Annotated in this window: 65 protein-coding genes and 1 pseudogene (1 of these 66 running past the window's edge); 40 read left to right on the forward strand and 26 right to left on the reverse strand. The window is 70.8% G+C overall.

What is annotated here, in order from left to right; all coding sequences use genetic code 11:
* Positions 1–163: 163 nt before the first annotated feature.
* The gene (locus tag AB0H43_RS33475) at positions 164–508 is read right to left on the reverse strand and encodes a hypothetical protein (protein ID WP_360006051.1); all 345 of its coding nucleotides are present in this window, start codon (positions 506–508) and stop codon (positions 164–166) included.
* A 13-nt stretch (positions 509–521) separates the two neighbouring features.
* Complete coding sequence (locus tag AB0H43_RS33480; RefSeq protein ID WP_360006053.1) at positions 522–1,223, reverse strand: hypothetical protein; 702 nt, start codon at positions 1,221–1,223, stop codon at positions 522–524.
* A gap of 129 nt (positions 1,224–1,352) precedes the next feature.
* Between AB0H43_RS33480 and AB0H43_RS33485 the strand changes: the two genes are divergently transcribed.
* The 3 genes from AB0H43_RS33485 (at position 1,353) to AB0H43_RS33495 (ending at position 4,546) form a co-directional block, all read left to right on the forward strand.
* Positions 1,353–3,305: a histidine kinase gene (locus AB0H43_RS33485; RefSeq protein WP_360006055.1), complete on the forward strand. Its 1,953-nt coding sequence runs from the start codon at positions 1,353–1,355 to the stop codon at positions 3,303–3,305.
* Entirely contained in the window at positions 3,302–3,952 is a 651-nt protein-coding gene (locus AB0H43_RS33490; protein ID WP_360006057.1) for a response regulator transcription factor, read from the forward strand. The genes AB0H43_RS33485 and AB0H43_RS33490 overlap by 4 nt, the downstream gene beginning before the upstream one ends.
* A gap of 147 nt (positions 3,953–4,099) precedes the next feature.
* The gene (locus AB0H43_RS33495) at positions 4,100–4,546 is read left to right on the forward strand and encodes a DUF1801 domain-containing protein (RefSeq protein WP_360006059.1); all 447 of its coding nucleotides are present in this window, start codon (positions 4,100–4,102) and stop codon (positions 4,544–4,546) included.
* Here the strand turns inward: AB0H43_RS33495 and AB0H43_RS33500 are convergent.
* Positions 4,543–6,621, reverse strand: coding sequence for a transglycosylase domain-containing protein (locus tag AB0H43_RS33500; protein ID WP_360006061.1), 2,079 nt, complete (start codon positions 6,619–6,621; stop codon positions 4,543–4,545). The genes AB0H43_RS33495 and AB0H43_RS33500 overlap by 4 nt on opposite strands.
* Positions 6,622–6,756: 135 nt before the next feature.
* A complete protein-coding gene (locus AB0H43_RS33505; protein WP_360006063.1) occupies positions 6,757–7,236 on the reverse strand; it encodes a VOC family protein in 480 nt (159 codons plus the stop codon).
* 171 nt (positions 7,237–7,407) lie between these two features.
* Here AB0H43_RS33505 and AB0H43_RS33510 point away from each other — a divergent pair, with 171 nt between their 5' ends.
* Entirely contained in the window at positions 7,408–8,139 is a 732-nt protein-coding gene (locus AB0H43_RS33510; RefSeq protein WP_360006442.1) for a helix-turn-helix transcriptional regulator, read from the forward strand.
* Between the two features lie 15 nt (positions 8,140–8,154).
* Here AB0H43_RS33510 and AB0H43_RS33515 read toward each other — a convergent pair whose 3' ends face one another.
* Complete coding sequence (locus tag AB0H43_RS33515; protein ID WP_360006065.1) at positions 8,155–8,358, reverse strand: hypothetical protein; 204 nt, start codon at positions 8,356–8,358, stop codon at positions 8,155–8,157.
* A gap of 97 nt (positions 8,359–8,455) precedes the next feature.
* Here AB0H43_RS33515 and AB0H43_RS33520 point away from each other — a divergent pair, with 97 nt between their 5' ends.
* From AB0H43_RS33520 to tnpB, 3 genes are all read left to right on the forward strand, one after another.
* A complete protein-coding gene (locus AB0H43_RS33520) occupies positions 8,456–9,331 on the forward strand; it encodes an NAD(P)-dependent oxidoreductase (RefSeq protein ID WP_360006067.1) in 876 nt (291 codons plus the stop codon).
* A 71-nt stretch (positions 9,332–9,402) separates the two neighbouring features.
* A complete protein-coding gene (locus AB0H43_RS33525) occupies positions 9,403–9,987 on the forward strand; it encodes an IS607 family transposase (RefSeq protein ID WP_360006069.1) in 585 nt (194 codons plus the stop codon).
* A complete protein-coding gene (gene tnpB / locus AB0H43_RS33530) occupies positions 9,972–11,363 on the forward strand; it encodes an IS607 family element RNA-guided endonuclease TnpB (protein ID WP_360006070.1) in 1,392 nt (463 codons plus the stop codon). The genes AB0H43_RS33525 and tnpB overlap by 16 nt, the downstream gene beginning before the upstream one ends.
* Before the next feature lie 35 nt (positions 11,364–11,398).
* Here the strand turns inward: tnpB and AB0H43_RS33535 are convergent, their stop codons facing one another.
* A complete protein-coding gene (locus tag AB0H43_RS33535; protein WP_360006072.1) occupies positions 11,399–12,412 on the reverse strand; it encodes a WYL domain-containing protein in 1,014 nt (337 codons plus the stop codon).
* A gap of 108 nt (positions 12,413–12,520) precedes the next feature.
* On the opposite strand from AB0H43_RS33535, the gene AB0H43_RS33540 reads away from it, so the two are divergent.
* A complete protein-coding gene (locus tag AB0H43_RS33540; protein WP_360006074.1) occupies positions 12,521–13,201 on the forward strand; it encodes an alpha/beta fold hydrolase in 681 nt (226 codons plus the stop codon).
* A 132-nt stretch (positions 13,202–13,333) separates the two neighbouring features.
* Here the strand turns inward: AB0H43_RS33540 and AB0H43_RS33545 are convergent, their stop codons facing one another.
* Positions 13,334–14,335 (reverse strand): sigma-70 family RNA polymerase sigma factor, encoded by a 1,002-nt coding sequence (locus AB0H43_RS33545; RefSeq protein WP_360006076.1) that lies wholly within the window; start codon positions 14,333–14,335, stop codon positions 13,334–13,336.
* Positions 14,336–14,378: 43 nt separating this feature from the next.
* A complete protein-coding gene (locus tag AB0H43_RS33550; RefSeq protein WP_360006078.1) occupies positions 14,379–15,821 on the reverse strand; it encodes an MFS transporter in 1,443 nt (480 codons plus the stop codon).
* 104 nt (positions 15,822–15,925) lie between these two features.
* Here AB0H43_RS33550 and AB0H43_RS33555 point away from each other — a divergent pair, with 104 nt between their 5' ends.
* Genes AB0H43_RS33555 through AB0H43_RS33565 form a run of 3 tightly spaced genes read left to right on the forward strand, consistent with a single transcriptional unit; the run spans position 15,926 to position 18,704 of the window.
* On the forward strand, positions 15,926–16,450 hold the full coding sequence (locus AB0H43_RS33555) for a hypothetical protein (protein ID WP_360006080.1): 525 nt from the start codon (positions 15,926–15,928) through the stop codon (positions 16,448–16,450).
* Positions 16,447–17,670: a sugar efflux transporter gene (locus AB0H43_RS33560; protein ID WP_360006082.1), complete on the forward strand. Its 1,224-nt coding sequence runs from the start codon at positions 16,447–16,449 to the stop codon at positions 17,668–17,670. The genes AB0H43_RS33555 and AB0H43_RS33560 overlap by 4 nt, the downstream gene beginning before the upstream one ends.
* Before the next feature lie 17 nt (positions 17,671–17,687).
* Positions 17,688–18,704, forward strand: a complete 1,017-nt coding sequence (locus tag AB0H43_RS33565) for an asparaginase (protein ID WP_360006083.1) — start codon at positions 17,688–17,690, stop codon at positions 18,702–18,704.
* Here AB0H43_RS33565 and AB0H43_RS33570 read toward each other — a convergent pair.
* The 3 genes from AB0H43_RS33570 to nhaC are packed head-to-tail and all read right to left on the reverse strand — an operon-like array spanning position 18,697 to position 21,921.
* Positions 18,697–19,347, reverse strand: coding sequence for an NADPH-dependent F420 reductase (locus AB0H43_RS33570; protein ID WP_360006085.1), 651 nt, complete (start codon positions 19,345–19,347; stop codon positions 18,697–18,699). The genes AB0H43_RS33565 and AB0H43_RS33570 overlap by 8 nt on opposite strands.
* A gap of 1 nt (position 19,348) precedes the next feature.
* Positions 19,349–20,380 carry an LLM class flavin-dependent oxidoreductase gene (locus AB0H43_RS33575; protein WP_360006087.1) on the reverse strand — a complete coding sequence of 344 codons (1,032 nt, stop codon included), beginning with the start codon at positions 20,378–20,380 and terminating at the stop codon, positions 19,349–19,351.
* A gap of 56 nt (positions 20,381–20,436) precedes the next feature.
* Positions 20,437–21,921, reverse strand: coding sequence for a Na+/H+ antiporter NhaC (nhaC, locus tag AB0H43_RS33580; RefSeq protein WP_360006089.1), 1,485 nt, complete (start codon positions 21,919–21,921; stop codon positions 20,437–20,439).
* A 128-nt stretch (positions 21,922–22,049) separates the two neighbouring features.
* On the opposite strand from nhaC, the gene AB0H43_RS33585 reads away from it, so the two are divergent.
* The gene (locus tag AB0H43_RS33585; protein WP_360006091.1) at positions 22,050–22,523 is read left to right on the forward strand and encodes a redoxin domain-containing protein; all 474 of its coding nucleotides are present in this window, start codon (positions 22,050–22,052) and stop codon (positions 22,521–22,523) included.
* Positions 22,520–23,065 carry a DsbA family protein gene (locus AB0H43_RS33590; RefSeq protein WP_360006093.1) on the forward strand — a complete coding sequence of 182 codons (546 nt, stop codon included), beginning with the start codon at positions 22,520–22,522 and terminating at the stop codon, positions 23,063–23,065. The genes AB0H43_RS33585 and AB0H43_RS33590 overlap by 4 nt, the downstream gene beginning before the upstream one ends.
* A 68-nt stretch (positions 23,066–23,133) precedes the next feature.
* Here the strand turns inward: AB0H43_RS33590 and AB0H43_RS33595 are convergent, their stop codons facing one another.
* Together AB0H43_RS33595 and AB0H43_RS33600 are read right to left on the reverse strand one after the other, a co-directional pair.
* Complete coding sequence (locus AB0H43_RS33595; protein WP_360006095.1) at positions 23,134–23,736, reverse strand: ATP-dependent Clp protease proteolytic subunit; 603 nt, start codon at positions 23,734–23,736, stop codon at positions 23,134–23,136.
* Positions 23,733–24,362, reverse strand: a complete 630-nt coding sequence (locus AB0H43_RS33600) for an ATP-dependent Clp protease proteolytic subunit (RefSeq protein WP_360006097.1) — start codon at positions 24,360–24,362, stop codon at positions 23,733–23,735. The genes AB0H43_RS33595 and AB0H43_RS33600 overlap by 4 nt, the downstream gene beginning before the upstream one ends.
* A gap of 245 nt (positions 24,363–24,607) precedes the next feature.
* On the opposite strand from AB0H43_RS33600, the gene AB0H43_RS33605 reads away from it, so the two are divergent.
* Entirely contained in the window at positions 24,608–24,931 is a 324-nt protein-coding gene (locus tag AB0H43_RS33605) for a helix-turn-helix transcriptional regulator (protein ID WP_360006099.1), read from the forward strand.
* 11 nt (positions 24,932–24,942) lie between these two features.
* Here AB0H43_RS33605 and AB0H43_RS33610 read toward each other — a convergent pair whose 3' ends face one another.
* Positions 24,943–25,509: a TetR/AcrR family transcriptional regulator gene (locus tag AB0H43_RS33610; protein WP_360006101.1), complete on the reverse strand. Its 567-nt coding sequence runs from the start codon at positions 25,507–25,509 to the stop codon at positions 24,943–24,945.
* A gap of 47 nt (positions 25,510–25,556) precedes the next feature.
* On the opposite strand from AB0H43_RS33610, the gene AB0H43_RS33615 reads away from it, so the two are divergent.
* Together AB0H43_RS33615 and AB0H43_RS33620 are read left to right on the forward strand one after the other, a co-directional pair.
* On the forward strand, positions 25,557–26,342 hold the full coding sequence (locus tag AB0H43_RS33615) for a class I SAM-dependent methyltransferase (protein ID WP_360006103.1): 786 nt from the start codon (positions 25,557–25,559) through the stop codon (positions 26,340–26,342).
* 136 nt (positions 26,343–26,478) lie between these two features.
* Positions 26,479–27,102 carry an alpha/beta hydrolase gene (locus tag AB0H43_RS33620; RefSeq protein ID WP_360006105.1) on the forward strand — a complete coding sequence of 208 codons (624 nt, stop codon included), beginning with the start codon at positions 26,479–26,481 and terminating at the stop codon, positions 27,100–27,102.
* A gap of 10 nt (positions 27,103–27,112) precedes the next feature.
* Here the strand turns inward: AB0H43_RS33620 and AB0H43_RS33625 are convergent, their stop codons facing one another.
* Positions 27,113–27,703, reverse strand: a complete 591-nt coding sequence (locus tag AB0H43_RS33625; protein WP_360006107.1) for a flavin reductase family protein — start codon at positions 27,701–27,703, stop codon at positions 27,113–27,115.
* A 65-nt stretch (positions 27,704–27,768) separates the two neighbouring features.
* Between AB0H43_RS33625 and AB0H43_RS33630 the strand changes: the two genes are divergently transcribed.
* Positions 27,769–28,446, forward strand: a complete 678-nt coding sequence (locus tag AB0H43_RS33630) for a winged helix-turn-helix domain-containing protein (protein ID WP_360006109.1) — start codon at positions 27,769–27,771, stop codon at positions 28,444–28,446.
* A gap of 116 nt (positions 28,447–28,562) precedes the next feature.
* Here the strand turns inward: AB0H43_RS33630 and AB0H43_RS33635 are convergent, their stop codons facing one another.
* From AB0H43_RS33635 to AB0H43_RS33650, 4 genes are read right to left on the reverse strand one after another with little or no spacing between them, the layout of a single operon-like run.
* Positions 28,563–29,576 (reverse strand): aldo/keto reductase, encoded by a 1,014-nt coding sequence (locus tag AB0H43_RS33635; protein WP_360006111.1) that lies wholly within the window; start codon positions 29,574–29,576, stop codon positions 28,563–28,565.
* Positions 29,577–29,581: 5 nt separating this feature from the next.
* On the reverse strand, positions 29,582–31,888 hold the full coding sequence (locus AB0H43_RS33640; RefSeq protein ID WP_360006113.1) for a glycoside hydrolase family 95 protein: 2,307 nt from the start codon (positions 31,886–31,888) through the stop codon (positions 29,582–29,584).
* 57 nt (positions 31,889–31,945) lie between these two features.
* Positions 31,946–32,776, reverse strand: a complete 831-nt coding sequence (locus AB0H43_RS33645; protein ID WP_360006115.1) for a transglutaminase-like domain-containing protein — start codon at positions 32,774–32,776, stop codon at positions 31,946–31,948.
* A gap of 54 nt (positions 32,777–32,830) precedes the next feature.
* Positions 32,831–33,520, reverse strand: a complete 690-nt coding sequence (locus AB0H43_RS33650; protein WP_360006117.1) for an SRPBCC family protein — start codon at positions 33,518–33,520, stop codon at positions 32,831–32,833.
* A 111-nt stretch (positions 33,521–33,631) separates the two neighbouring features.
* On the opposite strand from AB0H43_RS33650, the gene AB0H43_RS33655 reads away from it, so the two are divergent.
* From AB0H43_RS33655 to AB0H43_RS33665, 3 genes are read left to right on the forward strand one after another with little or no spacing between them, the layout of a single operon-like run.
* Positions 33,632–34,447, forward strand: a complete 816-nt coding sequence (locus AB0H43_RS33655; RefSeq protein WP_360006444.1) for a GDSL-type esterase/lipase family protein — start codon at positions 33,632–33,634, stop codon at positions 34,445–34,447.
* Between the two features lie 36 nt (positions 34,448–34,483).
* The gene (locus tag AB0H43_RS33660; RefSeq protein ID WP_360006119.1) at positions 34,484–34,957 is read left to right on the forward strand and encodes a DinB family protein; all 474 of its coding nucleotides are present in this window, start codon (positions 34,484–34,486) and stop codon (positions 34,955–34,957) included.
* A 25-nt stretch (positions 34,958–34,982) separates the two neighbouring features.
* A complete protein-coding gene (locus AB0H43_RS33665) occupies positions 34,983–35,153 on the forward strand; it encodes a hypothetical protein (protein ID WP_360006120.1) in 171 nt (56 codons plus the stop codon).
* Here the strand turns inward: AB0H43_RS33665 and AB0H43_RS33670 are convergent.
* Positions 35,150–35,953 (reverse strand): MBL fold metallo-hydrolase, encoded by an 804-nt coding sequence (locus AB0H43_RS33670; protein WP_360006122.1) that lies wholly within the window; start codon positions 35,951–35,953, stop codon positions 35,150–35,152. The genes AB0H43_RS33665 and AB0H43_RS33670 overlap by 4 nt on opposite strands.
* A gap of 121 nt (positions 35,954–36,074) precedes the next feature.
* The gene (locus AB0H43_RS33675) at positions 36,075–36,347 is read right to left on the reverse strand and encodes a hypothetical protein (protein ID WP_360006124.1); all 273 of its coding nucleotides are present in this window, start codon (positions 36,345–36,347) and stop codon (positions 36,075–36,077) included.
* Positions 36,348–36,573: 226 nt separating this feature from the next.
* Between AB0H43_RS33675 and AB0H43_RS33680 the strand changes: the two genes are divergently transcribed.
* From AB0H43_RS33680 to AB0H43_RS33740, 13 genes and pseudogenes are all read left to right on the forward strand, one after another.
* Positions 36,574–37,182: a hypothetical protein gene (locus AB0H43_RS33680; RefSeq protein ID WP_360006126.1), complete on the forward strand. Its 609-nt coding sequence runs from the start codon at positions 36,574–36,576 to the stop codon at positions 37,180–37,182.
* A gap of 6 nt (positions 37,183–37,188) precedes the next feature.
* Entirely contained in the window at positions 37,189–38,163 is a 975-nt protein-coding gene (locus AB0H43_RS33685) for an SRPBCC family protein (protein ID WP_360006128.1), read from the forward strand.
* Positions 38,160–38,351, forward strand: a pseudogene (gene gvpJ / locus AB0H43_RS33690) (gas vesicle protein GvpJ); the annotation flags it as partial. The gene AB0H43_RS33685 and the pseudogene gvpJ, both read left to right, overlap by 4 nt.
* A gap of 177 nt (positions 38,352–38,528) precedes the next feature.
* Positions 38,529–39,296 carry a GvpL/GvpF family gas vesicle protein gene (locus tag AB0H43_RS33695; RefSeq protein WP_360006130.1) on the forward strand — a complete coding sequence of 256 codons (768 nt, stop codon included), beginning with the start codon at positions 38,529–38,531 and terminating at the stop codon, positions 39,294–39,296.
* Position 39,297: 1 nt separating this feature from the next.
* Positions 39,298–39,564, forward strand: coding sequence for a gas vesicle protein GvpG (locus AB0H43_RS33700; protein WP_360006132.1), 267 nt, complete (start codon positions 39,298–39,300; stop codon positions 39,562–39,564).
* Positions 39,561–39,884: a gas vesicle protein GvpO gene (gvpO, locus tag AB0H43_RS33705; RefSeq protein ID WP_360006134.1), complete on the forward strand. Its 324-nt coding sequence runs from the start codon at positions 39,561–39,563 to the stop codon at positions 39,882–39,884. The genes AB0H43_RS33700 and gvpO overlap by 4 nt, the downstream gene beginning before the upstream one ends.
* Positions 39,881–40,264 carry a gas vesicle protein gene (locus AB0H43_RS33710; protein WP_360006136.1) on the forward strand — a complete coding sequence of 128 codons (384 nt, stop codon included), beginning with the start codon at positions 39,881–39,883 and terminating at the stop codon, positions 40,262–40,264. The genes gvpO and AB0H43_RS33710 overlap by 4 nt, the downstream gene beginning before the upstream one ends.
* Entirely contained in the window at positions 40,257–41,141 is an 885-nt protein-coding gene (locus AB0H43_RS33715) for a GvpL/GvpF family gas vesicle protein (protein WP_360006138.1), read from the forward strand. Before AB0H43_RS33710 ends, AB0H43_RS33715 begins: the two co-directional genes overlap by 8 nt.
* On the forward strand, positions 41,128–41,331 hold the full coding sequence (locus AB0H43_RS33720) for a gas vesicle protein (protein WP_360006140.1): 204 nt from the start codon (positions 41,128–41,130) through the stop codon (positions 41,329–41,331). Before AB0H43_RS33715 ends, AB0H43_RS33720 begins: the two co-directional genes overlap by 14 nt.
* The gene (locus AB0H43_RS33725) at positions 41,328–41,639 is read left to right on the forward strand and encodes a gas vesicle protein K (protein WP_360006142.1); all 312 of its coding nucleotides are present in this window, start codon (positions 41,328–41,330) and stop codon (positions 41,637–41,639) included. Before AB0H43_RS33720 ends, AB0H43_RS33725 begins: the two co-directional genes overlap by 4 nt.
* A 64-nt stretch (positions 41,640–41,703) precedes the next feature.
* Positions 41,704–42,003 (forward strand): STAS domain-containing protein, encoded by a 300-nt coding sequence (locus AB0H43_RS33730; protein WP_360006144.1) that lies wholly within the window; start codon positions 41,704–41,706, stop codon positions 42,001–42,003.
* Between the two features lie 33 nt (positions 42,004–42,036).
* On the forward strand, positions 42,037–42,699 hold the full coding sequence (locus AB0H43_RS33735) for a hypothetical protein (RefSeq protein ID WP_360006146.1): 663 nt from the start codon (positions 42,037–42,039) through the stop codon (positions 42,697–42,699).
* Positions 42,700–42,708: 9 nt separating this feature from the next.
* The gene (locus AB0H43_RS33740) at positions 42,709–43,143 is read left to right on the forward strand and encodes a nitroreductase family deazaflavin-dependent oxidoreductase (protein ID WP_360006147.1); all 435 of its coding nucleotides are present in this window, start codon (positions 42,709–42,711) and stop codon (positions 43,141–43,143) included.
* 39 nt (positions 43,144–43,182) lie between these two features.
* Here AB0H43_RS33740 and AB0H43_RS33745 read toward each other — a convergent pair whose 3' ends face one another.
* The 3 genes from AB0H43_RS33745 to AB0H43_RS33755 form a co-directional block, all read right to left on the reverse strand.
* Positions 43,183–44,016, reverse strand: a complete 834-nt coding sequence (locus tag AB0H43_RS33745) for an aminoglycoside phosphotransferase family protein (protein ID WP_360006149.1) — start codon at positions 44,014–44,016, stop codon at positions 43,183–43,185.
* A 219-nt stretch (positions 44,017–44,235) separates the two neighbouring features.
* Positions 44,236–45,021, reverse strand: a complete 786-nt coding sequence (locus tag AB0H43_RS33750; protein ID WP_360006151.1) for a metallophosphoesterase family protein — start codon at positions 45,019–45,021, stop codon at positions 44,236–44,238.
* A gap of 21 nt (positions 45,022–45,042) precedes the next feature.
* On the reverse strand, positions 45,043–45,480 hold the full coding sequence (locus AB0H43_RS33755) for an SRPBCC family protein (RefSeq protein ID WP_360006153.1): 438 nt from the start codon (positions 45,478–45,480) through the stop codon (positions 45,043–45,045).
* A gap of 93 nt (positions 45,481–45,573) precedes the next feature.
* Between AB0H43_RS33755 and AB0H43_RS33760 the strand changes: the two genes are divergently transcribed.
* Entirely contained in the window at positions 45,574–47,511 is a 1,938-nt protein-coding gene (locus tag AB0H43_RS33760) for an aconitate hydratase (RefSeq protein WP_360006155.1), read from the forward strand.
* A gap of 13 nt (positions 47,512–47,524) precedes the next feature.
* On the opposite strand, the gene AB0H43_RS33765 is transcribed toward AB0H43_RS33760, so the two are convergent.
* The gene (locus AB0H43_RS33765; protein ID WP_360006157.1) at positions 47,525–48,391 is read right to left on the reverse strand and encodes a universal stress protein; all 867 of its coding nucleotides are present in this window, start codon (positions 48,389–48,391) and stop codon (positions 47,525–47,527) included.
* A gap of 112 nt (positions 48,392–48,503) precedes the next feature.
* Here AB0H43_RS33765 and AB0H43_RS33770 point away from each other — a divergent pair, with 112 nt between their 5' ends.
* The 6 genes from AB0H43_RS33770 (at position 48,504) to AB0H43_RS33795 (ending at position 51,897) form a co-directional block, all read left to right on the forward strand.
* Positions 48,504–48,752 (forward strand): DUF3040 domain-containing protein, encoded by a 249-nt coding sequence (locus AB0H43_RS33770; RefSeq protein WP_360006159.1) that lies wholly within the window; start codon positions 48,504–48,506, stop codon positions 48,750–48,752.
* 30 nt (positions 48,753–48,782) lie between these two features.
* The gene (locus AB0H43_RS33775; RefSeq protein ID WP_360006160.1) at positions 48,783–49,142 is read left to right on the forward strand and encodes a MerR family transcriptional regulator; all 360 of its coding nucleotides are present in this window, start codon (positions 48,783–48,785) and stop codon (positions 49,140–49,142) included.
* 345 nt (positions 49,143–49,487) lie between these two features.
* Positions 49,488–50,831 carry a PQQ-binding-like beta-propeller repeat protein gene (locus AB0H43_RS33780; protein ID WP_360006161.1) on the forward strand — a complete coding sequence of 448 codons (1,344 nt, stop codon included), beginning with the start codon at positions 49,488–49,490 and terminating at the stop codon, positions 50,829–50,831.
* Between the two features lie 18 nt (positions 50,832–50,849).
* Positions 50,850–51,263 (forward strand): EVE domain-containing protein, encoded by a 414-nt coding sequence (locus tag AB0H43_RS33785; RefSeq protein ID WP_360006163.1) that lies wholly within the window; start codon positions 50,850–50,852, stop codon positions 51,261–51,263.
* A complete protein-coding gene (locus AB0H43_RS33790; RefSeq protein ID WP_360006165.1) occupies positions 51,260–51,703 on the forward strand; it encodes a MarR family transcriptional regulator in 444 nt (147 codons plus the stop codon). The genes AB0H43_RS33785 and AB0H43_RS33790 overlap by 4 nt, the downstream gene beginning before the upstream one ends.
* Positions 51,704–51,753: 50 nt before the next feature.
* Positions 51,754–51,897: a GPGG-motif small membrane protein gene (locus tag AB0H43_RS33795; protein ID WP_360006167.1), complete on the forward strand. Its 144-nt coding sequence runs from the start codon at positions 51,754–51,756 to the stop codon at positions 51,895–51,897.
* A gap of 40 nt (positions 51,898–51,937) precedes the next feature.
* On the opposite strand, the gene AB0H43_RS33800 is transcribed toward AB0H43_RS33795, so the two are convergent.
* Positions 51,938–52,226 carry the 3' end of an SMP-30/gluconolactonase/LRE family protein gene (locus tag AB0H43_RS33800; RefSeq protein WP_360006168.1) on the reverse strand. The gene runs 554 nt beyond the window's last position, so 289 of the gene's 843 nt are visible here — the last part of the coding sequence; the start codon falls outside the window, past its right edge; it ends in the stop codon at positions 51,938–51,940.

The following is a 52,226-nucleotide window of genomic DNA, read 5'->3' on the forward strand; positions in this document are numbered from 1 at the left end:
GAAGCGCCCAAGGGAAGCGCCCAAAGGGAAGCGCCCAAAGGGAAGCGCCCAAAGGGAAGCGCCCAAAGGGAAGCGCCCAAAGGGAAGCGCCCAAAGGGAAGCGCCCAAGGGAAGCGCCCTAGGGGGAGCGTCCGAAGGGAAGCGCCCAGGGGTGGTGCCGAGCTCAGGCGGGCAATGGTTTGCGCAGTCCCGGGCTCACCAACGCCACGACGGTGATCGTCAGTACGCAGATCACGCCGGCGGCGACCCGGGCGGCCGCCGGGACGTCCGGCACGAAGAACGCGGGAACCGCCGACAGCGCCGACAGCACCCGGGTGACGACGACGGTGACCGTCGCGACCCGGCTGCCGCGCCAGGCGTACACCGCCGACACGACCGTGATCAGGCCGAGGACGGCACTCGCGATCGCCACCGGCAGCGGCGGGAAGTCGGCGTCGCCGAAGGGCAGGGCGAGGTCGGCCAGGCCGAGCAGCATCGCGAGCACCAGACCCGTACGCAGAGCAGTCATCAGAGGACTCCTTTCAGGCGGTGGGACCCAGGTCCCAGTCGTCGTTCGAAGTACGCAGGACTCCAGCCGCCGCGACGGCGAACCCGAGCGCGGTCAGACCCCATGCGCCGGCGTCGAGGAACGCGTTCGGGACGATCGCGGCGAAGACCAGATGCAGCGGCTGGGACACGATCACGCAGATCCCGGCCCACGCCGGAATCGCGCCGGACCGCCACAAGGCCGTGCCGAGCAGGATCGCGCCGAGGATGTGCCCGGCGACGAAGATCACCCCGGCCACCGCCGCCGCGCCGTGGGAACCGGCCGCGTCCAGGATGCGCAGTGCTGCTGTCCGATCGGCGTCGGCCGCCGCTGTGCGTACCAGAATGTCGTTGTTGACGATGGGAAGCACCAGATAGGCCGGCACGAGCAGAGTGAGCCCGGCGAGCGTCAGCCTGGGTGCTCGGCGGTGCGCGAGCCGACCCGCGGCGAGCGCCGACGGCACGAGCGTGAGCGTCGCGAGCAGACCGAGCCAGACGACCGCGTCCATCCGCCCGAGCGCGGACGCCGTGTGATCGAGCAGGCCGGAGCCCTCGTCGGTGGTGTGATAGGGCAGGATGCCGCGCAGGATCGCGACCGACAACGGCCCGAGCGGCAGCAGGACCGCTGCTGCGACGCGCCGCACGGTACGCGTGTCGGCCCGGGTGGCCGCCGGTGAGCGGGTGAGTGTCGTAGTCATGGCTTCCACGCTGCGACCGCCCGGCCCCCGAGCGCCCGGGGCCGCACGCCGGACGCGGCGGGAAGATGCCCGGTGCGTCTAGGGGCTCGCCCCCAGCCCTGCGGGCCGCTCAGGCCGCACCATGGAACCGTGACCCGAACGCGACCGCTCGCCTGGCTGCTCCTCGCACTGGCCGCCCTGCTGGCGGTCGTCGCCGCGGCCGGTGCCGTAGCCCTGCGCCTGTCCGCGGCCGACATCGTGGACAGCTACCTGCTGACGAACTCGGCGATGGGCGTCGGCTTCGCGACCTGCGGCGCGATCCTGGCGGTGCAGCGCGGCCGCAACCCGATCGGCTGGCTGCTGCTGGCCGCCGGGATCGCGCATCTGCTGACCGCGGCCAGCGGGACGCTCGGCGGCTACGGGCACACTCACGGCTGGCCCGAGCCGCTGCTGCGCATCCTGGCCAGCCTGTTCGTGTCCGGCTGGCCGTGGGGCATCTGCCTGCTGCTGCCGCTGTCGTTGCAGCTGTTCCCAAACGGCCGCCCGGTGTCACCCCGGTGGCGCTGGCTCGTGGTGGTGACGGTCGTCGCCGGCGTCGGCTTCGTGGCCGCCATGTCGCTCGACCCCGCACCGGTCGAGTTCGGACCCGGCCTGGCGATCCGGACCTACCTCGGGGCTCCGTTCTTCGACCGGCTCGGCCCGCTGTGGGCGGCTGCCAACACCGCGCCGCTACTCGGCCTGCTCGGTGCGATCGCCGGGCTGGTCGTGCGCTACCGGCGCGGCGACGAGCGCCTGCGCCGCCAGCTGCTCTGGCTCGTCCTGGCGCTCATCGTCGCGGTCGCGGTCAACCTGCCACGCTGGATCGTCGGCGACGGCCCGATCCTGCTGCTGCTCGCCGTACCGCTCGTGCCGATCGCCATCACCATCGCGATCCTGCGCTACCAGCTGCTCGACATCCGGCTCGTCGTCTCCCGCACGCTGCTCTATCTGCTGCTCACGCTGGGCGTCGTGGTCGCGTACCTGGGCCTGGTGGCGCTGTTCGACGCCCTCCTGCGCGGCGTGGGGGCGCCACTCGCGGCCACCTTGCTCATCGCGATCCTCTTCAATCCAGTGCGGGTACGCCTTCAGCGGGCGGTCGATCACCTCCTCTACGGGTCGCGGTCGGACCCGGTCGCAGCTGTCACCGCGGTCGGGGCCCGGCTGGCCGCCGACGACCTCGGGGGAGTGCTCACCGGTATCCGCGAGACGCTGCGGCTGCCGTTCACGGCGGTGCGCTCCCGATCGGTGGAGGTCGCCGCTGCCGGTACGCCACCCGACCACCTGGAGACCGTCGAACTGTCCTACCGCGGGGAGCGCGTCGGCGACCTCCTCGTCGGCGTACGCGCCGGGGAGCGCACTCTCGGCGAAGCCGACCGGGCGGTGCTGAACCTGCTCGCCGCGCCCCTGGCCGCCGCGTTGTCCGCGACCGCGCTGGCGGAGGAGGTCCAGGCCAGCCGCGAACGCATCGTGACCGCGCGGGAGGAGGAACGCCGCCGTCTGCACCGGGATCTGCACGACGGGCTGGGACCGACGCTCACCGGAGCCGGTTACAAGGCCGACGCGGCGCTCAACCTGTCCACCTCGGACCCCGACCGGACCCGGCTGCTGTTGAGCGAGCTGCGCACCGACATCGGAACCGCGATCGACGACGTCCGGCGGCTCGTGTACGGGCTGCGACCGCCGGCCCTCGACGAGGTCGGCCTGATCGGAGCCCTCCGACGGCACTGCGAGCGACTGCCGCTGGAGGTCACCTTCGACGCCCCGCCGCAGCTCGCCGCACTGCCCGCCGCGGTCGAGGTCGCCGCCTACCGGATCGTCACCGAGGCACTGACCAACGTGACCCGGCACGCCGCCGCGACCAAGGTCACCGTCACCATCACCGTCGGCAGCGCGGTCGAACTGTCCGTCCTCGACGACGGCCGCACCGGCGAGCCCTGGCGGCCCGGTGTCGGCCTCACCTCCATCCGTGAGCGCGCCGCCGAACTCGGTGGGCTGTGCACGGCCGGTCCAGGCCCCGACGGCGGACGCGTCGTGGCAGTGTTGCCCCTGGAGGGAGCCGCATGATCAGGATCGTGGTGGCCGACGACCACCCCGTCGTCCGTGACGGGCTGCGCGCCCTGTTCACCTCGCTGCCCGGCACGGAGCTGGTCGGCGAGGCGACCGACGGCCGGGAGGCGATCCGGGCCGCCGTCGTCCAGCGGCCGGACGTGCTGGTCATGGATCTGCGGATGCCTGACGTCGACGGCATCGCCGCCACGGCCGAGATCCGCCGGGTCGCCCCCGACGTGGCGGTTCTGGTCCTGACGATGTTCGACGACGACGAGTCCGTGTACGCCGCCATGCGGGCCGGAGCCCGCGGCTACCTCGTCAAGGGCGCCGCCCAGGAGCAGATCTCGCAGGCGATCGCGACCGTGGCGGCCGGTGGGGCGATCTTCAGCCCCGGGGTCGCCCGGCGAGTCCTGGACTACTTCACCGGCCCGCCGCCCACCGCCGCCGGGGTGCCGTTCCCCGAGCTGACCGCCCGCGAGCGAAACGTCCTGGACCTCATCGCGGCCGGGCTGCCCAACGCCGCGATCGCGAGCCGGCTGGGACTGGCCCCGAAGACGGTCGGCAACCACATCTCGGCGATCTTCGCCAAACTGCAGGTCGCCACCCGGGCCGAGGCCATCGTCCGGGCCCGGGAGGCCGGGCTCGGCCGGACCACCCCCTGAGCCCACCTGACCCGTGACGCCCACGTGATCCGTGACGCCCACCTGACCCGTGACGCCCACCTGATCAGTTTCGGAGAAGCCGCCGCCGCCCGCCCCTCCCTAGCATTACGGTCGACAGGAGCAAGATTCACAGGGAGGAAGCCGACGATGGCCACTGCGAAGAAGGCGACCAAGGCCGATAAGTCCTACGACGGGTTCAGCGCTGAGGAACGCGCGGCGATGAAGGAACACGCCAAGGAGATGAAGGCGGCCAAGGCCGGGGCCGACGCGGAGGCCGAGGTCCTGGCGAAGATCGCCGAAATGGACGGCTCCGACCGGGAGATGGCCGAGAAGATCCACGCCATCGTCAAGAAGCACGCCCCCGAGCTGACCCCGCAGACCTGGTACGGGCAGCCCGCGTACAAGAAGGACGGCAAGGTGGTCTGCTTCTTCCAGGCTAAGGCGAAGTTCAAGACCCGGTACGCCACCTTCGGCTTCCAGGAGGCCGCCCAGCTCGACGAAGGCGGGATGTGGGCGACCTCCTTCGCGTTGACCAAGCTCGGCGCCGCCGAGGAGAAGCGGATCGCCGAGCTGGTCAAGCAGGCCGCTGGCTAACGTGCTACGCCGTTGGCCGAAGGGAAGTCGTCGCGGCCCACATGCGACGGGCCGGCGAGCTTCTCGTTCGGCAACCGGCGGGCGGTGCTGTACCCGGTGACGACGCCGGACCAGATCCGGAACGGCGTCGACGTGGTGATCGACGTCTTCATCCTCGGATCGATCACCGGGTAGGAGCCGGCCGCGTTACCGGTCCAGATCGCCACGGTGAACTGCTTGGTGAATCCGACGAGCCAGGCGTCCGAGTTGTCGACGGTGAGGACCGGCTTGCCGGACACGTCCAGCTTGGCACCGCCCCAGACCCCGCCCACCGTGGCGATCTCCCGTCCGCCCACCGCCGCACCCCAGTTCCGGTCGGCCGCCGCACGCGTCATCGCGTAGGTGACGTCGTCGGCGACCGCCCGGCGGATGACCTGCTTAGGGGCGAGCTTCGTGCCGACGCCGGGCACTTCCAAGTACTTGCCGGTCGTCGGGTCACGGCGCTCGACCTTCGCCACGAAGTGCGGCTTGTTGTAAATGCCTCCGTTGGCGATCGTCGCGACGCCGGCCGCGTTGTCCAGCACCGTGACGGGATACTGTCCGTAACCGACCTGCCGGTCGAACGGACTCCGGGCGGGAGTGTCCTGCACGCCGCCGCCGGCCAGCCGCTCCACGCCCTCGTCGTTCCACATGCACGTGATCCCCGCCAGATTCGCCGTCTTGACGACGGCGCCGGGACCGATCTGCCGGGCGATCCAGTAGAACGGCACGTTGTACGACTTCACGAAACTCTGCTCGAGCGTGCAGTTGTCCTTGCAGGTGGTGTTGACGGCACCACCGTTGCCGACCTTGAACCCGTCGTCGGTCGTGAAGGGCAGCGCCTTCCACCGCGACTGCAGTGAAGCGCCTGCCTCCAGCGCGGCGGCCAGCGTGTACACCCTCATGGTCCCGCCCGGCGGGTGCCCGCCGATCAAGGAATTGGCCGTGTTGACACCGGCCAGGTCCAGCTCCATGGCGTCGAGGCCGCCGTAGTAGGCGAGCACGGCGCCGCTCGTGTGATCGAGCACCACGCCGGCCGCCTCGAGATCCTGCTGGACCTTGCCGCTCGCGTCGCGGACGACCGTGCGTCCGTAGAGTTCGGAGCCCTTCAGATCCGGCCGCGCCGCCTGCTCCAAGGCCAGCTGGGCTCGCGGATCGATCGTCGTGATGACCCGATAACCCCCGGTCTTGAGGTCCCTCGGCTCGATTCCCTGTGCCTTGAGCTCGGCGTACACGTAGTTGACGACGTTGCCGGTCGCGCGGCCGGCGCCCTCGCCGGGCTTGACCCGCAGGCCCCATTCCGCAGCGGGCGTCACCGTCGCAGCCGCCTGGACCTGGGGGAACTCCAGTGTGGACCGTTCGGCCGCCGGGAGCCAGTCGGGAACCATCGTGTCCAGCACGTACGCCCACCGGTCCCGGGCCTCCGCCGGATGCGCCTCCGGGTCGAACGGGCTCGGCCCGCCACCGGCGTCGTAAGGCTGGTGAAGCACCGACCCGAGCACGGCGGCCTCGGCCACCGTCAGGTCCTTGGCGGATTTGCCGAAGTACGCCTGAGCGGCCGTCTCGACACCGACCGCGCCACGGCCGAACTCGGCGCCGTTCAGGTAGAACCCCATGATGGAGAGCCGGTCGTACTTGTCCTCCAGCTTCCGGGCCAGCACCGCCTCCCGGGCGGAGCTCAGCCGCTCACCGACAGCCTGCCGCACATATAGGTGAGTCAGGTGCGAACCGCGGAACGAGTCGTGGAAGAAGTCTTTGTCCTCGCCCGCGATCAGAGCGTTGCGTACCTTGTCCGGCATGACGCTCATCGGCACGTCGATGCGGTTCACCGTGCCCAGCTGCGCGAGCTGCGTCTGGCCGTCCGCGGCCATGATCGCGGTCGCCTGGGTCGCCGCGACGTTCTCCGGGATCAGCTCCGCCACACTGTCCACGTAGTACGTGACGCCGATCAGCCCGGCGCCGGCTACGACGACCAGCGTCGCGACCGCCGCCGCCAGCACCTTGAACCGCCTGGTCCGTCTGCCAATGACCTTGCCCGGCTGTTCGTTCGGGGTCATATCCCACATCCCGTGTCGTCGTGACGGTACGTGCGCCGAGATGCCAGACGCGCGGACCGGCGTCGATGGTTGCCGGTCCGCGCGTTGTTTCTGCCGACGCCGGTCTGACCCGGCGGCTCTACCTCGTTAGCGAAATCAGCCCTGCTGCTGTGCCGCCCACTCCGCCACGCGCCGGGCGCTCTCCTCCGGGGAGAGATCCTCGACCCGCGTCATGATCGTCCAGCGGACGCCGAACGGGTCGCGGATCGAGGCGTACCGGTCGCCCGAGACGAACGTCATGAGCGGCTCGCGTACCGTCGCGCCCGCGGCCTCGGCCCGCGCGACGAGCGCGTCGGCGTCGGCGCAGTAGAGCCCCATCGAGTAGCAGTCGTCGTCGCCCTCCGGGGCGGCGATCAGGTGGTACGCCGGGCTGGGCTCGCCCAGTTGCAGATGGCCCTGGCCGAAATCGAGATCGGCGTGCGCGACGGCCTCGCCGAACTTCGTGACGTCGACGACCTTCGCCCCGAAGACGTCCTCGTAGAACTTGATCGCCGCGGCGGCGTTCGGAATCGTGAGGAACGGCGTGAGGCTGGTGTGGCCGTTGGGAATGCCGTTGGTGGTGTGCTTTCCGTTCATGTGTTCGACGCTAAGCCTCGGCGTTGGCGCCCGGCTTGGAGATTCGTGCCAGCCTTGCCGACCGGCGCTGCGCCCGGTCGCCGACGCGCCGATCTCCTTCAGTAGGCTCGTCGGGTGAGTGGCAAGGACCGCGGCATCCTCTACCCGGCGCGCCTGCCGGAGTTCCGGCGGATGCCCGCGCCGGAGCCGGTTGCCGACCTGGTCCGCTGGTTCTGGATTCCCGAATGGGACATCGCGCCCGGCCGGTCGTCGCGGCAGCACCTAGTGTCGTTCCCGGCGAGCAATCTGGTGGTTGAGCCGGGTGAAGTCGTGTTCTCCGGGCCGACGACGCGGGTGTCCCACCGGGACCTGACCGGCCGCGGCTGGGCGGTCGGCGCGCTGCTGCGCCCGGCGGCGATGCCCACGTTCACGGAGACGCCTAGCGACCTGCGCGACACCGTACGCCCCTTCGACGCCCCCGACCTGCGGGAAGCCGTCGCCGACGCGATGACCGTCGCCGATCGCGACGAGCGGCACGCCGCCGCGGTCGAGGCGTTCGCCACCTGGCTGGACAAGCACGCGCTCCCCGTCACCGAGCAGGGCCGGCAGGCCAACGAGCTGGCGGAGCTGCTCGATGGCGACGCCGAGGTGCGTACGCTCGACGACGCCGCGACGCGCATGCACGTCGCTCCGCGTACGCTGCACCGCCTGGCGACTCGGTATGTCGGCCTGAGCCCGGCCGAGATGATCCGCCGCCGTCGCCTGCAGGAGGCCGCCGAACGGGTCCGGACCGAACCGGGTGTGAACCTGGCCGAGATCGCCACCGAACTCGGCTACGCCGACCACGGGCACCTGACCCGCGAGTTCCGGGAGCGGCTGGGGTTCACCCCGAGCGGCTACCGCGCCGAGACCGGCGCGGCCTGATCCCAGCGCCGGCCGTCAAACGACCAGCCGGTGGTGGTAGTTCCAGTCCGGGCCGCCGTAGCCGTGCGGCGTCTCGTTGTCCGGGCGTCCCTCGGGGCCGAAGTCGTGGTCGGCCACCGACACGTGGTTGTGCTCCGACGCGAAGTCCGGTTCCAGCGCGAGATCCAGCAGATCCTCGGCGTCCGGCCGATCGGGTTCGCCGAGCCGACGGTCGATCATGATCAGCACCCCCCGTTCATTCTCCCTCGCCGGGTGGCGTCGCGCAGGGGGAAGCGCCCGATCGCGGGCTCGACCCGGCCGTGCCATGATCGACCTCATGACGGACAAGACGACAGTCGCAGTGCTGGGCACCGGGATCATGGGCGCGGCGATGGCCCGCAATCTCGTACGCGCCGGGCACGCCGTCCGAGCCTGGAACCGGAGCCGGGACAAGGCCGAGCCGCTGGCGGCCGACGGCGTACTGGTCGCCGAGTCGCCCGCCGAAGCGGTGCAGGACGCCCACGTCGTGCTCACCATGCTGTTCGACGACTCCGCCGTGCTGGCGGTGATGCGCCAAGCAGCTCCGGCGCTGCGGCCCGGGACTGTGTGGGTCCAGTCGACCACCGTGGCCGTCGACGCCGTCGCCGAGCTGGCCGAGTTCGCGACCGAGCACGGGCTCGTGTTCTACGACGCCCCGGTGCTCGGTACGCGTCAGCCCGCCGAAGCCGGCAAGCTGCTGGTCCTCGCGGCCGGACCGGCCGGCGCCCGGGACGTCGTCACACCGGTGTTCGACGCCGTCGGCGTGCGGACGATGTGGACCGGCGAGGACGGCGCGACCGGCGCGTCGACCCGGTTGAAACTCGTCGTGAACAGCTGGGTCCTGGCCGCCACCAACGCCGTCGGCGAGGTGCTGGCCCTGGCCGGGGCGCTGGGCGTCGACCCCGACGGCTTCTTCGAGGCGATCGGCGGCGGTCCGCTCGACATGGGGTACGCCCACGTGAAGGCCGACCTCATCCGCAACGACCAGCTGACTCCCGCCTCGTTCGCGGTCGCCACGGCTGCGAAGGACGCCGGGCTCATCGTGCTGGCCGCCGAGCAGAACGGCGTACGCCTTGACGTGGCGGCCGCGAGCGCCGAGCGCCTGCGGCGGGCCGCCGACGCCGGGCATGCCGACGACGACATGGCGGCGGCGTACTTCGCCAGCTTCTCCTGAGGCTGAGTGGGGCTGACAACTGCTGGCGTGGCGAGAACCTTTAGCGCTCTTTGGAGAGCTATAATGGTCGCGTGAACTTGAAGGAATGGGCTGCGTCCACCGGTATCGCGTACATCACCGCTCGGCGGCAGTACGCGGCTGGGACGCTGCCTGTTCCGACGTACCGGATCGGCCGTTTGATCATGGTCGGCGAGCCGGTCACCGGGGCACCGACCAGAGACGCGCAGACCGTGGTGTACGCCCGGGTGCCGTCCGCTGATCAGAAGTCTGACCTGGACCGGCAGGTTGCTCGGGTGACCGTGTGGGCCACTAGCCAGAGGCTCGGCGTGGACCGAGTGGTGACCGAGGTCGGCTCGGCGGTGAACGGGCACAGTAAGAAGTTTCTCGCGCTCCTGCGTGACCCGGCTGTGTCGACGATCGTGGTCGAGCACCGCGACCGGTTCGCCCGCTTCGGTGCCGAGTACGTCGAGGCGGCCCTGGCCGCGCAGGGTCGGCGGCTGCTCATAGTCGACCCAACCGAGGTAGAAGACGACCTCGTGCAGGATGTGACCGAGATCCTGACCTCGCTGTGCGCCCGGCTGTACGGCCGGCGCGCTGGGGCGAACCGCGCCCGCCGTGCGATCGAGGTGGTCACCGGCGAATGCGAAACGGCATGAAGACGATCCAGGCCTACCGGTTCGCCCTCGACCTCACCCCCGGCCAGCAGCGCGATGTCCTCGCGCACGCTGGGGCCGCCCGGGTCGCCCACAACTGGGCGCTGGCCCGGGTCAAGGCGGTCATGGATCAGCGGGCGGCCGAGCGTTCCTACGACGTGCCGGACGAGCAGTTGACGCCGCCGCTGTCGTGGTCGTTGCCCGCGCTGCGCAAGGTATGGAACGCCGCGAAACCCGACGTGGCGCCGTGGTGGGCGCAGGTGTCGAAGGAAGCGTTCAACACCGGCCTGGACGCCCTCGCCCGCGGCCTGAAAAACTGGGCTGACTCCCGCAAGGGTGCGCGGGCTGGTCGGCCGGTTGGCTTCCCGCGGTTCACATCCCGCCGCCGCACCGCCCCCAGCGTGCGGTTCACGACCGGCGCGATCCGGGTTGAGCCGGACCGCATGCACGTCGTGTTACCGCGACTGGGCCGTCTGAAGCTGCACGAGTCGGCCCGCAAGCTCGGCCGCCGCCTTGAGGCGGGCACCGCGCGGATCATGTCGGCGACCGTGCGGCGCAACGGCGGGCGCTGGCATGTCGCGTTCACCGTCGAGGTCGAACGCGCCGAACGACGACCGATTCGGCAGGACTCGGTGATCGGTGTCGACGTCGGCATCAAGCACCTGGCAGTCGTCTCGACCGGTGAAATGGTCGACAACCCACGCCACCTGCTGGCCGCCCAGCAGCGTATGCGGGTTCTCGGCCGGGCGGTGTCGCGTAAGACCGGCCCGGACCGCCGAACCGGCCGGTGCCCGTCGAAACGGTGGGAACGCGCGGTGGCCCGGCTCGCACGGGCGCACGCCCGCGTGAGTAATCTGCGGCGCGACGCCCTGCACAAGCTCACCACCCGGCTGGCCCGTGAACACGGCACCATCGTGGTCGAAGACCTCAACGTCACCGGCATGCTCACCAACCGCCGGCTGGCCCGGCACATCTGCGACGCAGGGTTCGCCGAAATCCGAAGGCAACTCGCCTACAAGACCGCTTGGAACGGCGGACGGCTCCTGGTGGCCGACCGCTGGTTCCCGTCCAGCAAGACCTGCTCGGGATGTGGCGCGGCGAAAGCCAAGCTCGCCCTGTCCGAGCGCAAGTACCACTGCCAGGCGTGCGGCCTGATCGCTGATCGGGACCACAACGCCGCGCTCAACCTCGCCGCGCTTGCGGCTGAGTTCGACACTGCCGGGAGTGGCCCGGTGGCTGGACGTGGAGCCGACCAGAAGACCCGCGTACGCGGGCAGGTGGCTGTGAAGCGTCAACCCGGCACGACGTCAGTCGGTCAGACCGGGACCGTCCCGCCGCAAGGCAGGACTACCGATCGTGTGCTCACCAAAGCGCACTGAGAGGTAACGGCTGCGCTGCCCGGATGGGCGCTGGATCACGGTTTCCGGTCGAATCTTCCCCCAAGATTCGACCCAGATCCCTGATCCAGCCCGTCGAGGGCGGCGGCGAACCGGGCTGCGACCGCGGCCACCGCCGCCCGCAGTTCCGGCCCGCCGACGACGTGGAACGCGAACGGCACGGCGGCCAGCCACTCCTGCGCATACATCGCGGGGTTGTTCGTCGTGCCGACCACTCGGCAGCCGTCGCCCCACGGTTCCAGCCGTCCCATCGTCGGCCGGATCCAGGGCGCGACCTCGGCGAGGGGTGCGTCGAACACCACTTCGGTCACCATCGGCCAGCCCGAGCCGAGGTTCTCCTCCAACGCCCGCACCGGATCCAGCCCGTCGGGTGGATCGAACTCGTGGCCGGTCGGCTCGACCGCCCGGATGCGATCCACGCGATAGGTGCGTACGGCGTCGGCGCGCAGCGAATGGCACAGTAGGTACCAGCGTCCATATCGGACGACGACCGCCCACGGGTCGACGTCGCCCTGCCATGCGCCGCTCTCGCCCCGGGGACTGTGGTATGTCAGCCGAACCCGTCGCCGTTCCGCGACGGCGGCGATCAGGGCGCTGGTGGTGGCCGGGTCCGGGCGGGAGGCGTGCCGGTCGGGGGTGGCCGCGATGTTCTCCCGGAGCGCCGCCGCCTCGCGGCCGATCCTCTCCGGCAGCGCCCGGATGACCTTGACGAGGGCCGATCCGACGGTGTTCTCGGCGTCGGTCGCGGCGGGCTGGCCGTCGAGCACCGCCATGACCAACGCCAGCGCTTCCTCTTGCGAGAAGACGATCGGCGGGAGGCGTACGCCGCGGCCGAGCCGGTAGCCGCCGTGCGGACCACGCACCGACTCCACCGGTACGCCCGCCTCCCGCAGGATCTCGACGTAGCGGCGGGCGGCCCGCTCGGTCACCCCGAGGCGCTCGCCCAGCTCGTCGGCGGTGACGCCGGGCCGGCTCTGCAGGATCTCCAGCGCGCGCAGCGCGCGGGCGGTCGGACTCGGATCGGACGGCACCCGGCCAGCCTAAACCGGCCGAAACATGAACCGGAAGTAGAACGTCCGGAATAGGGTTTACGGTGACCGGGTAAGCCACCCAGTTGTCTGGCAGAAAGCGACTTCGACATGGACATCCTGCTCATCGGCGGCCTCTGGCTCACTGGTTCGGCTTGGGACGAGGTGGTGCCCGCACTGCAGGCGCTCGGCCACAAGCCGGTCGCCGTCACCCTGCCCGGCCAGGGCGCCGAACCCGTCGACGCCACGCTCGACGACCAGCTCGCGACGGTGGTCGCCGCCGTCGACGGGGCTGCCGGGAATCCGCTGGTGGTGGGTCACTCGGCCGCGTCCACGCTGGCCTGGCTCGCCGCCGACGCCCGTCCCGAGCGCGTCGCCAAGGTGGCCCTGATCGGAGGCTTCCCGTCCGCCGACGGCGAGCAGCACGCGGCCTTCTTCGAGGTCGCCGACGGGGTCATGCGGTTCCCCGGCTGGGGGCCGTTCGAGGGCGCGGACTCGGCCGACCTCGACGAGGCGACCCGGGACCGGCTCGCCGCCGGCGCCGTCCCGGTGCCCGAAGGCGTCGCCCACGCCGTCGTACGCCTCACCGACGAGCGTCGCTACGACGTCCCCGTGACCGTCGTGTGCCCCGAGTTCAGCCCAGCCCAGGCCCGCGAGTGGGTCGACGGCGGCGACGTCCCCGAACTGGCCAAGGCCAAGCACGTCGAGTACGTCGACATCGACTCCGGGCACTGGCCGATGTTCAGCAAGCCCGTCGACCTCGCCCTCGTCCTGGCCCGCATCGCGGAGTAGACCGCCACCGCGGAGTGGACCCCCACCCGCGTGAGTGGACCCCCACCCGCGTAAGTAGACCGCCACCCGGGGAGTGGGCCGCCCTCGCGAGAGCGGACCGCCCTCGCGGGAGGCAGGCCACGCGTGGCCGCTTCACAGCTGGGCGGGTAGCCCGAACCACGGCAGCGTACGGTCGTCGAACCGGGTCAGCGAGCGGATCCGGTCGCCGCTGAGCGTCACCGCCATCAGGCCGAAGGCGGTGTGCGTACCGTCGGGTGACGGCTTGTAGATCCCGAACGCCGGCGAGCCGTTGGCCCGGGTCGCCACCAGCGTGTAGCGGCGTCCCGAGCTGAAGACGGTCTCGCAGAAGCGCGTGGCGGCGGCGATGCCGAGGTACTCGAACGGCACTGGCGGCATCGCGATGAACACGTCGTCGGTGAGCAGCGCGACCAGCGCCTCGACGTCGGCCGACTCGTACGCGCTGACGAACTTCGCGACGATCGCGTCCTCGGCGGCCGAGGCGACGGGCGGGGCGGGAACACGGTCGGCGACCTCCGGGAGCCGAGCGTGCAGCCCCGCCCGCGCCCGCCGCAGCGCGCTGGTCACCGACTCGACCGTCGAGTCGAGCATGTCGGCGACCTCGGCGGCGTGGAAGCCGAGCACGTCCCGCAGCACGAGGACCGCCAGCTGGCGGGGCGGCAGGATCTGCAGCGCGGTGACGAACGCCAGCGAGATCGACTCGGTCTGCTCATACCGCGCCTCCGGCCCGACCGGTACGCCCGACGCCCCGGCCAGCAGCGCGTCCGGATACGGCTCCAGCCACGGCACCTCGCCGAGCCGGGTCGGCTCCGGTGGTTCCAGGCCCGGCCACCCCCACTCTTTGGCCGGTCGGCGACGGGCCGAGCGCAGCGTGTTGAGGCACCGGTTCGTCGCGATCCGGTAGAGCCAGGTCCGGATCGACGACCGCTCCCCGAACCCGGCCAGCCCCTGCCAGGCCGCCAGCATCGTGTCCTGCAGCGCGTCCTCGGCGTCCTGGACCGAGCCCAGCATCCGGTAGCAGTGCACGTGCAGTTCCCGCCGATGCGGCTCGGTCAGCGCCCGGAACGCGTCGCCGTCGCCGGCCCGCGCCCGGGAGATCAGATCCGTCGTCCCCACTGTCCAGTCCTTCCGCTGTGCTACTCCCATCCTGACGACACCCCTAACGGCTCGCACGCAGGGTCTCCGGCGGAGTGGCCGCCGCCGGGGCGGTGACCTGGGCAGCCGGAACCATCCGGCGGCCGGGCGTACCGACACCGGCGAGGATCGCTCCCACAGCGAGCACGGCGCAGCCGACCATCGCCGGGGCGAACCCGCCGACGAACACGCGGGCCGAGGCGTACCCGCCGGACGCGGCGAACACGGCGACGACAGCCGCGACTCCGAAGGCCCCGCCGAGCTGCCGCAACGCGCTGTACGCCCCGGACGCCTTCCCGAGGTCCGGGGGAGTGACCGCCCCCAGCACCGCGCTCTGCGTGGCCGGGATCGCCGCCGCGACGCCGATGCCGGACAGGATCAGCGGCGCGACCATCCGCCAGTACGCGACGTCGGGCGCGGCCAGGACGGCGATCCACACCATGGACGCCCCGTGCAGCACCATGCCGCCGACGATGAACGGGCGCTCGCCGTACTTGTGGATCAGGGAGCCGACCGCCCGCGGCACGAGGACCGTCATCGCACCCCACGGCATCAGCCGCAGCCCGGCCTCGAACGGCCCCGCCGACTGCCCGACCTGGAAGAACTGGGCCATGAAGAAGACCGAGCCGAAGGTCGACGCCCACAGGAAGAAGATCGCCGCGTTGCCCGCCGTGAAGGCGCGTATGCCGAACAGCCGCAGCGGCAGCATCGGCTGCTCGGTCCGGCCCTCCACCAGAAGGAACGTCACCGTCAGAACGACTCCGGCGCCTAACGCCAGCAACGTCTCCGGGGCCGTCCAGCCGGCCGTGTTGGCCCGGACGAGTCCCCAGACCAGGCCCAGCGCGGCCCCGGCCGACAGCAGCAGACCCGGCAGATCCAGGCGTACCCGCGGGCCACGGCTCGGCGCGACCCGGGTCAGCACCAGCGGGACCAGGACGGCGACCAGCGGCACGTTGAGCCAGAAGATCCACCGCCACGACGTGCCGTCGGCGATCGCGCCGCCGAGCAGCGGCCCGGCCGGAACGGACACGCCGACGACCGCCGAGAACATGCCCAGCGCCCGCGCCCGGGTCGACGCCGACACGACACCGCCCAGCAGCGTCAACGCCAGCGGCATGACCGCCGCCGCCCCGGCGCCCTGCACCGCCCGCCCGGCGATGAGCCAGCCCGCGTCCGGCGCGAGCGCACAACCCGCCGAAGCCAGCGCGAAGACGCCCAGCCCGGCGACGAACACCCGCCGCCGCCCGAACCGGTCACCGAGGGCCGCCGCTGTCAGCAACAGCACGGCGAAACTCAGCGTGTACGCGTTCACCGTCCACTCGAGCTCCTCGGCGGACGCGCCCAAATCGAGGCGAAGAGTGGTCAGCGCGGTCGCCACGACAGTCGTGTCGAGCCCGACGAGCAGGGCGGCGATCGCCGTAAGCCCGAGCACCCAGCGCTGCGAAGCAGTCAGTCTTTCGTGAGTCATGGCAGTGCTGACACCGCCGCGCCGCCGAACTGGGCGGTCCCGCCGGAATGAGACGGCCGTCACGGTCGCGCTCTCATTTTGCGGGCTCGAACTAGGGTACGCGTGTGCGAACGGTCAAGGTCGACACCCCCAGCGGCCAGACATGGGGCGTACGCGTGGTGTGGCAGCCACGGTGGAGCGCACTGGTGCGGCGATTCGGGGCGTGGCGCCGCAAACGCAAGGGCGAGAAGGGTTCCGGCATCGACGACTTCAGCGGCTGCGGGGACCTCGGCGGCTGCGGTGGCGACGAGCTGGGCGCGATCGTGCTCGGCATCGTGCTGTTCATCGTCGGCGTGCTGCTGTTCTGGTTCATCCTGCTGCCGTTGCTGCTGCTCATCGTCGACATCCTCGTCGTCGTCCTGCTCCTGCTGATCGCGATCCCGGCCCGGGTGCTGTTCCGGCGGCCGTGGACGGTCGAGGCGGCGTACGACGACGGGCAGACCGAGCAGATCTTCTCCACCGACGTGGTCGGCTGGCGGCGGGCGCTGGAGACCCGCGACGACATCGCCGCGAAGCTTCGCCAGGGCTACCCGGCGCCGATCGTGGGCACGCTGCGGACTCGCCTCAGCGGCCCGCCGGCCCAATCATGACCCGGCGGCTGGGCAGCGCGATGCTGCCGTTCGCACTCGTGTTCTTCAGCGTCGGCGTCTCGACCGCGCTGGTCTACCCGTTCCTGGCGTTGTTCCTGGACTCGGCGGTGCACGCCAGCCCGATCCAGATCACCGTCTTCCTCGTCGTCGGGCCGCTGGCCAGCGTCATCGTGGCCAGCGGCCTGGGCCGGTTGTCCGACCGGCGGGCGATCCGGCGCGCGCTGATGCTGCTCGCCGCGCTCGGCGGCTTCGTCAGCGCCGGGCTGACCGCCGTCGTACACGACTACTGGCTGCTGCTCGCCGTCAACGTGACCGGCTGGGCGCTGGCCGGGGCGCTGTTCCCGCAGACCCTCGCGTACGCCCGCCAGGTGCTCGACAGGGATCGGCCCGACCGCGCCGCGCTGGGCATGAGCGCACTGCGGACAGTCTTCTCCGTCGCCTGGGTGATCGGGCCGTCGCTGGCGGCGTTCGTCATGAAAGCGGGCGGCTTCACCTGGCTCTACGCCCTGTCGGCGGCCATGTACGCCGTCGCCGGGCTGCTGGTGCTGGCCCGGTTCGACAAGGACGAAGCCCGGCCGCCCGTCGAGTACGAGGCGGCCGACGGCTCAGCGGTGGAGCAGCCGGACCCGACCGGGCCGCTGGAAGTGTCCTGGTGGACGCTGATGGCGACGGCCGCCGGATTCACCCTGCTGCAGGCCCCGCTGACGCTGATCTCCCAGGTACTGCCGATCTACATCGGACGGTATCTGGACGGCGACGTCAGCGACACCGGCGTGATCCTCGGCGTGTGCGCCTTCCTGGAGATCCCGTTCATGCTGACGCTCGGCGCGATCACCACCCGGATCAGCGTACGCACGGTGGTCCTCGCGGGCAGCTGCTGCGGAGTCGCGTACTTCGCCGTCGCGTCGGCCGCCACCGCCGTGTGGCAACTCGTGGCAGCACAGATCCTCAACGCGCTGTTCATCTCGGCCGTGGCCGGCGTCGGCATCTCCTACATGCAGAACATGCTGCCGCGCCACCCCGGACGGGCCACCGCGCTGTTCACGAATTCGTTCCCGATCGGGGCCATGCTCGCCGGTCCGCTGTTCGGCCTGGCCCAGCACTTCGGCTACCGCACCGCCTGGCCGATCGCCACGGCGGTGTGCGCCGTCGGCCTGGTGCTGCTGTGGACGACCCGCCCCACGCGTACCGCCCGGCCGCTCGCCACCCAGCCGGGCTGAGCCCGTAGCGTTGCGGCATGTCACCGCAGGTTCCCGCCGACGCCGCGATCGTCGCCGTGATCGGCGTCGGCGGCACCATCGCCATGGTCCCGACCAGCGACGGCGGTGTCAGCCCGCAGCTCACCGCCGCCGACCTCGTCCGGGCCGTTCCCGGGCTGGCTGAGCACGGCGACCGCCTGCACGTGGTCGACTTCGGGCGAATGCCGGGCGCGTGGCTGAGCTTCGCCGACCTCGACGACCTGCGGACCGCCGTGGACCAGGCGATAGCCGGGGGCGCCGCCGGGATCGTGGTCACCACCGGCACCGACAGCATCGAGGAGATGGCCTACTACCTCGATCTGCGCCATACCCGGCCCGAGCCGCTCGTGGTCACCGGCGCCATGCGGAATCCGGCCACCGCCGGGGCCGACGGCCCGGCCAACCTGCTGGCCGCCGTCGCCACCGCCGCCGATCCGGCCGCGCGGGACCGTGGCGTGCTCGTCGTGCTCAACGACGAGATCCATCTCGCCGCGCGGGTCCAGAAAAACCACACCACCTCGCCGTCCGCGTTCACGTCACCCAACGCGGGACCGGCGGGTCGTCTGGTGGAGGGTACGCCACGGTGGCTGACCGGTCCGGTTGCCCGGCGTTCGGTGCCGGCGGCGTACCCGGGTGCGACGGCGCGCGCAGTCAGAGTCCTGCTGCACACGATCACCCTCGACGACGATCCGGTATTCCTGGCCGACGCCGAATCCAGGATGGACGGGCTGGTCGTCGCGGGCATGGGAGTCGGGCACGTCCCGGCCGTCCTCGTGGAACCGCTGACGAAGGCGGCGGCGGCCATCCCGGTCGTGCTCGCCTCCCGGATCGGCCGTGGGCCGGTGCTGACCTCGTCCTACGGATTCCCGGGCTCGGAACGCGACCTGCTCGGCCGGGGGCTGATCCCGGCCGGGTTCCTGGACCCGCTCAAAGCCCGGGTGTTGCTGCGTACGCTGCTGGCCGCAGGCGCGACCGGCGAACAGATCCGGCGGTCGTTCGCCGAGGACGTCAGCTAGCCCGATCCAGCCGGGCGCGGACCTCGGCCGCGTCGACGTGCGCGCCGAACATCTCGGTCCCGGGCTGCAGGCGTACGCCGGCCGCCAGCGGACCGGCGATCACCGGGTCGAAGCCGAGCGAGTCGACGAGGTGCGCCACGGTCGCGAGGTCGGCCGGATCGTCGCCGGCGATCGCGATGGCGGTGCGCTTGGGGTCTCCGGGCGGCAGCGCTCCCTCTTCGAGGTCGTGATAGCCCATGTGGTTGAACGCTTTCACCACCCGTGACCCGGCCAGGTGCGCCTGCACCAGTTCGCTCGACGACGTCTGCGGATCGGTCAGATCCTCGCGTACGCCGTCGATCTCCCACCAGTAGTTCATGGCGTCGACGACGAGCTTGCCGCGCAACGCCTCGACCGGTACGCGCCGGTATTTGCCCAGCGGCAGGGCCAGGATCACGAGGTCCGCCTGAGCCGCCGCGTCCTCGGCCGTCGTCGCGATCGCACCGGGCGTCAGCACCTCGATCGTGAGGGCGATCTTCGCTGGGTCGCCCGAACCGGCGACCAGCACGCGGTAGCCCGCGGCGAGGGCGAGCCGGGCCAGCACGGTGCCCAGCTTGCCCGCCCCCAGGATGCCGATCGTCTTCACCTGTTCGTCCGGTCGCATGTCAGCCGGCCAGCAGGTCGCGGACCATCGGGATCACCTTGGTGCCGTACAGCTCGACGGCGCGCAGGCGGGCGCTGACCGGCTGCGCGCCGGCCGTGTAGATCAGGTCGAACCGGCCGACGCCGAGGTCCTGGATCGAGCGGGCCATCTTGCGGGCGACCGTCTCCGGCGAGCCGATGTAGAGCGAACCGTTCTCGATCTCGCTCTCGAATTCGGCCTGGGTGATCGGCGGCCAGCCGCGCAGGCGGCCGAGGCGGTTGCGCATCACCCGGTAGTGCGGCCAGAAGATCTGCTTGGCCTCGGCGTCGGTGTCGGCGAGGAAGCCGGGGGAGTGCATGCCCACCGGGTACGCCGTCGTGCCGAGCTGCTCGGCCGCGCGCCGGTAGAGGTCCACGTACGGCGCGAACCGCTTGGCCTGCCCGCCGATGATGGCCAGCATGAGGGGGAGTCCGTATTGCGCGGTCCGGACGACGGACTGCGGTGAGCCGCCGACGCCGACCCAGGTGTCGAGGCGGCCCGATTCGGTCTTCGGGAACACGTCGGCGTCGTCGAGCGGCGCGCGTACGGTGCCGTTCCAGGTCACCGGCTGTTCGTCGAGCAGCTTGACGAACAGCTCGATCTTCTCCTCGAAGAGCACGTCGTAGTCGGCCAGGTCGTAGCCGAACAGCGGGAAGGACTCGGTGAACGAGCCGCGGCCGAGGATGACCTGGGCGCGCCCGTTCGACAGCGCGTCGACGGTCGCGAACCGCTGGTAGACCCGGACGGGGTCGTCGGAGCTGAGCACGGTGACGCCGGAGGCGAGCTTGATCCGCTCCGTACGCGTGGCGATGCCGGCCAGCACCGTCTCGGGGGTGGAGATCGAGTACTCGGGGCGGTGGTGCTCGCCCAGTGCGATCACGTCGACGCCGATCTGGTCGGCGAGCACGGCCTCGGCGACGACCTGCCGGATGGCGGCGGCCTGCGAGGTGGGCTTGCCGGCGTCGTCCTGCGGCACGTCGCCGAAGGTGTCGAGGCCGAAGACCAGCTCAGACATGCGTACAGCTCCTTTGTCGCGGTGGCGCGCCCAGTATGGCACGTCTTGTTGAACCGTCAACAAACGCCGTCGGTGGAATGTTCCGCCAGCTGCTCGGGTCGTGTCCCCGCCTTCTCGATTCTGAACCCGGTGATGCCGTAGAGCACGCTCAGCGCCGGGCTGGCGTAGTTGAAGATCGCGTACGGCAGGTAGGACAGCACCGGCACACCCAGGACGGCACCCATGAACGCGCCGCAGGAGTTCCACGGCACCAGCGGTGAGGTGACCGTCGCACTGTCGGCTGCCAACCGCGACAGGTTGGTCGGCGCCAGCCCTCGCTTCTCGAACTCCAGCCGGAACACCCGCGACGGCAGGACCAGCGCGATGTACTGATCCCCGGCGACCACGTTGAGCCCGAAGCCGCACGCGAACACCGCCACGAACAGCCGGCCGGTGCTGCGCGCCGAGCGGATCAGCGGATCGATCAGGCGGTTGATCAGCCCGAACTCCTCCAGCACCGCGCCGAAGGTGACCGCCCCGATGATCAGCCACAAGGTCGGCAGCATGCTGTCCATGCCGCCGCGCGACAGCAGCCGGTCGATCTCCCCGATGCCCGAGTCGATCTCGAAGCCGTTGGCCATCGCCGACCAGATCCCCTTGATCGACCCAACGACGGCGCCTTCGCCACCGCCGACGAAGTCCCGCATGACCTGCGGCTGCAGGAACGCACCGAGGACTCCGGCGAACAGCGCCGACACCATGAGGGCCAGGGTTGCCGGAACCTTGCGGATCGACAGGGCCGCCAGCAGCACCAGAGGCAGCAGATTCCACGGGGTGATGTGGTAGATGTCGCCCAAGCCGGCCAGCTCGACGTCCTTGCCGACCGGGTTGTGCACGTTCGGCGCGCGTACCAGGCTCAGCACGAGAAAGACCGCCGTGGCCAGGACGAAAGCGGGGACGGAGGTCCACGCCTGGCGTTTGATGTGCTCGTGGACGTCCACCTTGACCATCTGGGCGGTCAGGATGGTGGTCTCCGACAGCGGCGAGAGCTTGTCACCCAGGTACGCCCCGGAGATCACCGCGCCGGCGGTGATCGCGGGGGAGACCCCGAGCATCGCGGCGACCCCGATGAGCCCGGCGCCGATCGTGCCCGCCGTCGTCCACGAACTGCCGATGCTCATCGCGACCGCGCCGCAGATGATCGCGGTCGCCGCGTAGTACCACGACGGTGACAGCACCTGAATGCCGTAGTAGACCAACGTGGGAATCGTTCCCGACAGGTTCCAGATGCCGATCAGCGCCCCGACCGCGAGCAGGATCAGCACCGCGCTGGTGATCGAGGTGAACGCGCTCTGCGCGGCCCGTTCGACGTCGGCCCAGGTGTGACCGTTCTTCATGCCGATCAGCCCGGCGACGAGCACGCAGACGATGAGCGCGGCCTGGATCGGGCCGTCCAGCGCGTCGAGCCCGAACAGCGCCAGCGCCGCGGCGATCAGACCGGCCAGGACGACGAGCGGGATGATCGCGTCCAGGAGCGACGGCTCCCGCGGTTGTTTCGGCATCAAGACCCCTGGTCGAGACTCTACGGAGGGATCCGAGCGGTTCGGGGGGTTTCGCGAGCCTTTCCCGAGTACGCCGAGCTTTGGCGGTTTCGTGGTTGCGGCCGGGACGCTCGGGTAACGATGGCGGTATGACCGAGATGCCGCAGTCCGGCGACAAGGCGCCCGACTTCACCCTGCCCACCGCGCCGGGCGAGACCGTCAGCCTCAGCTCGCTGCGTGGCCGCCCGGTCGTGCTCGCCTTCTATCCGGCCGACTTCAGCCCGGTGTGCAGCGACCAGATGGCGCTTTACCAGGCGGTCAAGTCGGAGTTCGACCGCTACGACGCCCAGCTGTTCGGCATCTCCGTCGACGGCGTCTGGTGCCACCAGGCCTTCGCCGGCAGCCGCCGGCTGCGGTTCCCGCTGCTGTCCGACTTCGAGCCGAAAGGCGAGGTGTCCCGCGCGTACGGCTCCTACGACGAGAAGACCGGCGAGTCGCGGCGCACCCTGTTCGTCATCGACCCGTCCGGCACGGTGTTCTGGAGTTTCGAGTCACCGGACGGCGTCAACCCCGGCGCGGACGGCATCCTGGCCGCGCTGGAAGCCCTCGGAGGTGCTTCGTGACCACACCGTTCGACATCCAGACCGGGCGGCTGACCATCCCGGTCGGCGCCGGCGACCACATCCGCGGCGTCGAGTCGGCGCCGGTGACCCTGGTCGAGTACGGCGACTACCAGTGCCCGTACTGCGGGGCGGCGTACCCGATCGTCGAGGAGCTGCTGCGGGAGCGCGCCGACGTCGTCCGGCTCGTGTTCCGGAACTTCCCGCTCAGCGACATCCACCCATATGCCGAACCCGCCGCCGAGTTCGCCGAGTCCGCTCCGGCCGACCGCTTCTGGGACGCGCACGACTGGCTGTTCACGCATCAGGACAAGCTCGATCCGCCGCACCTGGCGGCGGCCGCCGCCGAGCTGGACCCGTCCGGAGGCATGGTCAAAGCGATGGTCGGGCGCGTGTTCGCCGACCGGATCCGGCACGACTTCCTCGGCGGCGTACGCAGCGGCGTCAACGGCACGCCGACGTTCTTCCTCAACGGAGTACGCCACGACGGCGGGTATCAGCTGCCCGACCTGATCCGCGCGGTCGACGCCGCCCGCCCGCTCTGACGCGAGGCGCCGCCGGCGAAGACCTCGGCCAGGTCCTCGCCGGCGGCCTCCCAGTCACCCTCGGTGACCTACCGGCTGGGCACGTCCCGTTCCTCGATCACGTGGTCGATGAGGCCGTACTTCTGGGCGGCCACAGCGGTGAACACGCGGTCATGGTCGGTGTCGGCTCGCAAAGTCTCAGCGCTCTGCCCCGTATGCCGCGCCAGAACCTCCTCGATGTCGGCCCGGACCCGGACCACCTCGTCGGCCTGGAGGATCAGATCGGGGATCGCGCCGCGGCCCTGCGCGGCGGGTTGATGCAGGACGATGCGGGCATGCGGCAACGCCGCGCGCTTGCCGGACGTGCCCGCTGCGAGCAACACCGCGCCGACGGCGACCGCCTGCCCGACACAGATCGTCGCGATCTGCGGCCTGATGTAGCGCATCGTGTCGTAGACGGCCAGCATCGCGCTGGGATCCCCGCCCTCGCAGTTGATGTAGAGCTGGATCTCGCGCTCAGGATTGTCCGCCTCCAGGTGCAGCAGCTGCGCGACGAGCGCGTTCGCGACTCCGGCGTCGAGCGCCGTGCCGAGGTAGACGACCCGCTCGGTCAGCAGGTGCGAGTAGACGTCCATGATGCGATCCCCGCGCGGATGCTGAGCGATGACGTTCGGGATCATGTAGCTGCTCATCGGGACGTCGCCTCCTCAGCCGCGCGGAGGCCGACGTAGCGGCGGCGGCCCCGCGGCGCGATGTCGTCGAACTCCGCGACGATCTCGTCGATGAACCCGTACTCGAGGGCCTCCTGAGCGGTGTACCAGCGGTCGTGCAGGGAATCCTCGAAGACGCGCTCGACGGGCTGGCCGGTGTCCTCGGCGATCAGCCGCAGCACCGTGTCGCGGGTATGGCGCAGGTCGTTGGCCTGCAACTCGACGTCGACCGCGGTGCCGGCGATGCCCGCCGAGCCTTGGTGCATGAGCACCCGGGCGTGCGGCATCGCCCGCCGCTTGCCGCGGGTCCCGGCCGAGAGCAGGAACTGGCCGGCGCTGTATGCGATGCCCAGCGCCAACGTCGACACGGCGCACGGGAGCACCCGCATGACGTCGCGGATCGCCAGCATGGACGGCACCGACCCGCCCGGCGAATGAATCCACAGGGCGATGTCGGTGGACGGATCATCCATCGCCAGCGTGATCAGCTGTGTCGTCAGGAGGGTGCCGTTGTCGTCGTCGAGCGTGCCGTCCAGGACGAGGACGCGCTGCTCGTACAGCTCACGCCGGACGCGCTCGGTGAACATCGGGGGTCTTTGCTCGCTCATCCGTCCACCCTGCCCGCCGAACACGGCCGGACGGGGTGTCGTCTGCCGTCGGCAGATCTGCTCACAGCAGCGGAAACCACGTTCGGCTGTGGGCGGAAGAACCACTCCTGGGGGCACCGCCCGCTTTACCATGAGGCGTGGCTCAGACCCCCTGGACAGACGACACCCTGACCGGCAGCGACACTCGAGCTGACCATGAGACTCGGTCCGACGGTGAGACTCGATCCGACCGTGAGCAAGGGCTGATGACGGCGCCCCGCCCGGCCGGCCACCCTGATCGCGAGCCGCTGTGGCGCCACGTCCTCGGCGAGCACCTGCGATCGCTTCGCCAGGAGCGCGGGGAGACGCTCGTCGAGACGGCGGCCCGGGCGGGAGTGTCGCCTCAATATCTCTCCGAGATGGAGCGCGGCACCAAGGAACCGTCCAGCGAGATGATCGCCGCGGTCACCGGAGCGCTGGATGTCACTCTCGTCGATGTCGCGGCGGCGATCGCGGAGAACCTCCGGAACCTGCGGCCGAGCGTGTTCACCGGTCCCACCTGCCGGGCGGCGTACGCGCTGGCCGCCTGACGGCGAGGTCGTCAGCGCAGGACCGAGTCGACGATCACGCGTACCGCCTCTGGCGTCGGCGGCCCGGCGGTGCGGTCGGCGAACTGCAGATGAGCGGTGCCGATCAGCATCGCGCCAAGAGTTTGCGGGTCGGCGGCCGGATCCACCCGCCCCAGTCGCTGTTCGGCCGCCAGATACTCGCCGAGCATGATCGCGCCCTCGGTCAGCACCGGCACCCCGGCCGGCCAGGTACGCCGCAGCCGTACCCGCAGCTGCGACCGGAAGGTGACCAGCGGGACGATCGCCAGGGCGACCGAGCTGAGCAACGCCGTCAACGCCTCGGTGACGTTGTCGGCGACGGTTCCGACGCCGACCGCGTCGGTGAGCGCGGGCGGTGTCTGCCCGACGCGGTCGAGGACGAACTCGGCGAGGAACTCGTCGAAGTCGGCGAAGTGCTTGTGCAGTACGCCTTTGGCCACCCCGGCCTCGTCGGTCACCGCCCGGCTCGTCAGCGCGCTCGGCCCGTCGCGGAGCAGGATGCGCTCGGCCGCGTCGAACAGCTGCTGGCGTACGTCGCGCAGGGCTACGCCGGTCGGCACAGGTGACTCCCATTGCAGAGTGGGCAAGCGCCCACTAGTGTGGGCACATGCCCATTCTAGAGCCTCACCAAGATCGCAGGACGGCGGAGTCGTTCGGCGTCGACGCAGACCGCTATGACCGCACCCGGCCGGCCTACCCGGCCGACCTGATCGGGCGGATCGTCGAGCTGAGCCCCGGCCGGGAGATCCTTGACGTCGGCTGCGGCACCGGCATCGCCGCCCGGCAGTTCCAGGCCGCGGGCTGCGCGGTCCTCGGCGTCGAGCCCGATCCGCGCATGGCGGCGTACGCCCAGACCACCGGCGTCCAGGCCGAGGTGGCGACCTTCGAGGACTGGGACGCCCGCGGGCGGCGGTTCGACGCCGTAGTCGCCGGAACAGCGTGGCACTGGATCGACCCCGTCGCCGGCGCGGCCAAGGCCGCCGACGTGCTGCGGCCGGAGGGCGTGCTCGCCCCGTTCGGCCACGCCTTCGAGCCGCCCGCCGAGATCGCGGCCGCGAGCGCGGACGTCCTCCGCCGCGTTTTCCCGCAGGCGCCGGTGCCACCCGCCGGGATCTCCATCCTCGACGGTTACCAGGGGATGTACGTCAAGTTCGCGGCGGCGGCGCAGGAGACCGGGCGGTTCGCCGACCCCCAGCCCTTCCGGTTCGACTGGCAACGTGCGTACGCCCGCGACCAGTGGCTGGCGCAGCTGCCGACCTCCGGCGGCCTCACCCGGCTCGCGCCGGACCAGCTGGCCGAAGTGCTCGCCGCCGTCGGCGCGGCGATCGACCAGCTCGGCGGCACTTTCACGATGCGCTACGCCACCGTCGGCTTCACCGCCGTCCGCCGTTAGCCGATCCCGCTCAGCACGCGCGCCAACCCGTAGCGGAACAGCCGGTCCGGCCGGTCCTCGGCATGCGGGGTCTCCGCGTCGAGCATGATGCGGCTGAGCTGCGGATACCGTCCACTGCCGATGACGGCGTCCCCGTATGGCTCGCGAGATCGAGGACGTCGCAGCCCTCGCCGAAGCGACGGGAGCGAGCCGGGTCTTCGGCCTCAGCTCCGGCGGCTTGATCGCCCTGTACGCCGCCCGCACCCTGCCGCAGCTCCACCGTGTGGCCGCTTACGAACCGCCCCTGTCCATCGGCGGCTCAGTGCCGATCGCGTGGCTGGACCGTTTCGATCGAGAGATCGCCGTCGGCGAACGGGGTAGGGCGCTGGTCACCGCGCTCAAGTCGATGGGCGTCGAGCCGCTGTTCAACCGGGTGCCCCGGCCGGTGCTCGACCTGGTGATGCCGCTGACGGTCCGGCTGCAGCGCGACGCCCCGGCAGGCGACGTGACGATCGAGGCGCTCACCCCGACCATGCACTTCGACATGGCACTCGTCCGCGAAACCGCCGACACAGCGGACGAGCTCGCCCATCTCGACGCCCAGGTCCTGCTGCTCGGCGGCAGCCGCAGCCCCGCCTACCTCGGCACCGCCCTCGACGCGCTCACCAGCGCCATCCCCGGCGCGCAGCGCCGGACGCTGCCCGGCCTCGGCCACTCCGGCCCCGAAGACGACGGCCGTCCGGAGCTCGTGGCCGAGGTGCTCCGCGACTTCTTCCGCTGATCCGTCTCGGTTAGTGCGTCTCGGCTCGGAAATTGTGCCCGAGCCGCTCGCCCAGCCCGAAGTAGTGCCGGAAGTTATAGATGAGCGGACTCCACCGGCGGGGATCGACGTGATCGGTGCCGGGCACGACGATCTCCGGGTCGGCGTGCACGGCCACGACGCTCGCCTGCGCGATGAGGAAATCGTCGGCGGCGTTGTGGCTCACCGCCTCGACGTGCGCCTCCAGCTGCAGCGGGCACTCCGCGACGCGCGGTGGGCGTACCTTCACCGACGGCACCGGCGTCAGCCCGGCCGCGCCGAACTTGTCGCGTTCATGCCGATAGGCCGCCCGCTTGTGGTCCGGCACCGGCCACGCGCCGGTCAGGTCCGCGAGGCGCTCCACGGCGGCCCACTGCCGTGGTCCCGGCACGCTGATCACGACTTCCGGCCGCTTCGCCAAGTTGTACGCCGTATGCCCGGCCGGTCCGAGCCCCAGCACGAGGGTGTGCCCGAGCGCCCAAGCCGACGAGTTCGGGGCGAGATTGGCGCTGCCGTCGTCGTTCTCGGTGGACAGCAGCACGACCGGGGTGCCGAAATAGAGGATCTTCGGGGCGATGATCATGTCGCCGACGCTAATCCCGGTACGCTTCGGCGCCGGCCGAACCGTGACTGCGGCATCATTGCCTGATGACCACGCCTGACCTGGCCGGATTCGCCGCCCTGCTGGCCGACCGCACACGCGCCGGCTTCTGCCTGGCGCTGCTGGACGGCCGGGCGTGGACCGTCTCCGAACTCGCCCGCCACAGCGGCGTGGCCGCGTCGACCGCCACCGAACACGTCCACCGCCTCGTCGCCGGAGGCATCGCCGTCGAACACCGCCAAGGACGGCACCGCTACGTCCGCATCCGCGACGAGGAGACCGCCGCCCTGATCGAAGCCATGGCGCAGGCGGCCCCGAAGATCCGCGTACCGGTCCGGGGACTGGCCGACGACCGGCGCGGCAAAGCACTGGCCTACGCACGCACCTGCTACGACCACCTCGCCGGCGCGCTCGGCGTCACCCTCGCCCGGGCCATGACCGAGCACGGCTTCGTCACCTGGACCGACGGCCCCGCGCTGACCAAGCCGGGCGCTGCCTGGCTCACCGACCTCGGCGTGGTCCTGCCCGCCCCGTCCCGCCGGCCGCCGTTGCGCGGCTGCCTGGACTGGACCGAACGCGTCGAACATCTCGGCGGCGCCATCGGCGCGGCACTGTGCGCGTATGCCAAAGCCGACGGCTGGGTCACCCCGATCGGCACCGGACGCGCGCTCGCCGTCACCGAGCGAGGTCGCGCCGTCCTCGGTCCCTGGGGCGCCATCCCCTGAGGTCCCGATTTCGCCACCGGACTAGATCCGCATCCCGGTACGTGTCGGAGTCCGGGCTGCCCGCGACACATTTCGGGCTGGCGATCACGGTCCGTCGCGTGTGGACAGTTCGGAGGTCAGCGGCCGTCTACGCGGCGGCCGGCTTCGCCGAAGACCCAGTCGCTGGTCTGCGCGATGAACTCGGTGGGGAAGCCGACGGAGAAGTCGGCGGCTTCGGTCAGACGGCGTACCACTTCGTCCGGGAGAGTGAGGTCCAGCGCGCCGAGATTGTCGGCGAGCTGGGTGACGGACCGCGCGCCCACGATCGGGTGGACGGTCTGCGAGCGGGCGCGGACCCAAGCCAGGGCGACCTGCGACGGCGTGGCGCCCAATTCGTCGGCGGCCTGCTGGACCGCGCGGGCGACCGTGTGATCGCGCTCGGACAGGTTCGCCGCGGTGAGGCGGCTGGTGGCTTCGGCGGTCCCGTCGGTGTACTTGCCGGACAGGATGCCGCCCGCGAGCGGACTCCACGCCGCGACGGACATTCCGGTGGCCTCGGCCATCGGCAGCAGTTCCCGTTCGATGTCGCGGTTGAGCAGGCTGTAGGGGACCTGCAACCCGGCGAACGCCGTCCAGCCGTGCCATTGAGCCAGCACGTTCGCGCGAGCGACCACCCAGGCCGGCGCGTCGGAGATGCCGATGTACAGCACCTTTCCGGCCCGGATGACGTCGTCGAGCGCGCGCATGGTCTCCTCGACCGGGGTGTGGCGATCCCAGAGGTGCACCCAGTAGACGTCGACGTAGTCGGTGCGCAGCCGCTGCAGGCTGGTCTCCAGGGAGCGGACCAGGTTCTTGCGGTGGTTGCCGGCGGCGTTGGGGTCGCGGCCGTTGCGGGAGACGGTGTACTTGGTCGCCAGCACGAAATCGTCGCGGCGGCCCTCGAGCAGTTCGCCGAGGAACTCCTCGCTCGCGCCGCCCCGGTAGTTGACCGCGGTGTCGACGACGTTGCCGCCGGCCTCGGCGTAATGGTCGAGGATGCGGCGGCACTCGTCCAAGGGTGCGCCGACCCCGCCCTGCTCGCCGAAGGTCATCGCGCCGAGGAAGACTTCCGAGACGCGGAGGCCGGTGTTGCCGAACAGGCGATAGCGCATGATCATCAGCGTACCGTGTGGCGGTCTCCCGCTGCGAGCGTGACCCGTTCCCGGCGTCCACTTGCGACAACGTCCACAGTGGTGGGAACGGTCGCGATCAGGCGGGCGCCGGCGAGCCTACCATCGGCCCAGGTCAGCTCCTCGATCGTCACACCGCCCCGGGCGCGCAGACCGGTGACACGGCCCGACGGCCACGCCGACGGCAACGCGGGCAGCAGCTCGACCACCGGTACGCCGTCCGCCAGCCCGTGGCTCTGCACGAGCAGCTCGGCGATGGCGGCGGTGACGCCGAAGTTGCCGTCGATCTGGAACGGGGGATGAGCGCAGAGCAGCGCCGGATAGACCCCGCCACCCTGGAACTGTCCGTCCGACCGGACCGGGGTGAGGTATTCGCCGATCAGGCGGTGGGCGGCGTCGCCGTCGCGCAGCCGGGCCCAGAGCCCGATCTTCCAGGCGATGGACCAGCCCGTTCCGGCGTCCCGCCGCAGTTCCAGCGACCGCCGCGCGGCGGCTTCGAGCGCGGGATCCCCGGTGGACGCACGGCCCGGGTAGAAGCCGACAAGGTGCGAGACGTGCCGGTGGTGCGGCTCGACCTCGGTACGCTCGGCCGACCACTCCAGCAGCTGACCTCGACCGCCGATCCGCACCGGGGAGAGCCGGGGGAGTGCCTGCCGGGCCTCCTCGATCGCGGCCTGGTCCCCGGGTTCGACCGTTCCGAGCGCGGCCTCGGCCTCGATCAGGAACTCGAAGAGTTCCCGGGCCAGCACGAGGTCCATGACCGTGCCTTCCTCCACACTGGCCGCACCGTCGGGCGTCACGAACTGGTTCTCCGGACTGGTCGACGGCGACGTGATCAGGTGGCCGTCGGCGTTCTCGACGAGCAGATCAAGGACGAAGCGGGCGGCGTCGGCCGCGATCGGCAGCGCCTGCCGCAGGAAGTCCAGGTCACGCCCGAACCGCCAGTGCTCGGCCAGATGCGTGACCAGCCACGCCCCGGCCATCGGCCACTGCGCCCACATCGGATCGCCCTGACCGAGCCCCACCGGGACGGTGATCCGCCACAGGTCGGTGTTGTGGTGGCACGTCCAGCCGCGGGCGGCGTAGATCCCACGGGCGGTCGCCCGGCCGGACTCCGCCAGTTCACCGATCATCCGCAGCAGCGGCTCGTGGCACTCGGCCAGCGCCGTCGTCTCGGCCGGCCAGTAGTTCATCTCGGCGTTGACGTTCACCGTGTACTCGCAGTTCCACGGCGGCACGACATGCGGGTTCCAGACGCCCTGCAGGTTCGCCGGCTGCGTACCGGGGCGGGAGGAGGCGGCCAGCAGATATCGGCCGAACGCGAAGGCCAGGACCGGCAGCTGCTCGTCGGTCTCCCCGGCGGCCCGGCGCTCCAGCCGTTCATCGGTCGGCCACCCGGATCGGTCGTCCTCGGTGTCCACGGTCAGCGTGACCCGGTCCATCAGCGCCCGATGCTCGGCGACGTGCGCTGCCTTGACGGCGGCCCAGCCCGCCTGGCGAGCCCGATCGACATCGGCCCGAGCCGCCTGCTCGTAACCGTGTTTGGCCGGCGGCCGATCCCAGCCGTCGAAGCTCGTCCGGATCGCGACATAGACGGTCGCCGACCGGGCATGCCGGATGCTGACCGTGTCCACAGTGGTCTGGACTTCGCCGCCGTCCGAGTCCAGCTGGAAGACGGCGTACGCCCACATCGAGTCGTCGTCGGCGGCCACTTCGCCGTCCCGGCGGGGCCACGGGATCACATGCCGGGGTGCGGACACCGTCAGCGAAAGGCCGTCGCCGTCCGGCCGGATCTCGGCTCTCTGCTGCGGCGTCGTCCAGCGCAGGTCGGCGTTCACACCGTCGTCCCCGTGGCTTTCCAGCCGGATCACGACGACCTGGTGGCCGGCGCTGGCGAGCACCTCCTGGCGGAACCCGCCGCGGTCGACGATCGAGACGCCGTCGCGCAGGTCGAGGCTCCGCCGGTAGGTCCCGCCGCCCTCCGGGCTCACCAGGGTCATCTCCAGATCCCCGACCGGCTGGTACGCCTCCGCGTCCGCGCCCTGCGTCCGCCGGAGCAGGTCGCCCGCCGCGACGAATGCGCCCTCCCGGACGAGGCGGCGTACCTCGTCGAGCAGGCCCGCAGGCACCTCGGGAACGGTCGTGTCGCCCGGGCCGGACCAGAAGGTGTCCTCGTTGAGGCTGATCCGTTCGACGGGGAAACCGCCGTGCACCATCGCACCCAGGCGGCCGTTGCCCACCGGCGTCGCCTCTTCCCAGGCGGCGGCGGGACGCGCGAAGATCAATTCCGGCACGGTCGCCAGGATAGGCTTTGTTTGGCGTCCAACCAAATGTGGTCAGCCGCCAAGGCGTCAGGTTGTCAGGTCGGCGGGGACGGCCACATCCGCTGAGTGGTAAAGCTCCCGGACCTGCTCGGTGTCGGCCCCGGCGCACACTTCCGCGACGCGATCGATCAACTGGTCGTAGTCGGGGCCGGTCGCGCCTCGATAGGAGGCCTCCATGCGACCCCACTCGTCCCAGGGCAGAGTCTCGATCTGCATCAACGCCGCGAGGTCGCGGATGGCGTTGCCGCGGATCTCGGCCGGTCCCCATGCGTCGTCGGTGTGGTTGACGCCGAACGTGGCCGGATCGGCGTCGCCCCTCCGCACGAGCTGCCAGGCCTCGCCGCCGGTCAGGAACTCGCCCGGCGCGAGGTCATCGGGGCGCGGCACAGCGGAGCCGTCGAGGATCTCCGGATCGATCCGGACCCACCGGCCGCCGGACGAGTCGTCACCAGACCAGTATTCGACGACCCAGTGGTCGACGTGCCGGCCCGGCCGGAAATAGGACGCGAATCCGCATCGAGCCCGCGCCGGGATGCGGTGCGCCTGCAGCAGAGCCACCGAGACCGTCGCGAAGTGGCGGCACGTGCCGACCACCCGTTGCCGAGGCTCGCGGTGCTTGGTCAGCGGCGCGGGATCGATCGCGAGCAGCTCGTCGAGGATACGGGTCACCGGCCGGATCGCCTGCGCGCCCAGACGGATCTCCGGCAGACCCAGTGAACCGGTCTCGGCCGGGTGGACGATCAGCCCGGCGACGGCGCGGCAGACCGCGACGGGGTCGCCGGGCACCTCGGCGGCCAGCTGCCGCTGATCCGGCGTGAGCGCGGTGAAGACGCCGGGAGTTGAGTAGTCGATCGGCATGGACGCCACGCTATGCGCCGGGTACGACATCCGCGCCTCCACCGAGGAAGGGCACTACCTCGCAGATCCGCCTTCGACGGTGCGGCGGATGTCGGCGATCCCGTACTCCATGCGCGTACGCACCTCGGCCGCCCGCTCGGCGGGCAGCACCCGGGCGGTCCACACGAGACGGCTGCGCCCTTCCGCGGCGGGGAAGACCTGGAACTCGGCCTCATGGTGATCCAGCGGCGGCCGGGCACCCTCGACGACGGCGTACGCCAAACGACGGGAGGAGTCGTCGACCGCCCGGATGATTTCGCGGATCACGTGACCGTCGGGAAAGGTCAGGAACCGCTGGCCGCCGTCGATCCGCGTACCGGTGACCCGGTCCGGCAGCAGCCGGGTGTGGACCGCGCCGACGTCGCGAATGACGTCCCAGACCCGCTCGGGGCGTACGCCGATGTCGGTCTCCACCTCGATCGCCGGTGCGACCGACTCCAGCAGCGCTGACGCCCTGGCGCGGTCGGCTTCGACCACGTCGTCGAGTTCCGGAGGAGCGGATACGGCCAGACACATGGCGAGCGCCGTCGCGGCTTCGGCGTGGCGCCCCTGGTGGAGCAGCAGATCGCCGAGGGCACACCAGGCGGTGACCTGCGTGACCGCGTCGCCCGCCGTCGCCGCCGTGCGCAGCTCCGCCTCGCCCCGGACGGCATCGCCTGCGTCCAGCAGGCGCAAAGCATTCGTCAGGCGGAGGCCGGCCAGCATTCAGGTAGCTTAGCGACCCATCCTTCGCCGTCCCGACACTGCTACTCGATGGGCGGAACAGTCGGGTTTCCGCCACCCGGGCAAGCCGTCCGCGGCCACACTGCTCGGGTGATGCGTAGAGGAGTCGCGACGATCGCCGTCGTGGGACTGCTGCTGTCCGGGTGCGGCGGGCCGCCGGCCGGGTCTGTCGCACCCGGACAGACCGATGCGAGTTCCCCGTCCGCGGACGAGACGGTGGGTCTGTCGTCCACCACCGCGCCGACAGCGGCCTCCTCGAAGACTCCGACGAAGAGCCCGAGCCCGGTCGTCCCGCCGAACGGACGCAAGATCAAGGTGATGGTGCTGGGCGACTCGATCTCCGCCGGAGCCAAGGACGAGGTGATGAACGGCTACCGGCTCGACCTGCTGAAGAAGCTGCCGGCGTACGCAATCGACTATGTCGGCTCCGACGAGCGGGGCGACAGCCGCCTGGCCGACAAGGACATGCAGGCCGAGGGCGGCGCCTGCATCCACGCGACGCCCTGCAACAGCACCAGCATGTACGAGCAGACGGCGGGGTGGGTCTCCGCCGCGCAGCCGGATGTCGTGATCATGCAGGGCGGCGGCAACGACTACTGCTGCGGGCGTGGCGACCAGCCCGACGCGGTGGTGATCCAGGCGATGACCGATTGGATCAACCTCGTCTTTCAGACCAAGCCCGGCGTGTACATCGTGGTCATCGGGATGACGGACTACCACGACGGCTACAAGAACTGGATCCCTACGTACGTCAAGAGCCAGGCTCAGGCGGGCAAGCGCATCGCGTACGTGTCGTTCGACGGGATCTCCACCTACGACACCGTCCACCCGAACGTCGCCGGATACCAGCAGCTCGCGGGCCGGATCGCGGCTGTGGTGAAGCCGATCCTCGACAAGATCCTCCGGTGACCGTGGGAGCACGGTCGCTGGGCGTACCCTTCGACAATGGCTGACCAACGACCGCCGCGCCTCGTCACCGGCGAACGGGAGAACCTCGTCCAGCTGCTCCAGTTCCAGCGGGAGTCGCTCGTCCGCAAGGTGACGGGAGTCGCCGAGGAGGCGGCACGGCAGTCCCCGGTCGGCAGCGGCACCTCGCTGCTGTGGCTCGTCAAGCACCTCACCGAGACCGAGTACTCCTGGTTCCGGCGGCGCTTCGCCGGCGAACAGGTCGAGCTTCCGTCGGCGGAGGTGCTGCCCGATGACACCATCGGGGCCGTGGTGGCGGCGTATCAGCAGGCCTGGGTGGACGTCGCGCCGATCCTCGCGACCGGCGACCTGGACGCCGAATGCCGTGAACCCGGTTCGCAGCCGCCGATGAACCTGCGCTGGGTCATCGCGCACATGCTGGAGGAGACGGCCCGGCACGCCGGTCACGCCGACATCATCCGCGAGCTGATCGACGGCTCGACCGGCCGCTGATCCGGCCGGTCGGGACGGAAATCCGTTGCCCGACGCGGTGAATCACGCCGCCGGGCGGGTGCAGATCAGCAACAACCGCGGACGCGTGAACGGCTGGACCAGCCACGCCCGCGTCTTCGGCATCTGCACCTCCGTCGACGGCGTGGCGCGGCCCCGGATCGCCACGAAGGTCAGGTCCGGGGCCGAACCGGTTTAACCGAGCGGCACCCACGTGCCGTGCGGGGCCGTCCGCAGCAGCGCCGACAGGCCGGCGTCGTCGAAGGCCCGCTCGATCTCGGCGAGCCCTTCGGAGAAGTGCGCCCAGCCGTCGTAGTGCGCGGGCACGACGACGTCCGCGCCCAGCACCGCGGCCGCGGCCGCGGCCCGCTCGCCGTCGAGGGTCAACGCGCGTCCGTTGAACCGCCGTTGTACGCGGGCCGCCCCGACGTTGAGCACCGCGACGTCGATGTGCGGTACGCGTTGAGCGATCTCGGCGACCGTGCGAATCGAGGCGTTGTCCCCGCTGACGTAGACCGTGGGCAGCCCCGGTCCGGTGAGGACGAACCCGACGACCTCGCAGTTGACGTTGCCGTCGGCGTCCCGGTCGCCGTCCTCGGGCCCGTGCACGGCCGGCACGACTTGCACGGCCAGCTCGCCGCCGTCCGGGCGGGTCACCGTGTGGCTGTCCCAGGGGCGTACGCCGATCGCGGGCGAGCCGAGCCGTCCGGCGGTGACCGGGCCGGCGATCACGAGCGGCGACCCGAGCGCGTACGCCCGGCCACGGTCGTCGAGGTTGTCGGGGTGCAGGTCATGACTGACGAGGACGAGGTCGGCCGGGCCGACGACGTCCTCGGCGGCGGCCGGCCCCGCGAGTTTGGTGAGGTATCCGTGCGGTCCCGCGTCGTCGAACGTCGGGTCGGCGACGATACGCAGTCCGCCGAGGTCGATGACGGCGGTCGGCCCGCCGAGGACGGCGATGGCCCCGTCCTGACGGGTCAGGCTGATCTTGGCATCCACGACCGAACTCTAACCGTCGCGACGGCTCGGCAGCCTGTGGTGGAAGCGAAGATCACGGTCGCAAACCAAGCGACGAAGTCGACCAGGTCGTCACAAGGCTGTCGTCGCGGCGTCGTCGTCCTTACGAAGTCTCGGTCAGCCGCCGGCGAAGCTCGCCTTCGAATCCCTCGTACGCGGGCACGACGTCTTCCAGATCCAACTGCGGCGGCAGATCGTCGGGGCGTTGGCGGGTCAGCAGATAGTCGATCGTCGCCTCGACCACGCGTACGGCGGGGACGCCGTCCGGTGCGATGCGCGCGACGGCGTCGGCGGACGCCCGGACCAAGATCTCGACGGAGTCGTCTTCGAACGGGATCCGCACGAGGTGTTGTTCGCCGTCGAGTTCCTCGATCATCACCTTGATCATCTCCTTGGTGCGTGGCCACGATCGCCTATGGATCATGCTATGCCTGCGCTTCCGGGCAGGTGATCGCACATTCGCCCGGCCCGGCCTGTTTGCTGCGAAGGTGCGAGGGTACGCGTCGCCAGATCCAGCGGCTGGGCTCACCATCTAGGCCCTCACCAGCGAAAACAAGGCTTCCATCGGTGCGTCCAGCCGTACATGAGATGGGAGGACATCGATGAAACCGACAGTGGCGATTCCCCTCGCCGTCGGCGTCGGCTACGTGCTGGGACGAACCCACAAGCTGAAGCTCGCCATCCTGCTGGGTGCGGCGGCGGCTGCGGGAAAGTTCGCCGGGCCGGCCAACGAGATGATGCAGCGCGGGGCGCGTTCGTTGACCTCGTCGACTGACTTGAAGCAGCTCACCGAACCGGGCCAACGGCTCATGGAGGCGGCCAAGGGCGCCGCGATGACCGCGCTCACCAGCCGGCTCAACCAACTCAGCGGACGCCTCACCGAAGGCATGCCGAGTATCGGCGCCAAAGGGGGCGAAGAGTCGGACGAGCGGGAATCCGAGGAACAGGAGCCGGAGGAGCGGCGCGAACGCTCGCAGTCCGGTGAATCCCGGCGCGGCCGGCCGGCCGGCCGCCGGCGTGAAGAGCCGGAGCCCGAGGAGGAGACCGACGAGTACGACGAGGGCGACGAGGGCGACGAGGGCGACGAGGGCGACGAGGGCGACGAAGACGAGGACTACGAGGAGCCGGAGGAACAGCCTCGTGAGCAGTCGCGCGGCCGGCAGCCGGTACGCCGCAATCGGCCCGAACCGGCCGGGCGGCGGGGAAGGTAGCCCGAGATGACCGCGCACACCGGTGAACGTCCCACAGGCGTCCTCGGCAAAGCCGTCGAGAGCGTGATCAGCGCCGTGGGCAAGCGGGCCGTCTCCTCCGTCAGCGACCGCATGGGGTCGGCGACCGAGCGTCTGGCCGACTACACCAAGGGGGCGGCGGGAGACGTCAAGGAGGCCGTCCTCGACAACAGCGGACCGGCGGGCAAGGCCCTGGGCCTCGTCGACAAGGTCAAACAGAAGCTCGGCGGTGGTGGCGGCGGTCGCGGCAAGCTCAAGGTCACCAACATCGTGGAGAGCATCGACGTCGCGGTGCCGCTCAGTGTCGCGTACAACCAGTGGACGCAGTTCACCGACTTCCCGAGCTTCATGAAGAAGGTCGAGGCGGTGGAACAGGGCGACGAGCCGCAGAAGCTGTCGTGGAAGGCCCAGATCCTCTGGTCGCATCGCAGCTGGGAATCCGACATCGTCGACCAGGTTCCCGACGAGCGGATCGTGTGGCGGTCGCAGGGGGAGAAGGGTTACCCCGACGGCGCGGTGACCTTCCACGAACTCGGCCCGAACCTCACCCGGATCGTCCTCGTCCTCGAATACCACCCACAGGGGTTCTTCGAGTACACCGGCAATCTCTGGCGGGCGCAGGGCCGCCGGGCGCGGCTGGAACTCAAGCACTTCGCCCGGCACGTCATGACCGACACGCTGCTCCATCCGCAGGACGTCACCGGCTGGCGCGGTGAGATCCACGACGGTGAGGTGACCGCCGAACCAGGCGAAGCCGAAGCCGAGGACGACCAGGTCGGCGAGCCGGACGACGGCATGGAGCCCGGCGACGAGGTCGAGCCGGAGCGGGAACGTCCAGCGGACGAGGAATCCCGGGCGCGCCGTCGGCCGTCCAGCGACCGGCGCGCGGACGAGCGTCCGCGTGGACGAGGACGCTCGCGCGATGAACGTGGCGCCCGGACCAGAACGGAGGCGCGATCATGACCATCTCGACCGACGGCGGTGGTGGTGGTGGCTCGGGCTCGTCCCTGGCCGACGTCGTCGACACCGTTCTCGACAAGGGGCTGGTGATCGACGCGTACATCGGCGCGTCGGTCGCCGGCATCGAGCTGCTGACCATCAACGCGCGGGTGGTCGTCGCCAGCGTCGACACCTATCTGCGGTTCGCCGAGCGAGCCGATCGGCTTCAGCTGGACTCCGGCGGGGCCGGTCTGCCCGAGGTGGTCCAGTCGGCGACCTCCGGCCACGCGAAGGGCAAGGCGGCCAACAGCGCACTGGGCGCGGCCAGCTCGGCACTCGACCAGCTGGCCGACTCGCTCGGCTCCCGGCAACGACAGTAGGGGACGGACATGTCTGATCGCGACACCGGCCAGGGAAGCGTCTGCTACGTGTACGGCGTCGTGCCGGCCGACGTCGACATCGACGAGGAGGTGCGGGGCGTCGCGGCCCCGCCAGCTCGCGTACAGGTGATCCGGCGGGGCCGGGTCGCGGGGCTGGTCAGCGAGATAGACCGCGACCGGCCGCTGGGCCGGCCCGACGACCTCGTCGCGCACAAGCAGGTCCTCGACATGGTCGCGGCGGTGGCCCCGGTGCTGCCGATGCGCTTCGGCGCCGTCGCGCCCAGCGCCGAGGTCGTCGCCGACGAGCTGCTCGACGCGCACCAGGACGAGTTGGCCGCCGACCTCGACGACATCGAGGGGTACGCCGAATACGTCCTGCACGGCCGCTACGACTCGGAGGCATTGCTGGCCGCGGTATTGCAGGAGAACCCGGCGGCCGCCCGGCTGCGGGACGCCCTCCACGGCGTACCGGAGGAGCAGAGCCGGGACGCGCGGATCCGGCTCGGCGAGTTCATCGGTCAGGCGGTGGAGGCGAAGCGGAAGGCGGACACCGAAACGGTGATGCGGGAGCTGCAGCCGCTCGCCCGCGAAATGAGCGTTCGCGACCCGACGCACGAGGACGACGCGATCTATCTCGCCGTCCTGGCCGAGACCGGACGCTCCGGCGACCTCGAACAGTACGCCGAGGACTTGGCACACCGCTGGGACGGCTGGATCACGCCGCAGCTGCTCGGCCCGATGGCGGCGTACGACTTCGTCGCCGCACCGGAGGCGTGACATGGACCTGTTCGCGGCCATCGCCACGTTGCCGCTGGCACCGGTACGCGGCCTGCTGGCGGTGGCCAAGGTCATCCAGGGTGAGGTAGACCGGCAGCTCTACGACCCGGGGAACGCCCGGCGGCAGATCGAGCAGCTGGAATCCGCCGAGCAGAGCGGAGACCTGTCCGACGCCGACCGCGAACAGGCCGAGCGGGAGATCGTCGGGCGGCTGGTCGCCCAGCCGTCCGACACCACCTCGGACAACGGTGAGGAGGAGCAAGGATGAGAACCCATCACGACACCGACGTCTCCGGGCGGCGCCGCAACGGAGCGGACCAGGACCTGACGACCGCCGAGGCGGCGCAGGCCGGGCTGCGGCACGTCGCGGACCTCACCGGCAACGAAACCGTGGGCATCGTCTCGGTGGAGCCGTCCGACCAGGGTTGGCTGATCGGCGTCGAGACCGTCGAGGAACGGCGCGTCCCGTCCTCGACCGACGTCTTGGCGTTGTACACGGCGGAGATCGACCTCGATGGCGAACTGCTGTCCTACCGGCGCGTCCGCCGGTACTCACGGGGTCACGGCGACGACGGGGTCTCCTCATGACCGAATCCACCACAGGCATGGCACAACCGCTGGGCGCCCCGGCGACCGGCCAGCAGTCGGCCAATCTCGGCGACATCCTGGAGCGCGTCCTGGACAAGGGACTCGTGATCGTCGGGGACATCAAGGTCAACCTGCTCGACATCGAGCTGCTGACCGTCAAGCTCCGGCTGCTCGTCGCGTCCGTGGAGACCGCCCGTCAGCTCGGCATCGACTGGTGGCAGCACGATCCGTGGCTCACCTCCGGTGCACAGCCGGCCGTCGGCGGCCCGACGAGTACGCCGGTCACCGGTCCCCGGCGGGAGGCTATCGCGAACGGCGACCACTTCGCGGAGCAGCGGTTCTCGGACGATCGACTATCGGAGGAGCAGAACGATGAGTAACCGAACCGGCCTCTGGCTCTACGCGGTCACCCGTCCGTCCGACGACCTGGACGGGCTGGCGATCACCGGGATGAGAGGTCAACCCGTGTGCCTGCGGGATGTGGGGGACCTCGTCGCCATCGCGACCGTGCTGGACCTCGACGCCGCACCGGCCGCCGACCTCGGAACCGCGCTGAACGACCTGCCGACGCTCGAGCCCATCGCGCGTGCCCACCATGCGGTCATCACCGTCGTCGCCCGGATGGGCGCCACCCTGCCGGCCCGGCTGGCCACCGTCTTCGCCGACCACGACAGCCTCGACGCCCTGCTGGCCGAGCGGCGATACCAGCTGCACGCCGCCCTCGACCACGTCGCTGGGCGTACCGAATGGGGGATCAAGGTCTACCCGCGAGCCATGGCGGCGGATGCCGCCGACTCGGCCGACGACGGCTCGGCGACCGGCGCGGGCGCCCGATATCTGCAGCGGCGCCGGGCCGAGCTGGACGCCGGTCGCCGGGCCGCCGCGCGGACCGCCGCGACCGCGCAGACCATCTATCGCGTGCTGGCCCGGCACAGCCAGCAAGCCCAGCAGAACCTGGTCGGCCGGGTGCCGCGGGCCGAGGTCCCGGTGCTCAACGGCGCCTTCCTCGTCGACGATCGCGATGTCGGCGTCTTCCTCGGCGCGGTCGACGGCCTGCGCCACAGCAATCCCGAGGTACGCGTGGACATCACGGGTCCGTGGCCGGCGTACTCGTTCGCCGAGCTGAACCTCGAGCAGACCGATCTGCATCTTGACCAGGCCGAGCTGAACCCGGAACCGGCCGAGCTGAGCCTCGAACGAACCGAGCCGAGCCGGGCAGCCGCAGCGGGATTAGGGGCGGACCGTGCAGCCCTATGACGACCCGGTCGATCAATCGGTCGTCCTCCCGCCCGCGCAGACGTCCCTGGTCGACATCCTGGACCGCGTCCTGGCCGCCGGCGTCGTCATCACCGGAGACGTGACGATCTCCATCGCCGAGGTCGACCTGATCCACCTCTCGCTGAACGCCCTGCTCGCCTCCGCGGCCGGCGTCGAGGATCCGCGATGACGGCCACCGGTCCGCCGAGCAGCCGCCGGATCGAACTCGACCGCGACTCCGCCGAACGCGGCTTCGCTGCCCTGGTGCTCACCATCGTCGAGCTGATCCGCCAGCTCATGGAACGGCAGGCGTTGCGCCGCATCGACCACGGCGACCTCACCGACGACCAGATCGAGCAGATCGGCGCCACGCTGCTGGCCCTCGACGAGCAGATGACCGTGCTGTGCGAGCATTTCGGGCTGCGGCCGGAGGACTTGAACCTGGATCTGGGCCCCCTGGGCACACTGCTGCCGCCGGAACACCCGCGTTCCTCCTAACGAGCAGCGGTCCAAACGCGCGCCGGGCCGGATTTCCCCTCCCGGTGGGGCACACAATGGTCGGATGGCTGACCAGGAACCCGGCCCACCGACCATGGTGGTCGTCAAGCTGCACGGTGCGCTGGATTTGCAGACCAAAGACGCGGCACTGGCGCAGCTGCTCGACGCCGTCCGGGGCCGGCACCACGTCGAAGTGGACATGAGTGAGGTCACCTTCGTCGACTCGACCGCGATCTCGATGTTGGTGCGCGTACGCGACCTCGCGGCGGCCGACGGTCTACGGCTGCGGGTGAGCCACCCGGCGCCGCTGGTGCTGCGAGTCCTGCGCGTCACGGGCGTACACGATCTGCTGACCGGCCGGTGACATCGGACGAGGGTGTGGAATAGGGTCGCGCCCATGACGGGGATCGAGGAAGTTCCGCGCGGCGTACGCCTCGCGACGCTGACACTGTGGCTGACCGCTCCGGTCGGACTGCTGCTGGTACTGGTCGGGCTCCTGGAGATGTACTGGTGGGGCACCGACGACGCGGCCCGGCTGGCCGAGGTCTTCCGGCAGGTCCACGAGGAGTTCGGGCTGCTGACCCCGGCGCTGATCCGCGACCGGCGGGGAGCCGCCGAGCTGATCGTCCTCGGCGTGGTCTGCCTCGCCGGCGCGGCGCTGGCGTTGTTCGTCCGCCGGGGCTCGGCCATCGCCCGTACCTCGGCGCTGGTCCTCAACGTGGTGACCCTGCTTTACGGATTGTTCGGCATCGGCGCGGACCTGAGCGCGCCGCTGCGGTTGGGCGAGTACCTCGACCAGCTGCGTACGCTGGCCTCCGGTGCCCGGATCCCGGAGATCCAGGCGCTCGTATATCCCGCCTGGTACGCCTGGCTCGAAGACGTAGCACAGGGACTGCAGGTGCTGGCCGCGCTGGCCGTGCTCGTGACGCTCGGCTACGCGATGATCTGGCACCCGCATTTCTTCCGCAACCGCAAAGCGGATGCCGCCGCCGGCGACCAGTGGGGCGACGCCCTGCGGCGTATCCGCCAGGAACGGGCGCAATCCAAAGCCGACGCGTAGGTTGGGCCGGTGACCGAAGAGATCGTCGACAGCCCGGTCGGCTGGGTGGCCAAGCACATCAATTCCTATGTAGACAGCGATGGCGGCCGGGGACACGAGTACTACGGCGTCAACGCCTTGCTCCTGACGACACGCGGGCGCAAGTCCGGCAAGCTTCGCCGCACCGCGCTGTACTACGCAACGCGTGGCGACGACGTCGTGCTGATCGCGTCCAACGGCGGATCCGTGGGGCATCCCCTGTGGTATCGCAACCTCACCGCCGACCCGAACGTCACGCTGCAGGTCAAGGACGACGTGTACGCGGCGGTGGCGCGTACCGCCGAAGGCGCAGAACGGGCCGAACTCTGGGACCTGATGGTCGGCGTCTTCCCGAAGTACGCCGAATACCAGGCGAAGGTCGAGCGCGAGATCCCCGTCGTCGTCCTGACGCGTACGGCGGGCTGACCGGGGGCCGCCGGGGAATCCGGCGGTCCCCGGCTCATCTCACCCCGTAACGGCCTGCTCGAGCAGCGTACGGTGGCGGATCATCCAATCCGCGGCACGCGCCCGCCAGGCGAGCGACCACAGCGGACCGGGGTCGGCCGACTCCGGCGTGATCCCGGCCCGGGCCGCCTCCGCGGCGCAATCCCGGATGGCGATCTCGATCATCCGGGTGACGAGGCGGGCGCGGTCGTTCCTCGGCAGCTCGTAGCCGTCGAGGAAGGCCCGCACCTGCCGCGCCCGGGTGTCCGGGTCGGGCAGCGCGTGCCGGGCGGCCACGTCGTCGTCGTGCAACTGCGCATGCCACCAGGCGGTGGCCGCGACCTCGTCGAGCCGGTCGACCGGACCGGCCAGGGTCCAGTCGATGAACGCGACCGGCTCGCCGTTCCGGGCGACGACGTGCCACGGCCCGGCGTCGCAATGCCCGATCACCGAGTCCGGCCCGGAACGGTGCATCCACCACGGTTGCCACTGCGCATCTGGCGGCGGCTCGAAGGTGGAGCCGGCCGTGTGCAGGTCGTGCAGCATCCGTCCGACGCGGTGCACGGCGTCCTCCGACGGCCACGCGTGCGGATGGACGATGTCGCCCTCGATCCAGGTCAGCACTTCTTCAGCACCGCCCGGCCCGGCGGCTGGAGCGCCGTCCGGCTCGGCGAAGCCGTCGCCGAGCACGCGGGGACTGCCGGTGAACCCGGCCTTCTCGAGATGGCGCAGCAGGGCATGGATCGTCGGCGTCCACGGGCCGGCGGCCCGGCGGGACGTGTCGCCGAGACGGCGGGTGTGACTGGGTCCGCCTTCGGCCGCGGGCAGCGGCTCGAAGGACGATGTGGAATCCACGGATTTCTCCTCAAGGTCAGCTTGGCGTGCGAAAACGCGGCACCTCGAACGGGTGCCGATCGAAACGCCGCCACGACGCGGGGAGAAGCGAGGTCAGCTCTCCGGCGTCGCGACGGTGGTGGCAACCAGGCTGATGACCATGCATGTCATGGCAGGCCTCCCATCGTCGGACTGACTGGAGCACAGGTTAGCGGCCGTCGATCTGCCGCGCGACCGATTTCACCGGCGGTGGTAGCGCGGCCCGTCCGGGTTGTTCATCTCGCCGCGGTAGACGCCGTCGCGGATCTCGGAGGTGTACTCCGCCAGCTCAGGCATGCCCAGCTCGGCGGCGACGGCGAGTTCCGCCTCGACGTCGTACGGGACCCGCACGAACTGGATCGAGAAGGGCGCCTCCTCGGCCGAGCCGTAGACGCCTTCGAGGATGACGTAGACCGGGGTGGGGTCGTCCATGGAGTTGCCGACGCTGCCCGTGTTGAACACGGTGCGCCGCTGCCGGTCCACCTCGTAGTACGGGTCGTGGGTGTCGCCGTATCCGACGACGTCGGGCACCGGCCCGTCACCGGTGGCCGGAGTGTTGGCGAACAACTCCAGGAACTCGGCCTCGGTGTGGTCGAAGCGTACGCGCCGGTGCACGCTGGTCGAGGAGGCGTGGAACAACCGCACCCGGCGGCCGCTGAGCAGGAAGTCGAAGCTGAACGGCAGCTTCCGCAGCCAGTCGCCCTGCCCCTCGGACAGCTGCGCCAGCCACCACCGGAACGCCTCGCTGTCGTACTCCCGGTCGGGGTCGGGCAGCGCGTCGTCCCAGTTGCCGAGCAGGTTGACCTCGCACACCTCCCGGCAGCGGTCGATCACCTCCCGCCCGCGCGGGCCCTTGCCGACGTAGTCGCCGAGGTTGAAGATCCGCTCGATGTCCCGGTCCCGGATGTCGGCCAGGACAGCCTCCAGTGCGGTGAGGTTGCCGTGGACGTCAGAGATCAGGGCGATTCGGTCGAGGACTCGGCGCATGCCTCATCCTGGCATGGCCCGTCACTCGCCCGGACGCCCCACCGAGTCCCGCAGCACGGCCAGGACGTCGCCCCACATCTGCTCCGAATGCCGGACCTCCTCCTCGCTTCCGGCGTTCGTCTGGGTGATCGTCACGGCGGTCTCGTCGCCGACCGGCACGAGGTCGAAGGTCACGACGTGGTAGTTGTCCGGCTCGTCCGGCAGCCCGGACAGCGGGCTGAAGTGGGTGAACCGGAGGTACTGGCCGGGTTCGGCGTCCAGGATCTCGCCGTGGTCGTGGAACTCGCGGCCCTGCCAGTCGCCGTCGAACCGGATCGGCGACCCGGGCTCCCAGTCGGTCGTCACGTCGGCCCCGAAGAAGGCCTGGCTGACAGTCGCCGGATCGGTGAGCGCGTCCCACACGGCGGTGGGATCGGCGGGAATGCTGACACTGCTGGTCGCGATGAGCTTGCTGGTCACGGGCGGACCTCCCTTCGCCGTCAAGCTCAGTTCCCCGCCAGGCGCGCGGCAAACACCGGGCACAACCGTCGATGGCGGGGCAGACTGGTACGCATGCCGAGCGTGGCGCGGAAGCTCATCGCGGCCCACCTGGTGTCCGGCGAACCCACCCCGGGCACGGAGATCGGGCTGCGCATCGATCAGACCCTCACCCAGGACGCCACCGGCACGATGGTGATGCTGGAACTGGAGGCTCTCGGGCTCGACCGGGTACGCACCGAGGTGTCCGCCCAATACGTCGACCACAACCTCGTCCAGGCCGACGAACTCAACATGGCCGACCATCTGTTCCTGCGCTCGGCCTGCCGCAGGTTCGGCATCTGGTACTCCGGTCCCGGCAACGGCGTCTCCCACCCCACGCACATGCAGCGATTCGGCGTACCCGGGAAGACGCTGATCGGCTCGGATTCGCACACCTGCGCGGCCGGGTGCCTCGGCATGCTGGCGATCGGGGTCGGCGGCCTGGAGGTGGCCCTCGCCATGGCCGGGCAGCCGCTGTTCGTCCGGATGCCCCAGGTCTGGGGCGTACGCCTCACCGGCGAGCTGGCGCCCTGGGTGAGCGCGAAGGACGTGATCCTGGAGATGCTGCGCCGGCACGGAGTCGGCGGCGGAGTAAACAAGATCATCGAGTACCACGGACCGGGCCTGGCGACGCTGACCGCGATGGATCGGCACGTCATCGCCAACATGGGCGCCGAGCTGGGCGCGACCGCGACCGTGTTCCCGGCCGACGACCAGGTCGCGGCGTTCCTGCGCGGCCAGGGCCGGGAAGCGGACTTCGTCGAACTGCTCGCCGACCCCGACGCCGACTACGACCTCACCGACGAGATCGATCTGTCGACTGTGGAGCCACTCATCGCCGCACCCCAATCGCCGGGCAACGTGACCCCGGTACGCGAAGTCGCCGGCGAGCCGGTGCACCAGGTGGTCGTCGGCTCCTCGGCGAACCCGGGCCTGCGGGACGCCGCCGTCGTCGCCGCGATCCTCGCCGGGCGGCGTACGCACCCGCAGGTGTCGCTCGACGTCAACCCGGCGAGCCGGCAAACCCTCGCCGAACTCACCACGATGGGCGCCACGCTCGACCTCATCCGCGCCGGGGCGCGCCTGCACCAGACCGGCTGCCTCGGCTGCATCGGCATGGGCCAGGCGCCCGCCATCGGGCGCAACAGCCTGCGTACCTTCCCGCGTAACTTCCCGGGCCGCTCCGGCACCCACGATGACCGGGTCTGGCTGTGCTCGCCGGAGACCGCGGCCGCGGCCGCGCTGACCGGCCGCATCACCGATCCCCGGGAGCTGCCGTCCCTGCTGGGCATCGACCATCCGCGGCTGCGCCTGCCCGCGCCCATGCCGGGCATCGCGACGATCGAACCGCCCCTGCCGGCGGCGCAGGCGGCCGACGTCGAGCTGGACAAGGCCCCGAGCATCGGCAGCCTGCCGGACCTCGACCCGCTGCCGGACCGCCTCGAGCTGCCGATCGCCCTCAAACTCGGCGACGACGTCTCCACCGACGAGATCATGCCCGCCGGAGCGCGAGCCCTGCCGCACCGCAGCAACATCGCGCGCCTCGCGGAGTTCGTCTTCGACCAGGTCGAGCAGGGGTACGCCGCCCGGGCGCGAACGCTGGGCCCGCATGCCGTGGCCGCCGGGGACAACTACGGGCAGGGCTCCTCGCGAGAGCACGCCGCCATCGCCCCCCGCTATCTGGGACTGCGCCTGGTCGTCGCCCGCTCCTACGCCCGAATCCATTGGCAGAACCTGGCCAACTTCGGCGTCCTCGCGCTGGAGTTCGCCGACCGCGCCGACTACGAGCGCCTCCAGGCTGGGGACGTGCTGGTGCTGGACGGCGTCCGGGCCGCCCTCGCCGCCGGAGCCGACCTGACGGCGTCCACTGCGGACGGTCAGACCCTACGGCTGCGGCATCGCCTGTCGGAGCGCCAAGTCGCGATGGTGCTCGCCGGCGGACAGATTCCGCTGCTGCGCGAAGCGGGCTGAGCGCGGCTGCGCGCTAGGCGGGCCGGTGGACCACCGCGACCGGGCTGGCCGCGTGATGGGTCAGCGCCCGCGAGGTCGACCCGAGCAGGATGCTGCGCAGCCCGCCGAGGCCACGGCAGCCGACGACGGTGAGGACCGCCCCGGCGGACGCCTCGATCATGGCCTGGTCGACCCGTCCGGTGTACAACGGACGCGTCTCGACCCGCAGCCGCGGATGCAGGCTGTGCAGGTCGGCCGTCGTCGTCGCGAGCAGGCGTTCGGCCTCGGCCCGGCCCTCGGTCATCGCATCCGTGGCCCGCGGATGCAGCGCCTCGGTGTACGCATGCAGCACGACCAGGTCGGCGCCGCGGAGCGCGGCTTCGCCGGCGGCGTACCGGAGGGCTCGCTCGGCGTGCTCGGACGCGTCCACGCCGACGAGGACCGGGCCGCGCTCGGGCGCCGGTCCGCGTACGACGATCACCGGACCCAGCCCGTGCACGGTGACCTGGTCGGCGACCGAGCCGAGCAGCAGATGGGTGAAGCCGCCGCCGCCCCGGGCGCCCACGACGGTCGCGATCGCCTCCCGGGACGCGTCGACGAGGACGGCCGTCCCGCCGCCGGTCTCCATCCGCGTGTCGACCTGCAGCCCGGCGTACGCCGTCCGCAGCCGCTCGGCCACAGTGCCGAGCATGTCCTCGGCCTGCCCGCGAGCGCGGGCGTCGAAGTGCTCCATCTCCCCGAGCGTGCCGATCGGAGAGAAGCCATACAGCGGCAGGTGGTATCCGTAGACGCAGCACAGCGACGCGCCGTGCCGAACGGCGTACGCGGCCGCCCAGCGGGCGGCATCCATAGCCGTGGGTGATCCGTCCACGCCGACCACCACCGGGGGTTTGGCATCCACGCGATCACCTTCTCCCGCGCGCGCATACCCGACCCCGGGAGGGCACAAACGCGTCTTGCGCAGGCGGTCCGGCGGGGCGGACGATAAGGGAACAAGCCCCCATGGAGGCGCGATGCTCAGCCCGCGCGAGGAGATTCAGCTGGCGGAGATCGAGCGGCAGCTCGTCGCCGATGATCCAGCTCTGTCCGCGCGCCTTGGCGGGATGCGCCGGCGGCACACCTGGCTTCGCGCGCTCACCCATGTGGTTGCCGCGCTCCTGACGATCTTCGTCGGGCTGTTCGTCGGCATCGAATGGGCGATCGCGATCCTGGCCCTGACGGCCTTGATCGCCGTGATGATGATCCACAGCCGCCGTTCCTGAACCCGCTGCCGGCGAATCTATGCTCGCCCCGTGAGTTCCTACACCCCGGCGGAGGCGGTCGAGCTGACCGGCTTCAGCATCCACACTCTCCGGTATTACGAACGCATCGGGCTGCTCGGCGACGTCAGCCGGACGTCGGGCGGGCGCCGGGTGTTCTCCGACGACGACCTCGGCTGGCTGGACGTACTGCGTTGCCTGCGCGACACCGGCATGCCGATCAGTCAGCTGCGGCGCTACTGCGATCTGGCGCGCGCGGGGGAGGCCACGCTCGCCGAACGGCTCTCCTTGCTGGAAGAGCACTCACGCGAGGTGGAGGAGCGAATGGAGCTGCTGCGACGGCAGTACGAGCATCTCCAGGAGAAGATCGCCTGGTACCGGACCCAGGGCTGATCAGCCTCGGCTGACACCGCGGTCGGCAACCGTGACGCGATGATGATGATCTTGCTGGCCGCCCGGCCGAGTCCCTCCGCCCGTGAGCCGCTTTAAGGTCCATGATCGAGCGGGGCGTTCACCCCCCTGGCACGCCCGGCTCACCGCGGGTCGTGGTTCTCCCGCCGTCTGGGCAGCCGCCCCACCGCACCCACCCCCCAGGTGGGGCGGCCGCCCAGACGCACCCAGACGCAATCACGTGCGTGGTCAGCCGATCAAGCCTTCTCCGGCACCGGGCGCATCCGCAGTTTCGAGCGCGTCGGCGACGAGGGCAACGCGGGAGCCGAGCCGGCGCGTTGTAACGGCATGACCCTGATCGACTTGGATGCGCCGCCGCCCCCGACGCCCGCCGGGGAACGACCGGCCCGGCTGGCCGGCGTACGCGCGGCGCTGCGACGGCAGCGGACCGCCGTCGTCGGTGGAACGCTGCTGGCCCTGGTGCTCGCCACACAGGCGGCCGCGGCTCCAGGCGTACCGGCGGTGGCGCCGATCCGTCTGCCCCCGGTGTCGGTGGACGGCGACGTGCTGATCACGGGCGACCGGGCGTACGTCGTGACGGGGCAGGACTTCGAGCTGCGGGCGTACTCGCTGGCCAGCGGGCGGCAGCTGTGGGCGTACCAGTCGGGGCGGCCGATCGAGGAGCTGCGCGACGCCGGTGACCTGGTGCTCGTGGTGAGCCCACAGATCACCCGGGTCGGCGCGAACCAATCGCCGGAGATCACGCCCGGGCTGATCGCCGCGCTCGACGGTGTCACCGGGGCGAAGCGCTGGGAGCATCGGGGAGCCCTGGTGCTGCCCGGTACGCCGGCCTCTGGCGTCCTCGTAGTACAGGACGACACCGGGCTCGTCGGGCTGACTTCCGGCGACGGGCACGTGATCTGGCGCAATGGAGACGGTCAGCCCTATCCGGCGTACACGCCCGCCGCGGAGATTCTGATCGGGACCTTCGTGGCCGACGAGCCCGGGTCCCCCGAGGGACGGACGCAGCTCGGCCGGCTGGATTCACTGACGGGCCGAGTCACGCCGGTGGGCTCGCTGCCGCTGACGGCCATGGCGTTGATGGCCGTCGGTTTGTCCGACGTGCTGGTGTTGGACGGGCGTGCCGGGCTGTCGTATGGGCTTGCCGTCGCCGGAGCTGATCCCACGGCGGTCATGAGGGTCACCACGGTGGCGGCTAGCGCTTCGATGGAGATCGCCGGCGATCCTCGCTGTGGCCGGTTGGTGTGCCTGGTCGCAGGCCCGGAGTTGGTGGCCGTCGACCTGAAGGCCCAGGCGACGGTCTGGCGGCGGGCCGGCGCATGGACCGGTGTCCAGATCGAGGTGGGGGACGCGACCCTGCTGCCGCTGATACCCGCGCAGTCGATGGCGACGGCGCTGGTGGACGCCGCGACCGGGCAGACGCGGGCCGACTTGGGAGTGTGGCGGGTCGCCGGAGTGGTCGAAGATCGGATCTACACCTTGTTCGAACCGAAACGCGGGGGCCGGGCGTGGCTCGGCGTGGTCGAGGGAAGCCGGGTTCGCGCCGTCGCCGACCTCGCCGACGCCCGCAACTGCCGGGTCGGCGCCGGCTGGCTGCTCTGCACCGGCGACGGCACCTCGGGCACTCGTGCCTGGCGGCTCACGGAGGCCGGCTTGACCGGAATAAAGTAAGCGCGCATACTATCTGTCATGGAGAGGTACTGGCTGGGAGTCGTCTGCCGCGACCACGTACGCCGCGGCACCGGACTGGGCATCGCCCAACTTGGGCACGGCAGACGGGACGGGCTGGCCCGGCTGTCGCCGGGGGACTGGCTGGTCTACTACTCGCCCCGCACCGGCCTGCGCGGCGGTACGCCACTCCAGGCGTTCACCGCGATCGGGGAAGTGGCCGACGACGAGATCTGGCAAGCCGACGAGGGAGACTTCCACCCGTGGCGTCGTAGGGTGTCCTACGTGGAGGACGCACGGGAGACCCGCATCATGGATCTCGATCTGGCTTTGACCCGCGAGCGCAACTGGGGCTACCAGTTGCGCCGCGGATTGGTGGAGCTGTCCGAGGCGGACTTCGCGGTGATCCGGTCCGCCCTGGCGGGCCATCGGTGAGCGGCCTCGACACCGAGTTCCGCAGCGCCGACGAGAGCCCCGGGCTGCTGCTGTGGCAGGTGACGAACCAGTGGCAGGCCGCCATCCGCGCCGCGCTCAAACCGTTCGGCCTGACGCACGTGCAATTCGTGCTGCTCGCGGCGCTGACCTGGCTGCAGGACTCGGGACCGGTCACCCAGAAGGCATTGGCCGACCTGGCGGTCACCGACCCGATGATGACCTCCCAGGTGCTGCGCGCGCTGGAGGGCCGGGCCCTCGTCCACCGCCCGCCCCATCCGCAGGACCGGCGGGCGCGGGCGCTCGAGGCGACCGAAGAGGGCCGGGCTCTGGTCAACCGGGCCATCGTCGCCGTCGAGGCGTGTGACCGGGAGTTCTTCGGCGCTCTCGGCGACGGCGTGGAGCGCTTCGCCGGAGCGCTGCGGGCGCTGCGCCGCCCGTAGGACGCGGAAACGCGAGTTTACGTCAGCTTGACCGGGGGAAACCCTGGACCGTGGATTTCTTACTTTGGATCATCGCAGTAATCCTCGTGATCGCCGGCGTGTTCGCTCTGATCCGGCGGCAGATCATCTGGGGCATCGTGCTCATCGTTCTCGGCCTGCTGGTCGGGCCGGGTGGCGTCAGCCTGTTCAGTTGACGCGGGGGGCCGGCTGACGCGTGGGATCAGCCGGCCCCAGTCACGGCCATCCGGCGCCCGGCACGTCCACGTCGACGGCGAGCACCTGGCCGCTGCCGGGCCGCACCGGTTGAGCCTCGGTCATGCCCTGCCAGACCGCCGTCACGATGAACAACGTGGTACCCGCTGGACCGCCGAGCGCGCAAGCGAATCCGCCCCGATCCAGGTCGATCGTCTGCCGGACCTCGCCGCCTTCAGCCACGCGTACGCACCGGCGGTTGGGCACGTCGGCGTACCAGACGGCGTTCTGGGCGTCGAGACAGATGCCGTCCGGCGCTCCGTCGCCGAGA

Origin of the sequence: Hamadaea sp. NPDC050747, assembly GCF_040654195.1 — a bacterium.
Lineage (GTDB): Bacteria > Actinomycetota > Actinomycetes > Mycobacteriales > Micromonosporaceae > Hamadaea.

What these genes read in the sequence shown, in the direction of transcription:
- AB0H43_RS33550 (WP_360006078.1), bottom strand. Translation starts at nt 15,821, where the DNA reads ATGACTCACGAAAGACTGACTGCTTCGCAGCGCTGGGTGCTCGGGCTT.
- AB0H43_RS33565 (WP_360006083.1), top strand. Translation starts at nt 17,688, where the DNA reads ATGTCACCGCAGGTTCCCGCCGACGCCGCGATCGTCGCCGTGATCGGC.
- AB0H43_RS33635 (WP_360006111.1), bottom strand. Translation starts at nt 29,576, where the DNA reads ATGCGCTATCGCCTGTTCGGCAACACCGGCCTCCGCGTCTCGGAAGTC.
- AB0H43_RS33715 (WP_360006138.1), top strand. Translation starts at nt 40,257, where the DNA reads ATGAGTAACCGAACCGGCCTCTGGCTCTACGCGGTCACCCGTCCGTCC.
- AB0H43_RS33505 (WP_360006063.1), bottom strand. Translation starts at nt 7,236, where the DNA reads ATGAACGGAAAGCACACCACCAACGGCATTCCCAACGGCCACACCAGC.
- nhaC (WP_360006089.1), bottom strand. Translation starts at nt 21,921, where the DNA reads ATGCCGAAACAACCGCGGGAGCCGTCGCTCCTGGACGCGATCATCCCG.
- AB0H43_RS33750 (WP_360006151.1), bottom strand. Translation starts at nt 45,021, where the DNA reads ATGCGCCGAGTCCTCGACCGAATCGCCCTGATCTCTGACGTCCACGGC.
- AB0H43_RS33700 (WP_360006132.1), top strand. Translation starts at nt 39,298, where the DNA reads ATGGACCTGTTCGCGGCCATCGCCACGTTGCCGCTGGCACCGGTACGC.
- AB0H43_RS33500 (WP_360006061.1), bottom strand. Translation starts at nt 6,621, where the DNA reads ATGACCCCGAACGAACAGCCGGGCAAGGTCATTGGCAGACGGACCAGG.
- AB0H43_RS33725 (WP_360006142.1), top strand. Translation starts at nt 41,328, where the DNA reads ATGACGGCCACCGGTCCGCCGAGCAGCCGCCGGATCGAACTCGACCGC.
- AB0H43_RS33620 (WP_360006105.1), top strand. Translation starts at nt 26,479, where the DNA reads ATGGCTCGCGAGATCGAGGACGTCGCAGCCCTCGCCGAAGCGACGGGA.
- AB0H43_RS33710 (WP_360006136.1), top strand. Translation starts at nt 39,881, where the DNA reads ATGACCGAATCCACCACAGGCATGGCACAACCGCTGGGCGCCCCGGCG.
- AB0H43_RS33770 (WP_360006159.1), top strand. Translation starts at nt 48,504, where the DNA reads ATGCTCAGCCCGCGCGAGGAGATTCAGCTGGCGGAGATCGAGCGGCAG.
- AB0H43_RS33660 (WP_360006119.1), top strand. Translation starts at nt 34,484, where the DNA reads ATGGCTGACCAACGACCGCCGCGCCTCGTCACCGGCGAACGGGAGAAC.
- AB0H43_RS33625 (WP_360006107.1), bottom strand. Translation starts at nt 27,703, where the DNA reads ATGATCATCGCCCCGAAGATCCTCTATTTCGGCACCCCGGTCGTGCTG.
- AB0H43_RS33785 (WP_360006163.1), top strand. Translation starts at nt 50,850, where the DNA reads ATGGAGAGGTACTGGCTGGGAGTCGTCTGCCGCGACCACGTACGCCGC.
- AB0H43_RS33685 (WP_360006128.1), top strand. Translation starts at nt 37,189, where the DNA reads ATGACCGCGCACACCGGTGAACGTCCCACAGGCGTCCTCGGCAAAGCC.
- AB0H43_RS33490 (WP_360006057.1), top strand. Translation starts at nt 3,302, where the DNA reads ATGATCAGGATCGTGGTGGCCGACGACCACCCCGTCGTCCGTGACGGG.
- AB0H43_RS33570 (WP_360006085.1), bottom strand. Translation starts at nt 19,347, where the DNA reads ATGCGACCGGACGAACAGGTGAAGACGATCGGCATCCTGGGGGCGGGC.
- AB0H43_RS33645 (WP_360006115.1), bottom strand. Translation starts at nt 32,776, where the DNA reads ATGCCGATCGACTACTCAACTCCCGGCGTCTTCACCGCGCTCACGCCG.
- AB0H43_RS33515 (WP_360006065.1), bottom strand. Translation starts at nt 8,358, where the DNA reads ATGATCGACCGTCGGCTCGGCGAACCCGATCGGCCGGACGCCGAGGAT.
- AB0H43_RS33480 (WP_360006053.1), bottom strand. Translation starts at nt 1,223, where the DNA reads ATGACTACGACACTCACCCGCTCACCGGCGGCCACCCGGGCCGACACG.
- gvpO (WP_360006134.1), top strand. Translation starts at nt 39,561, where the DNA reads ATGAGAACCCATCACGACACCGACGTCTCCGGGCGGCGCCGCAACGGA.
- AB0H43_RS33540 (WP_360006074.1), top strand. Translation starts at nt 12,521, where the DNA reads ATGGACATCCTGCTCATCGGCGGCCTCTGGCTCACTGGTTCGGCTTGG.
- AB0H43_RS33595 (WP_360006095.1), bottom strand. Translation starts at nt 23,736, where the DNA reads ATGAGCAGCTACATGATCCCGAACGTCATCGCTCAGCATCCGCGCGGG.
- AB0H43_RS33655 (WP_360006444.1), top strand. Translation starts at nt 33,632, where the DNA reads ATGCGTAGAGGAGTCGCGACGATCGCCGTCGTGGGACTGCTGCTGTCC.
- AB0H43_RS33675 (WP_360006124.1), bottom strand. Translation starts at nt 36,347, where the DNA reads ATGATCGAGGAACTCGACGGCGAACAACACCTCGTGCGGATCCCGTTC.
- AB0H43_RS33495 (WP_360006059.1), top strand. Translation starts at nt 4,100, where the DNA reads ATGGCCACTGCGAAGAAGGCGACCAAGGCCGATAAGTCCTACGACGGG.
- AB0H43_RS33730 (WP_360006144.1), top strand. Translation starts at nt 41,704, where the DNA reads ATGGCTGACCAGGAACCCGGCCCACCGACCATGGTGGTCGTCAAGCTG.
- AB0H43_RS33585 (WP_360006091.1), top strand. Translation starts at nt 22,050, where the DNA reads ATGACCGAGATGCCGCAGTCCGGCGACAAGGCGCCCGACTTCACCCTG.
- AB0H43_RS33735 (WP_360006146.1), top strand. Translation starts at nt 42,037, where the DNA reads ATGACGGGGATCGAGGAAGTTCCGCGCGGCGTACGCCTCGCGACGCTG.
- AB0H43_RS33680 (WP_360006126.1), top strand. Translation starts at nt 36,574, where the DNA reads ATGAAACCGACAGTGGCGATTCCCCTCGCCGTCGGCGTCGGCTACGTG.
- AB0H43_RS33520 (WP_360006067.1), top strand. Translation starts at nt 8,456, where the DNA reads ATGACGGACAAGACGACAGTCGCAGTGCTGGGCACCGGGATCATGGGC.
- AB0H43_RS33630 (WP_360006109.1), top strand. Translation starts at nt 27,769, where the DNA reads ATGACCACGCCTGACCTGGCCGGATTCGCCGCCCTGCTGGCCGACCGC.
- AB0H43_RS33475 (WP_360006051.1), bottom strand. Translation starts at nt 508, where the DNA reads ATGACTGCTCTGCGTACGGGTCTGGTGCTCGCGATGCTGCTCGGCCTG.
- AB0H43_RS33575 (WP_360006087.1), bottom strand. Translation starts at nt 20,380, where the DNA reads ATGTCTGAGCTGGTCTTCGGCCTCGACACCTTCGGCGACGTGCCGCAG.
- AB0H43_RS33560 (WP_360006082.1), top strand. Translation starts at nt 16,447, where the DNA reads ATGACCCGGCGGCTGGGCAGCGCGATGCTGCCGTTCGCACTCGTGTTC.
- AB0H43_RS33695 (WP_360006130.1), top strand. Translation starts at nt 38,529, where the DNA reads ATGTCTGATCGCGACACCGGCCAGGGAAGCGTCTGCTACGTGTACGGC.
- tnpB (WP_360006070.1), top strand. Translation starts at nt 9,972, where the DNA reads ATGCGAAACGGCATGAAGACGATCCAGGCCTACCGGTTCGCCCTCGAC.
- AB0H43_RS33600 (WP_360006097.1), bottom strand. Translation starts at nt 24,362, where the DNA reads ATGAGCGAGCAAAGACCCCCGATGTTCACCGAGCGCGTCCGGCGTGAG.
- AB0H43_RS33780 (WP_360006161.1), top strand. Translation starts at nt 49,488, where the DNA reads ATGACCCTGATCGACTTGGATGCGCCGCCGCCCCCGACGCCCGCCGGG.
- AB0H43_RS33615 (WP_360006103.1), top strand. Translation starts at nt 25,557, where the DNA reads ATGCCCATTCTAGAGCCTCACCAAGATCGCAGGACGGCGGAGTCGTTC.
- AB0H43_RS33650 (WP_360006117.1), bottom strand. Translation starts at nt 33,520, where the DNA reads ATGCTGGCCGGCCTCCGCCTGACGAATGCTTTGCGCCTGCTGGACGCA.
- AB0H43_RS33760 (WP_360006155.1), top strand. Translation starts at nt 45,574, where the DNA reads ATGCCGAGCGTGGCGCGGAAGCTCATCGCGGCCCACCTGGTGTCCGGC.
- AB0H43_RS33605 (WP_360006099.1), top strand. Translation starts at nt 24,608, where the DNA reads ATGACGGCGCCCCGCCCGGCCGGCCACCCTGATCGCGAGCCGCTGTGG.
- AB0H43_RS33510 (WP_360006442.1), top strand. Translation starts at nt 7,408, where the DNA reads ATGCCCGCGCCGGAGCCGGTTGCCGACCTGGTCCGCTGGTTCTGGATT.